Raw genomic sequence first — 57017 nt, forward strand, 5'->3', positions numbered from 1 at the left:
GCCAGACCAAGGAGGTCCTCGGCACCTCGGCGGCCCGGCGCATCGTGAACACCGTGATCGCCAGGGAGCTGAAGGCGTTCCTGACCTCCGCCAAGCGCGATGCCGCAGCTCAGGCGCGGGTCGTCATGGAGAAGGCGGTCGCCGCCGCACGCACGCGTATCGCGGCTCGGCAGCACAAGGACGCGCAGCGCCGCAAGACGGCTCTGGAGTCCTCGTCCCTGCCCGCCAAGCTCGCCGACTGCCGCAGCGACGACGTCGAGCGCAGCGAGCTGTTCATCGTCGAGGGAGACTCCGCGCTGGGTACGGCCAAGCTGGCCCGGAACTCCGAGTTCCAGGCACTGCTGCCGATCCGGGGCAAGATCCTCAACGTCCAGAAGTCGTCCGTCACCGACATGCTCAAGAACGCCGAGTGCGGCGCGATCATCCAGGTCATAGGAGCGGGCTCCGGGCGCACCTTCGACATCGACGCGGCCCGCTACGGCAAGATCATCATGATGACCGACGCCGATGTGGACGGCTCCCACATCCGGACGCTGCTCCTCACGCTGTTCCACCGCTACATGCGGCCCATGGTCGAGGCCGGGCGGGTCTTCGCCGCTGTCCCGCCCCTGCACCGCATCGAGCTCATCCAGCCCAAGAAGGGCCAGGACAAGTACGTGTACACGTACTCGGACCGTGAGCTGCGCGACAAGCTGATGGAGTTCCAGAGCAAGAACGTCCGGTACAAGGACTCCATCCAGCGCTACAAGGGTCTCGGTGAGATGGACGCCGACCAGCTGGCCGAGACGACGATGGACCCGCGCCACCGCACGCTGCGCCGCATCAACCTCTCCGACCTGGAGGCGGCCGAGCAGGTGTTCGATCTGCTCATGGGCAATGACGTGGCACCGCGCAAGGAGTTCATCTCCAGCTCGGCGGCGACGCTGGACCGGTCCCGTATCGACGCGTAACCGCCGCGTTCGGTCCGGCCGGGTCGCAGGTGGATCCCGGCCGGATCGCAGGTGGATCCGGCCGGATCTCGAACAGGTCCGGTCGGATCTTGGGCAGTGCCGGCTTGGTCTTGCGCAGGTCAGGCCGGTTGTCGGGCAGGTCCGGCTGAGGGTTCTCCACCCACGGGTGGAGAACCCGGGCTTCCGGAGATCCACCCATGATCCACCCCCGCTCCGATCTGCGGACCGGCACGTTTCCGTAGCGTCGAAGGCGTCGGCAGCGCTCGCTGTCGGCCTCCCCTTCCCGCTCACGGAGGCTGTGATGTCCGGGCTCGTCAACGCACTGGTGATCGTGGCGGTGGCCGCACTCGTGATCGCGCGGCAGTTCCGTGCAAGCCGCATCGACACGGACCGGCGATGGTGGCTCCTGCCGGGAATCCTGGCCGTCATAGCGCTGCGCGAACCCGATCTGCTCGGCACCCGTCACCACGCCGAATCGGCCCTGGTGCTCGGCGCCGAACTGATCGTCGCCCTGGCCATGGGAGCCGCCTGGGCCTGGACCACCCGCATCTGGGTGGAGCCGGACGGCGCCGTGTGGAGCAAGAGCACCAAGGCGAGCGTGGCCGTGTGGGGAGCCGGCATCGGTCTGAGGCTGGGTCTCTTCGGATTCGGCGCCCTGCTGGGCATCCACCAGGATAGTGCGGCCCTGATGCTGGGACTCGCGGCCACCTTGCTGGTCCGCTCCGGGATGCTGATCTGGCGCGTGCGGTCTCTGGACCAGGCTCCCGCGTACGCCACGGCGTACGGTGACCCCGGGCCCCGGTCCCCGTGGAAGGAGCGCGTGTGACGGAGAACGTCTGGACACGCTGGCCCTCACGGGAGGCGCTCGGCCCCAGAGGGGTATCGCGCCCCAGGAGGCTGCTGGCCTGGGCCGTAAGGCTGCTGGTCGTGGGCGCCCTGGTGTGGAGCGCCCTCCACGACAGCCGCATCCAGGGGTGGGTGGCGGTCGCCGGCGTCGGCGGCGTTCTTGTGGCCGGTGGCCTGGCGTGGGCCTTGTTCCGGACCACGCTCGCGCACCGGCTGTGGCCGTCCTTGGCCCTTCTCCTGCTGCTGCTGGGGCTGGCGGCCGGCGCCGAGGCCGCGGACTTCCGTTCCCCGGCCGCGGTCCTGTGGTGCGGATGCGCCATCGCGGCGCTCGAGCGACTGCCTCTGGGCGCGGCGCTGCCGGCGGCTTCGGTCGGGTTCGCCGCCTTCGCCTTGGTCAACGACGACTCGGGGGTGACCTCGGCCACCGCCGTCGCAGGCATGGCCCTCGCCGGATACGCACTGCGTCTGGACGCCGAAGCCAGAGGCACCACACAACGACTGCTCACCCAGGAGCGGGCCGCGCGCGCGGCGGAGGCCGAGTCGGCCGCACTCGCGGAGCGGGCCCGCATCGCCCGGGAGATCCACGACGTCCTGGCCCACAGTCTCTCGGCACAGCTCGTGCACCTGGAGGCGGCCCGGCTGCTGATCGAGCGGGGTGCGGACCGCGAGCAGATTCTCGATCGCGTGGTGGCGGCACGGGGGATGGCCCGCGACGGGCTCGAGGAGACCAGGCAGTCGCTCTCCGCGTTGCGCGGTGAACTGACGCCGCTGGAGGACTTCCTGACGGATCTCGTCCGCGCGTCCGACGGTGCCGTGGTCACCGTGGGCGGCGAACGCAGACCGATGCCGGTCGAGGCGTCGCAGGCCGTGCGCCGGGTCGCTCAGGAGGCCTTGACGAACGCTCGCAAACACGCGCCGGGCGCCAAGGTCCGTGTCCGGCTGGAGTACGGCCGACATGAAGTGACCCTGGACGTGCGGGACTCGGGTGGGTCGCCGGGCGAACTCGCCGAGGCCGGCGGCGGGTACGGTCTGCTGGGTATGCGGGAGCGCGCCGAACTGCTGGGTGGTTCGCTCGCTGCCGGGCCGGACGAGGAAGGGTTCGTGGTGACGCTGAAGGTGCCGGTATGACGGAGGAGGCGGCGAGGAAGCCCGCCAGGGTGGTGGTCGCGGACGACCAGACGGTCGTCCGGGAAGGCATCGTGATGCTGCTCGGGCTGCTGGCGGGAGTCGAGGTCGTGGGCGCCGCCGGGGACGGGGAAGAGGCCGTGCGGCTCGTCGCCGAACTCGCTCCCGACGTGGTGCTGATGGACCTGCGCATGCCTCGCTGTGACGGAGTGGAGGCGACCCGACGCATCCGGTCCGAGTATCCCGGGACACAGGTCGTGGTCCTCACGACCTACGCGGACGACGAATCCCTCTTCCCGGCGCTGAAGGCCGGCGCACGGGGGTACCTCACCAAGGACGCGGGCGGGGACGAGATCGTGCGGGCCGTGCACAGTGTGCTGTCCGGGGACGCGGGGCTGTCGCCCAGTGTCCAGCGCAGGCTGCTGGAGCGCCTGTCGGCCCCCGAACCGGAGCCGGTTGCGCCCGCTGCCGTCCCCGACGGGCTCACGACACGCGAGGCGGAGGTGCTGGTCCTGATCGCCGAGGGGCTCAGCAACCAGGAGATCGCACGCAGGCTGAGCGTGTCCACCGCGACGGTGAAGACACACATCAACAACATGTTCTCCAAGACGGGACTCAAGGACCGGGCGCAGGCGGTGCGTTACGCGTACGGGAAGGGGCTGGTCCGGCCACCCGCGGGGTGAACGGCGCGTTGGTCACCTGATGGGGTGAAGTGTTCGGGGAACAATAGTCGGGGATCTTCCCGTTCTGTCCATCCTTGGGCATGCAGTCAAGCAACGGTCGTGCCCGCGCCGACGGGGACGGTCCCGACAGCGGTGCCCCCACACCACACGCGCACGAACCTCATCAAGGCCAGGGCCAGGCGTACGCCGAGGTGCCAGGGGATGTGCGCTACGAGGACCCGTGGTACGACGCGCTCGCCTCGGGCTGGGGCGAGTCGGCCATCATGAGCACGCCTGGACCCGAGGTTCCCGCGGCACGTCGGCGGGACACCGGAACCGCGGCGGCGGCTCAGATCTACCTCGAGGTGCAGCACAGCGCGGCCTTCCAGGAGGTGCGCAGCCGGTACCGACGGTTCGTGGTGCCCGCCGCCGCAGGGTTCTTCGTCTGGTACGTGGCGTACGTGGTCACCGCGACGACCGCGCCCGGCTTCATGGCGCGGCCGGTGGCGGGCGCGGTGAACGTGGCGCTGCTCGCCGGGTTGGGGCAGTTCCTCAGCACGTTCCTGCTCACCTGGGCCTACGCCCGGCACGCGCGGCTGCGCCGGGACCGTGCCGCGCTCGAACTGCGCTGGGACACACAGGAGATGACCCGGGGAGCAAAGGGCGGTGCGTCGTGACCGGCAACCATCAGGCGCTGGCGTTGTTGCTGTTCAGCGCCTTCGTCGCGGTCACGTTGGGGATCACGACCTGGGTGAGCCGCAACCGCCATGGTTCGGAGGAGGAGTTCTACGTAGGCGGGCGTCTGTTCTCCCCGATGGAGAATGGTTTTGCCATCGCGGGTGACTACATGTCCGCCGCCTCCTTCCTGGGGGTCACCGGGCTCATCGCGCTGTTCGGGTACGACGGGCTGCTGTATGTGGTCGGATTCCTCGTGGCCTGGCTGGTGGTGTTGTTCCTCGTCGCCGAACTGGTGCGCAACTGCGGGCGGTTCACGCTCTCCGACGTGGTAGCCGCGCGGATGAGCGAGCGGCCGGTGCGGATCGCGGCGGGAACCTCCTCGGTCACCGTGTCCGTCCTCTACCTGGTGGCCCAGATGGTGGGCGCCGGCAGCCTGGTGGCGCTGCTTCTCGGGAACACCGGCGAGGCGGCCCGGTCGTGGGCCGTCATCGGGGTGGGTGCGCTCATGGTGATCTATGTGTCGTTGGGAGGGATGCGGGCGACCACGTGGATCCAGATCGTCAAGGCGGTTCTGCTGCTGGCCGGCACCGTCGCGCTCACCGTGCTCGTCCTGGTGCGCTTCCACGGTGACTTCGACCAGTTGCTGCGCACGGCGGCCGCGCGCAGTGGGCACGGTGACGCGTTCCTGGCACCCGGGCTGAAGTACGGCGGGGACTGGACCGCGCGTTTCGACTTCATGAGCCTGGGGCTCGCGCTGGTGCTGGGCACGGCGGGACTGCCGCACATCCTGTCCCGCTTCTACACCGTGCCGACCGCGCAGGCCGCCCGTCGCTCCGTCGTCTGGGCGATCGGACTGATCGGCGGCTTCTACCTGATGACGATCGTCCTCGGCTTCGGTGCGGCGGCGATCGTCGGCCCGGAGGCGGTGCGCGGCTCGAACGCGTCAGGGAACACGGCGGTTCCGCTTCTGGCACTCGACCTGGGCGGCGGCGCCGACTCCACCGGCGGAGCGGTGCTGTTCGCGGTCGTGGGTGCCATCGCCTTCGCCACGATCCTCGCGGTCGTCGCCGGGATCACGCTGGCCTCCTCGGCGTCGGTGGCGCACGACCTGTACGCCTCCCTGCGCCGCCGGCAGGCCAAACCCCGCAGCGAGGTCGCGGTGGCGCGGGTCGCCGCCGTGGGCGTCGGCGTGGTCGCGATCGCACTCGGCCTGCTGGCCCGCGATCTCAACGTCGCCTTCCTCGTCGGGCTCGCCTTCGCCGTCGCGGCGTCCGCGAATCTGCCGGTCCTCATGTACTCGCTGTTCTGGCGTGGCTTCACCACACGGGGCGCCGTGTGGGCGGTGTACGGCGGACTGGTGCCGGCCCTGGCGCTCGTCGTGCTGTCCCCGGTGGTCTCCGGCAGCCCCGAATCGCTCTTCCCGACCGTGGACTTCCAGTACTTCCCGCTGCAGAACCCCGGCCTGGTCTCGATTCCTCTGGGCTTCCTGGCGGGCTGGCTCGGCACGATCACCTCGGCCGAGGTCGCGGACGACGCCAAGCACGCGGAGACCGAGGTGCGGTCACTGACCGGGGCGGGAGCCGCGTAACGGGCGACGCCTCACCGCCGTACCGCTTCGAGGTCCTGGCGCGCGGTTACGGCGCCACCCAGGCGTACCGGTGTTCCGGGCGGCCCGTGTCGCCGTACTTGAGGGAGAGGTGCAGGCGTCCGGCCTGTTCCAGGTGGCGGAGGTAGCGCTGGGCGGTGGAGCGGCTCAGGCCGGTCTCGGCGGCGACCTCGTGGGCCGACAGAGGGTGGTTCGCGCGGTGCAGAACGTCGCAGATCAGGTCCGTGGTCGGTTCCGAGTGGCCGCTCGGCAGGCCGGGCGAGGACGGCGCCGGTCCGGTGCGCAGGGCGCCGAAGATCCGGTCGACCTGCTCCTGGCCGGCGATGCCGTGCCCGCCGACCCGGTCCACCGTGCGGCGCAGGGCGGCGTACGAGTCGAGGCGGGTGCGCAGGGCGGCGAAGGTGAACGGTTTGACCAGGTAGTGCAGGGCGCCCAGGCGCATCGCGGTCTGGACCGTCGTGACGTCACCGGCCGCCGTGATCATGATGACGTCGGTGCCATGGCCCTGCTCACGCATGCGGTGGATGAGCTGGAGGCCGGTCTGGTCGGGCAGGTAGTGGTCGAGCAGCACCAGGTCGATGGTTCCGCGCTCGATGGTTCCCAGCGCCTGGGCGGCACTGTGCGCGCGGGCGGCCACCCGGAAGCCGGGAACCTTTCCCACGTACTTGGCGTTGATCTCGGCGACACGGAAGTCGTCGTCCACCACCAGGACGTCAATCATCGGGCCTCTCTCCGTCAAGGCCAGGCGGGCGTTTAGCCCGTGTTTCGGCTTCGCTGTTCTAGCGCGAGCAAAACGAGCACAACAGGCTACTGCAAGCAAAAGAAGCGCATGCGCCCAGAAGGCTGATGCCGATTCCCGGGTCGCCTCTACCGTCCCCGGCCATGAGCGCACACACCAGCCCCGCCATCGAGCTGCGGGGCGCGAGCAAGGTCTTCAGGACCCCGTCGGGGGCTCCGCACACCGCCCTGCGGGAACTCGACCTCACGGTCGGGCGTGGCGAGTTCGTGGCCGTCGTGGGCCCGACCGGCTGCGGCAAGTCGACCACGCTGACCCTGGTCAGCGGTCTGGAAGAGCCCACCCAGGGCGAGGTGTTGGTCGCCGGGCGGCCCGTGCGTGGCGTCGGTGACAAGGTCGGCTTCGTCTTCCAGCAGGACGCCACCTTTCCCTGGCGCACGGTCCTGTCCAACGTCATGGCCGGGCCCCGCTTTCGCGGTGTGCCCAAGGCGGAGGCGAAACGGAAAGCGCGCGAGTGGCTGGCCCGGGTCGGGCTCACCGCCTTCGAGGACCGCTACCCGCACCAGCTCTCCGGCGGTCAGCGCAAGCGCGTGGCCCTCGCCGCGACCTTCGTGAACGACCCCGAGATCCTCCTCATGGACGAGCCGTTCTCGGCGCTCGACGTGCAGACCAGGGCACTGATGTCGGACGAGCTCCTCGAGCTGTGGGAGGGCACGGGCGCGTCCGTCGTCTTCGTCACCCACGACCTGGAGGAGTCCATCGCGCTGGCCGACAAGGTCGTCGTGATGACCGCCGGCCCCGCCACCGTGAAGCAGGTCTTCGACATCGACCTGCCGAGGCCGCGCAAGGTCGAATCGGTGCGGCTGGAGCCGCGGTTCATCGAGATCTACCGCGAGATCTGGGAGTCCCTCGGCGAAGAGGTCCGCATCACCCGCGAGAGAGGTGCCGCCCATGTCGCCTGAGGTTCTCAGCACACCGGTCGTCGACACGGCCAAGGTGCCTGACCGGGCCCGCTCACGCGCGCGTGCCGCTCGCAGACGCAAGGCCGTGGTGACGGCGTCGCGTGTCCTGCTCCTGGTGGCCGTACTCGCCCTGTGGGAGGCGTTCTCCCGGGCCAAGGTCATCGATCCCTTCAACTTCTCGATGCCGTCCAAGATCTGGGACCAGATCTGGACCTGGGTGACGCACGGGACCGCGCTCGGTTCTCTGGGCGAGCAGATCTGGTACACGCTCTACGAGGCCCTGCTCGGCTGGGTCATCGGTGTGGTCGCCGGTGTCGTGTGCGGTATCGCACTGGGGCGGATCACCTTCCTCGCCGACATCCTTGGTCCATACATCAAGGTGCTCAACTCCATACCCAGGATCGTGCTGGCCCCGATCTTCGTGATCTGGTTCGGCCTCGGGCCCGCCTCCAAGGTCGCCTCGGCCGTCGTCCTGGTGTTCTTCCCGGTCTTCTTCAACGCCTTCCAGGGCGCCCGCGAGGTGGACCGCAACCTCGTCGCCAACGCGCGCATCCTCGGCGCGAGCGACCGCAGGGTGACGCTCCAGGTGGTCGTGCCGTCCGCCACCTCCTGGATCTTCACCAGCCTGCACGTGAGCTTCGGCTTCGCCCTGATCGGCGCCATCGTCGGTGAGTACATCGGCGCGACCAAGGGGATCGGACTGCTCGTCGCGCAGTCGCAGGGCACGTTCAACGCGGCTGGTGTCTACGCCGCGATGGTCATCCTCGCCGTCGTCGCACTCGTCGCGGAGGGGCTGCTGACCTTCGCCGAGCGCCGCATCTTCCGATGGAAGCCGTCGGGCTCGGACAGCTGACCCTTCGTTCGACGATCCATCGAGGAGCCGTTCCCGAAGGAGTCCTCGGGGCCTTCCTCGGACGGTTCCCCGCCCTCCCCTCACCGCTGCCCCCCCGCATCGCCCTCTCACAAGGACGTGAACCCGCCATGCGCACAACCGCCAGATACACGGCCCTGGCCGCCGCCGGTCTGCTCGCCCTCTCCTCGCTCACCGCCTGCGCCGACGACGCGGCGAGCACCGCGTCCACGGGCTCCGGTGGCAAGGGAGACGGAAAGGGCACCAAGGTCAAGATCATGGTCGGTGGCCTGGACAAGGTCATCTACCTGCCCGCCATGCTCACCCAGCGCCTGGGCTACTTCGACGCCGAGGGACTGGAGGTCGAGATGCTGAGCGAGCCGGCCGGTGTCCAGGCCGAGACGGCGCTCGTCTCCGGCCAGGTGCAGGGAGCCGTCGGCTTCTACGACCACACCCTCGACCTCCAGGTGAAGGGCAAGGAGGTGGAGTCCGTCGTGCAGTTCTCGCACGCGCCCGGTGAGGTGGAGATCGTTTCCACCGAGGCAGAGGGTGACATCACCTCGCCCGAGGACTTCAAGGGCAAGAAACTCGGCGTCACCGGCCTCGGCTCCTCGACCGACTTCCTCACCAAGTACCTCGCGGTCAAGAACGGCGTGAAGGTCAGTGAGTTCACCCCGGTCGCGGTGGGCGCGGGGCCGACCTTCATCGCCGCGCTCCAGCAGGGCGCCATCGACGGCGGTATGACGACCGACCCGACCGTGGCGACCATCCTGGACAAGAAGGCCGGCAAGGTCCTGCTCGACATGCGCACCCCGCAGGGCTCCGAGGACGCGCTCGGCGGACCGTATCCCTCGTCAAGCCTGTACATGCAGACGGACTGGGTCAACAGTCACAAGGACACCGTCCAGAAGTTGGCCAATGCATTCGTCAAGACGCTCAAGTGGATGTCCACCCACAGCGCGGCCGAGATCGCCGAGAAGATGCCGACGGACTACTCCCAGGGGAACAAGCTGCTGTACTCGGTGGCCATCAAGAACACGCTGCCGATGTTCACCAAGGACGGCGTGATGCCCAAGAACGGTCCTGAGACCGTCGAGAAGGTCCTCAAGGCCTTCAACCCCAACATCCAGAACGCCGACGTGGACCTGAGCAAGACCTACACGACCGAGTTCGTCGAGAAGGCGGTGGGCTGACGGTCGAGCAGGCGGCGGGCCGGGATCCGTATCCCAGGAGGGGCACGGTTCCTTCCCCCGCCCCCGAGGACCGTGCCCTTCAGGCGCGGGTCGCCCACACGTAGCGGTGTTCCGGGCGGCCCGCGTCGCCGTACTTCAGGGTCAGCCGGGCCCGCCCCGTGCGCTCCAGGAGCTTCAGGTAGCGCTGGGCGGTCTGGCGGCTCACCCCGGTCCGGTCGGCGATCTCCTGGGCCGACAGGGGCCCTTCGGCGTTCATCAGGGACTGGCGTACGAGTTCGGCGGTGGTGGGGGAGTGGCCCTTGGGCAGACCGGGCTCCGAGGAGGCGGACAGCGCGCCGAAGATGCGGTCGACATCGGCCTGTTCGGCCTCCCCGCCCCCGTCGAGCGTCCGGCGAAGCTCGGCGTACGCCTCCAGCTTGGCGCGCAGACCCGCGAAGGCGAACGGCTTCACCAGGTACTGAAGGGCACCCTGGCGCATCGCCGCCTGCACCGTCGTGACGTCCCGCGCGGCGGTCACCATGATCACGTCGGTCTGGTGGCCGCGCCGACGCATCTCCTGGACGACCTCGAGCCCCGTCTCGTCGGGCAGGTAGTGGTCCAGCAGGACGAGGTCCAGGCGGGGCAGCAGCTCGAGCTGACGCAGCGCGTCGGCCGCGCTGTGGGCCTCACCGGCGACGTGGAAGCCCGGCACCTTCTCGACGTAGGCGGAGTTGACCTGGGCGACCCGGGTGTCGTCGTCCACGACCAGGACCTCGATCATCGCGACTCCTCCTCGACAGTGCTCTTCGCCGGTGCCGCCAGCGCGGGTTCCAGGTCGGGCTCGGTGAGCGCCTCGGGCAGGACGACGGTGAACTCGGCGCCCCCACCGTCCGCCTCGTCCACCGCGGCGTGGCCGCCCTGCCGCTCGGCGAGCCTGCGCACCAGGGAGAGCCCGATCCCACGCTTGCCGTGCGCCGGGGGCTTCTTCGTGGACCAGCCCTCGGTGAAGATCAACTCGCGCTGCTCGGCCGGGATGCCGGGGCCGGTGTCGCGCACCCGCAGGACCGCGGTACGTCCCTCCGCGCGCAGTTCGACCTCCACGCGCGCGTGCGGCTTGCCCGCGACGGCGTCGAGCGCGTTGTCCACGAGGTTGCCCACGACCGTGACCAGCCCGCGCGGGTCGATCAGACGGTCGGGCAGCCGGGTGCGGTCGGAGACCCACAGGGCGACACCTCGCTCGGCCGCGACGGTCGCCTTGCCGACCAGCAGGGCGGCGAGCAACGGGTCCTCGATCTTCTCGGTCACCTGCTCCGCGGTCGCCCGATGGTCGCCGACCACCTCCCCGACGAAGTCCACCGCGTCGTCGTACATCTCCAGTTCGAGCAGCCCCAGCAGCGTGTGCATGCGGTTGGCGTGCTCGTGGTCCTGGGCGCGCAGCGCGTCGATGAGGCCGTGCGTCGAGTCGAGTTCGCGCCCGAGCTGCTCCAGCTCGGTGCGATCGCGCAGGGTGGCCACGGCGCCGCCGTCGTCGGTGGGCATGCGGTTGACGACCAGGACGCGCTGCCCGCGGACGGCGATCAGGTCCGTACCGGTCACCCGGCCCGCCAGGACATCGGCCGTACGTCCGTCGCCGAGCGCCTCGTCGGGCGAAGCGCCCACCACCTCCTCCCCGATGCCGAGGAGGCGCTGGGCCTCGTCGTTGAGCAGCCGGACGCGGCCGGCGCGGTCCAGGGCGACGACACCTTCCCGGATGCCGTGCAGCATCGCCTCACGCTCGGCGAGCAGTGCCGAGATGTCCGAGAAGGCCAGGTCGCGGGTCTGTCGCTGGACCCGCCGGGAGATCAGCCAGGCGGCCAGCGCGCCCACGGCGAGGGCCCCGCCCGCGTAGGCGAACAGCCCGGGGATCGCGTGGATCAGGCGGGCGCGCACGCTGTCGTACTCGATACCGACCGAGACCGCGCCGATGATCCTGTCCTCGCCGTCGCGCAGGGGCACCTTGCCGCGGGCCGAGCGGCCCAGGGTGCCGCTGTCGATCTCCATGACGTCCTTGCCCGCCAGGGCCTGGCTCGGGTCCGTCGACACATGACCACCGACCTGCTCGGGGTCGGCGTGCGACCAGCGGGTGCCGTTCAGGTCCATCACCACGACGTACTCGGCGCCGCTGGCCTTGCGGATCCGCTCGGCCTCACGCTGCACCGGTCCGTCGACCGACGGCCGCGTGCTCCGGAGGTCCTCGGCGATCTGCGGCACAGCCGCGGTGGTCTGCGCGATGGCGAGGGCACGGCGCATCGCCTGGTCGTCCAACTGATCGCTGAGCGGAGCGAGGAACAGCCCGGTCGCGAGCACCACGACTCCCGCGGCGATCGTCAGCTGCATGAGCAGGACCTGCGAGAACATGCGCCGCGGCATTCCGAGGCGCAGGCGGCGGGCGGGGGGAGTGGGGCTCATACCCAAGACGGTACGTGGGTGGACCGGCGCAGCCGTAGGGCTGGGTGGTGTGGATCTCTTGACCGACTCAAGAGGAAACGATTCCTCCGTGCCCGCGCGGGGTGCGGCCACGCGGTGTTCCGGAGGTGTGTCAGCCCACCAGGGCCGTTCCGGCCAGCTCGCGAACCGCCACCACATCCATCCGCGCAGGTGAACCGAGGACCGAGGTGCCGCAGCTCTCCGGCCGGGGCGGCAGTGAAGCGCCCTGGTCGACGACGACCTGCCAGTGGCGTCCGTCCCGGTGCGCGACGGTCACCTCCCAGCGCGGTGCGCCGCCCGTGGTCCGGACGACGCTCAGCGCCTCCGCCGCGTCCTCGCCGGTCGCCGAGCGCACCGCCAGTTCCGCCGCCTGGCCGGGCCGCTCCCAGGCCGAACACCCGCGGCACCCCTCCACGACGATCCGCCCGTCCTGGACGCCGTGCAGGACCTCCTTGACGGCATGGGCCTCGGCGCGGCCGTACGCGTACCCGTACGGCAGGACGAGCAGGGTGGGGGAGAAGCGATGACCCCCCAGATGGGTGACCTCCCAGGCGCCCCGCACCCCCGAGGCGGCGAGTTCGGCGGCCAGCGGACGGCCGAGGAGCGCGCAGCAGCGGTCGCGCTTGCCGTTGGTGCAGACGAGGGCGAGCGGGTCGCCCGTGTGGGGACCGCCCCGCAGCGCGGTGTCGAAGGTGCGGTGGTCGCCCCTGCCGAGCGCGGTGAAGTCGAGGTCCAGCAGCTGCCGGGGGTCGTGGGTGGTGGCGCTGCGCAGCCACACGCTGCCGGGGACGGTGTGGGCTGCGTACACCTGCCGCAGGGGCGGTGCGCCGAAGTCCGCGTGGCGCCCGGGGCGGCGGATGAGCGCGACGCGTACGCCCGTGTCCCGCGCGGCGGCATCCAGAGCGCGGCCCAGGGCCGGGTCCAGGTGGCTCGACACCAGCGCTTCGGCACCCCAGGGGCCGGGCTGTTCCAGGAGGAGCCAGGTCGTTGCCGTGGCCGCGGTTCCGGAAATGGGCTCGTCGAGATCCCGCGAGACGGTCGCGCACGTACTCACAGAGGTGAGCCTAACCTGACTTGCCGGAGTGCGACCTCCGGCCGGGGCATGTGCTCGGCGGTGCGGGTACGCGTGCGCGTGGCGGCGAGGGACGGGGCAGCCGGGCCTGCCCGGGCGTCGTCCCTGGTCGCAGCCGTGCCGGCCGCCCGGTGGCGCCCGGGGTGGGGTGGCGCCCGAGCGGGGGTGGCGTCCCGAACGGTGACGCGGGCCCGCTCGCGACGGCTGCCGCGGTCTGCCTACTTCGGCAGCGGCTGGGGCGGCTTCGGCCCCACGTAGTGCCCGCTCGGGCGCATCCGCAGGGGGCGTTCGCCGTACTCTTCCAGGGCGTGGGCGACCCAGCCCGCCGTCCGGGCGACGGCGAAGATCGTCTCGCTGGCCGAGGACTCCATTCCGCAGGACGCGGTGAGGACGGCGAGCGCCAGGTCCACGTTGGCGTGCAGGGGTGCGTGGCGCGCGGTCGTGGCCACGATGTCCCGGGCCGCGGCCAAGGCCGGTCCGGCGGCGGGAATCTCCTCCAGGAGGGCGAACAGGGCACGCGCGCGTGGGTCCTCGCCGAGGTAGAGCCGGTGGCCGAGACCCGGAATGCGGCGGCCCGCGCGCAGCTCCTCGGCGATCACCGGGGCGGCACTGCCGACGTCGAGCACTTCGAGCAGCATGCGGTGGGCCAGGCCCCCGGCCGCGCCGTGCAGCGGCCCCTCGAGCACTCCGAGCCCGGCGGAGACGGCCGCGTAGGCGTGCGCACGGGCCGAGGCGGCGACGCGCACCGCGAGCGTCGAGGCGGCCAGGTCGTGGTCGACGAGCAGGCCGAGCGCCGTGTCGAGGACGTGCAGCTGCGCCTTCTCGGCGGGCCGTCCGCTGAGTCGGCCCCACAGGCGCAGGGCGAGCGGGCCTTCGTCACGGTGCGTGGGCACCTTCGGGGGCAGGGCGGCGACGAGGGTGGGGATCAGGATGCGGGCGGTGCCGAGCACGGCGTCCTCGGACAGGTCGAACCGCAGCGGGTCCGCGGCCGCGGCGGCGACGGCGGCGACCCGCAACCGGTCGGTGGGCCCGGTGTGTTCGGGCAGCGCCTCGACGACGCGTCGGGCGGCCTCGACGGATGCCACGGGCGCGGTGAAGGTGACGCCGGGCCGCAACCGACCGGTCCACAACCACTCCGCGACCTCTTCGTAGGAGTGCCGGGAGGCCAGTTCGACCGCGTCGACGCCCCGGAAGTAGTAGCGGTCCTGGTCGATGAGGGTGACGCGCGTGCGAACGGACAGTTCCGCCCCGGAGCCCGGACTCCCGCTGCTCTCCCGCTTGTTGCGCCGCGCGAGCGCCTCGACCTCCTTGGCGTCGAAGGTGCTGCCCCGGCCCCCGGGCGTGCGCCGGCTGCTCAGCTGGCCACGACTGACGTACGCGTACACGGTCTCGGGTTTCACGCCGAGCAGCTCTGCGGCCTCCTTGGTGCTCAGCCGTCGTTCGGGGTGGCCGGGTCCGGGTTCGTGATCGCGCATGGGGGTCACCGTATCCACAAGACGTATGCATTGATTCAATCAATATTGACAGAGATCGAGTCAAGCATAGACAGTCGAATCAAGTTCAGGGAGGAAACATGTCCGTCAACCTGTCAGCAGCCTCATCCATGGACGTGCCGCGAGGACTCGCGGGTGTCGTCGTCGCCGACACGGAGGTCGGCGACGTCCGAGGACGTGAGGGCTTCTACCACTACCGCCAGTACTCGGCCGTGGACCTCGCGCGCACCCGCCGCTTCGAGGACGTCTGGCACCTCCTGGTCCACGGCGAACTGCCGGACGGGCGGCGGAGCGCCGCCTTCGCCGCCGAGACCGCGGCACTGCGCGGCCTCCCCGAGGGGGTGGCCGCCGCGTTGCCCGCCCTGGCGGCAGCGGCCGGTGCGGACGCGAATCCGCTGGCCGGGATGCGGACGGCCTTGTCGTTGCTGGGCGCGGCGAAGGGTTTCCGGCCGGTCTACGACGTCGACGCGGTCCGACGCCGGGAGGACACGGTCGTCGCGGCCGCGGCCGTGCCCACGCTGCTCACCGCGCTGTACCGGCTGGGACGCGGCCTCGCCCCCGTCGAGCCGCGCGAGGACCTGCCGTACGCGGCGAACTACCTCTACATGTTGACCGGAGTCGAGCCCGATCCGGAGCGGGCGCGGGCGATCGAGCAATACCTGATCTCCACCATTGATCACGGCTTCAACGCATCAACCTTCACGGCCAGGGTCATCGCCTCGACCGGGGCGGATGTGGCCGCGTGCCTCGTGGGGGCGGTGGGCGCGCTGTCGGGGCCGCTGCACGGCGGCGCGCCCAGCCGGGCCCTGGACACCCTGGACGCGATCGGCTCTCCGGATCGCATCGATCCCTGGATCCGTGAGCGGGTCCTCGCCGGTGAGCGCGTCATGGGCTTCGGCCACGCCGTCTACCGCACGGAGGACCCGCGTTCGCGCATGCTCCGCGAGATCGCCCGGCGATTCGGAGGCCCGCGCGTCGAGTTCGCCGTCGAGGTGGAGCGACACGTCGAGGCGATCCTCGCCGAGCTGAAGCCCGGCCGGGAGCTGCACACGAACGTGGAGTTCTACGCAGGCCTGGTCATGGAGCTCTGCGGACTGCCCCGCGAGATGTTCACCCCGACGTTCGCGGCGGCGCGGGTGGTGGGCTGGAGCGCCAACATCCTGGAGCAGGCGGAGGACTCGAAGATCATCCGTCCGGTCGCGCGGTATGTGGGGCCGGGGGCGCCGGTCGAGGTGCCCGCGGTGCCCTGAACGCGCCCCGACAACACCCGTACGCGAGGAAGGCCCGGCACCGCGGGCGGGTGGGCCGGGCCGTCCTCTCGAAAGAGCCTAAAGGTCCGGAATATCGACCTTCGCGCGAATCAGCGTCTCGCGGGTGATGACGACGATTCTCTCGTGGTCACCGCGTGAGGCATCGGACGGGAGATCCGGGTCCAGTGAATCCGTGGCATCCGTGCCGATAACGGCGAAATTACCATCGGCAAGTTCGAAAATATCGGGGCAATTTGCTCCGCTCACGCTTCCGCGAGCGCGCGGAGATGCACCGATCCGACGGATGATCTGACTCACTGTTGCTTCCTTGGGTCCGTTGGTTTGCGCACGACGACTGCGCGGTGCAAGACGGGCCCTGTGGGGTCGCTCGTCATCCGGCGGCGTAGGCGACGATCTGGTGGGGTCCTCTACGCGATCAAGCGCGAGTCAACTCCCTGACGCCCCACCTAACTCTCGACTTGACCTTTTCGTAATGGGCCGAGGGTGTGATTCCGCAGGAGGGGGTGCGAGCCCCGGAGCGTGAGCCCTCGGCTGCCTGAGTGCGCCGATGACCGGTGGAAGTTCACGGGCTCGGCGGCTCGCCCACCACCCACCATTCGTCGGCGTCCGACTCCTCGAGTTGCGTCAGGAGTTCGTCCACCATACGGCCGAGTTCCGCTTCGTCCGAACCGTCGGCAATGGTCGCCCGCTGGTGTCTTGTCGCGTACCAGTACTCCCGTACCACAGGGTTCTGGAGAATGCCTCGAATGTACCCGAAGAACTCCTCGCGGGAGATGTTGCCTATCCGGTAATAAAACAGCGCGTTCGTGTAGAGAGCGTTGGCGTAGAGGTACTGGCGCCGCTGCTTGGTGGAAACGGGCGCCTCGAAGAGGTCCAGCACTTCCGCCAGTTCGGGGTCGTCTATGGCTTTGCTCAGCAATTCCCAGTGCAGGCGCTGCTGGTTGGCCAGATTGGTGTGCTGCTGGGAGTGGGCGGTCCGTTCCAGGTGTTCCAGCCGTACCCGCAGTGTCTCCAGCGCATGGCGTTGTGCCGCCATGGTGACGAGGGCACCCGCGGCCATGCCGGCCGCCGCCGCGGCGACTGCACCGAGTCCGCGGACCCCAAACCTCTGTGTGGCCATGTCAAAAACCCCCGATCGAGCGGCCGTGCGCCGGTCGTCGGGGTGCGGGTGGACGTGACGGGGACCGGCGAGCGGTGGGCGGCGCTTGCCGTCTCCCAGAGTGCCGAGCGGCTCTGATCGGCGGGGGAGGCGGAGGGGAGGCGCACGGAGGGAAGCGAGGGTCGCACGCCAGGGCGCCTTGCCCAGGGTCTGCCCCGCGGATGCTGCGAACAATCGTTCACTTCGCGGTGATTCCCACGGCTCGTATCCTGGGGCGGCATTCAATCCTCGTACGCGCGCCCGGGCCGCGCGCCGGTGCACGCGTAGGTTTCGGAAAGGTCGCACGTGTCGCAGAGCCGCAGTCCGCAGCAGATCCCGGTCGTCGTACTCGCCGGATTCCTCGGTTCCGGCAAGACGACCCTGCTCAACCATCTCCTGCACCGCAGCGGCGGCAGCCGCATCGGGGCGATCGTGAACGACTTCGGCGCCATCGAGATCGACGCCATGGCCGTGGCCGGTGCGCTCGGCGACTCCACCGTCTCCCTCGGCAACGGCTGTCTGTGCTGCGCCGTCGACGCCAGTGAACTCGACGTGTACCTCGAACGGCTCGCCGGGCCGGCCGCCGGCATCGATGTCATCGTCATCGAGGCCAGCGGTCTCGCCGAGCCTCAGGAACTCGTGCGGATGGTGCTGGCCAGTGAGCATCCCGGCATCGTCTACGGCGGGCTCGTCGAGGTCGTCGACGCCGCCGAGTTCGACGAGACCCGGACGAAGCATCCCGGCATCGACCGGCATCTCGCCCTCGCCGACCTCGTCGTGGTGAACAAACTCGACCGCGCGCCCGACGCCGACCGGGTCCTCGGGCTCGTCCGCTCCCTCGCCGACCGGGCCGCCGTCGTCCCCGCCACCTACGGCCGTGTCGACCCCGAGTTCCTCTTCGACTGCCGGCCCGGCGAGGAGCGTGTCGGGCAGCTCTCCTTCGACGACCTGCACGACCACTCCGGGGACGATCATGCCGACCACCTCCACAGCTCCTACGACAGCCTCTCCTACACCTCCGAAGTACCCCTCGGGCCCCGCCGGTTGATGGAGTTCCTCGACAGCAGGCCCGAGGGGCTGTACCGCATCAAGGGGTATGTCGACTTCGGTCCGCACGACCCGGCCAACCGGTACGCCGTGCACGCCGTCGGGCGCTTCCTCCGCTTCTACCCGGAGCCCTGGCAAGCCGCCGACGCCCGCCTGACCCAGCTCGTCCTCATCGGCTCCGGCATCGACGCCGCCGCCCTCGGCAAAGAGCTCGAGGCCTGCAAGGACGACGCCCCACACGCCGACGAGCACGGCATGTGGGGCGTCCTGCGCTATGTACGGGACCCCGACGACGAGACTTTCCAGGAGGCCGAGGCCGAGGCCTAGGGCGCGTCTGAGCATTCCCGCCGGGCGCGCGACGCCCGGCACGGCACCTCGCCGCGTTGTCGGATCACCCGGGTACATCCGGTACGCGGGCGATCCTCCGCGTTGCGATGCACCGCACCGGACGCCGCGCGCCGATCCGACGCGCATGGTCAGACACGCCCTAGAGCGGCCCGGCCACCACCGAGACCGTCTTCGTCAGCGACACGCCCGAGCCGTCGCGGCGCGGGTCCATCTCCGGCAGCTCGGCCGGCAGGCCGGTCTTCTGCGCCGCCTTGGCGGGGACGGGACCCGCCCAGGCCAGCGACAGGCAGTCCTCGCCCTTCAGGAACCGCTGGCAGCGCACACCGCCCGTGGCACGGCCCTTGCGCGGGTACTGGTCGAACGGGGTGAGCTTGGCGGTCGTCTGGACGGAGTCGTCCAGGGTTCCGCGCGAGCCCGCGATCGTGAAGACCACCGCGTCCACCGCGGGGTCCACGGCCGTGAACGAGATGACCTTCGCGCCCTCGGTGAGCTTGATGCCCGCCATACCGCCCGCCGCACGGCCCTGCGGACGCACCTGCGAGGCCTGGTAGCGCAGCAGCTGGGCGTCGTCGGCGATGAAGACCAGATCCTCCTCGCCGGTGCGCAGTTCGACGGCACCGACGATCCGGTCGCCGTCCCGCAGGGTGATGACCTCCAGCTCGTCCTTGTTGGTCGGGTAGTCGGGCACGACCCGCTTGACGACACCCTGTTCCGTGCCGATGGCCAGGCCCGGGGACGACTCGTCGAGCGTGGTCAGACAGATCAGCGTCTCGTCGCCCTCCAGGGAGACGAACTCCGCCAACGGGGCGCCGCCCGAGAGGTTCGGCGCCGAGGCCGTGTCCGGGAGCTGCGGCAGGTCGACGACGTTGATCCGCAGCAGGCGGCCCGAGGAGGTGACGGCGCCGATCTCCCCGCGCGCGGTGGCCGGCACCGCCGAGATGATCACATCGTGCTTGGTGCGCCTGCCGCCCCCGTCCTCGGCTTCCTCGGCGTTCGCCGTGAAGGGCTCGCCGTTCGCCGTGCGGGCCAGCAGGCCCGTGGAGGACAGCAGGACACGGCACGGGTCGTCCGCGACCTGGAGGGGCACGGCGGTGGCCGTGGTACCCGACGACTCCAGCAGGACCGTACGGCGCTCGGTGCCGAACTTCTTGGCCACCGAGGCCAGTTCGGCCGAGACCAGCTTGCGCAGTTCCGCGTCCGAGTCCAGGATCCGGGTCAGCTCGGCGATCTCCTCGTTGAGCTTCTCCTTCTCCGCCTCCAGCTCGATGCGGTCGTACTTGGTGAGCCGGCGCAGCGGGGTGTCCAGGATGTACTGGGTCTGGATCTCCGACAGCGAGAAGCGCTCCATCAGGCGCAGCTTCGCCTCCGCGCTGTTGTCGCTGGAGCGGATCAGCCGGATGACCTCGTCGATGTCGACGAGCGCTGTCAGCAGGCCCTCCACCAGGTGCAGCCGGTCGCGGCGCTTGCTGCGGCGGAACTCGCTGCGGCGGCGCACCACGGTGAAGCGGTGGTCGAGGTAGACCTCCAGGAGCTCCTTGAGGCCCAGCGTGAGCGGCTGGCCGTCGACCAGCGCCACGTTGTTGATGCCGAAGGACTCCTCCATCGGGGTCAGCTTGTACAGCTGCTCCAGGACGGCCTCCGGCACGAAGCCGTTCTTGATCTCGATGACCAGGCGCAGACCGTGCGCGCGGTCGGTGAGGTCCTTGACGTCGGCGATGCCCTGGATCTTCTTCGAGCCGACCAGGTCCTTGATCTTGGCGATGACCTTCTCGGGCCCGACGGTGAAGGGCAGTTCGGTGATGACCAGGCCCTTGCGGCGGGCCGTGACGGTCTCCACCGACACCGTGGCACGGATCTTGAACGTGCCGCGGCCGTTCTCGTAGGCGTCCCGGATGCCGGAGAGACCGACGATCCGGCCGCCGGTGGGCAGGTCGGGGCCCGGAACGTACTTCATCAGGGCGTCCAGATCCGCGCCGGGATAGCGGATCAGGTGGCGGGCGGCCGCGATGACCTCGCCCAGGTTGTGCGGCGGCATGTTGGTGGCCATGCCGACCGCGATCCCGGACGCGCCGTTGACCAGCAGGTTCGGGAAGGCGGCGGGCAGGGCCACCGGCTCCTGCTCCTGGCCGTCGTAGTTGGGCGAGAAGTCGACCGTGTCCTCGTCGATCGACTCCGTCATCAGGCTCGTCGCCTGGGCCTGTCGGCACTCGGTGTACCGCATGGCGGCCGGCGGGTCGTCGTTGCCCAGCGAGCCGAAGTTGCCGTGGCCGTCGATCAGCGGCACGCGCATGGAGAAGGGCTGCGCCATCCGCACCAGGGCGTCGTAGATCGACGCGTCGCCGTGCGGGTGCAGCTTGCCCATGACCTCGCCGACGACCCGGGCGCACTTCACATAGCCGCGCTCCGGGCGCAGGCCCATCTCGTTCATCTGGTAGACGATGCGGCGGTGCACCGGCTTGAGGCCGTCACGGGCGTCCGGCAGGGCGCGGGAGTAGATGACCGAGTACGCGTACTCGAGGAAGGAGCCCTGCATCTCGTCGACGACGTCGATGTCGAGGATCCGCTCCTCGAACGACTCGTCGGGCGGCGGGGTCTTCGTGCTGCGGCGGGCCATCGCTGCCGGCTCCTTGCTGGGGCGTGATACGGGATCTGACGCGGACCATTGTGGACCGTGGCACTGACAGCGCGGGCGAGGACCCGGCGTCGGCCGTCCGGCCCGAACGCAGAGGCATCTCCTCCACGGCTGCCCGCAGGCTACGCGATCTCGCTCTCGGCGTATGTCGTCCGGGAACTTCGCGGACCGTCCGCACGCTTGCATACAGTGGCAGGACCGGCAGGAAAACCGCGGTTTCGACGACCGCGTCCGCGATCGGAAGGGACGTACATGCCCATGGGTCACACGGCCACAGCCCAGGCAGGCTCCGGGGGCCTGACAGCGACCGAGCACCGTCTGGCCAACGGCCTGCGCGTGGTGCTCTCGGAGGACCACCTGACCCCCGTCGCGGCGGTGTGCCTCTGGTACGACGTCGGTTCACGCCACGAAGTCAAGGGGCGTACGGGTCTTGCTCACCTTTTCGAGCACCTGATGTTCCAAGGTTCCGGCCAGGTCAAGGGCAACGGACACTTCGAGCTGGTCCAGGGGGCCGGCGGCTCGCTCAACGGCACCACCAGTTTCGAGCGCACGAACTACTTCGAGACCATGCCCACCCACCAGCTGGAGCTCGCCCTCTGGCTGGAGGCGGACCGCATGGGCTCGCTGCTCACCGCGCTGGACGACGAGTCGATGGAGAACCAGCGCGACGTCGTCAAGAACGAGCGCCGTCAGCGCTACGACAACGTCCCCTACGGCACGGCCTTCGAGAAGCTGACCGCTCTCGCCTACCCGGACGGCCACCCGTACCACCACACGCCGATCGGCTCGATGGCCGACCTGGACGCGGCGACCCTGGAGGACGCGCGCGCGTTCTTCCGCACGTACTACGCGCCCAACAACGCGGTCCTTTCCGTGGTCGGTGACATCGACCCGGAGCAGACCCTCGCCTGGGTCGAGAAGTACTTCGGCTCCATCCCCGGCCACGACGGCAAGCCCGCGCCCCGTGACGGCGGGCTGCCCGACGTCATCGGCGAGCAGCTGCGCGAGATCGTCGAGGAGGAGGTGCCGGCCCGGGCGCTGATGGCCGCCTACCGGCTGCCCGAGGACGGCACGCGTGCGTGCGACGCCGTCGACCTGGCGCTCACCGTCCTGGGCGGCGGCGAGTCCTCCCGCCTCTACAACCGGCTGGTGCGCCGCGACCGTACGGCCGTCGCGGCCGGTTTCGGCCTGCTGCGGCTCGCCGGAGCGCCCTCCCTGGGCTGGCTGGACGTGAAGACGTCCGGCGACGTCGAGGTGCCCGTCATCGAGGCCGCCATCGACGAGGAGCTCGCCCGGTTCGCCGAGGAGGGCCCCACGGCCGAGGAAATGGAGCGCGCCCAGGCGCAGTTGGAGCGCGAGTGGCTCGACCGGCTCGGCACGGTCGCCGGCCGCGCCGACGAACTGTGCCGGTTCGCCGTCCTGTTCGGCGACCCGCAGCTCGCCCTCAACGCCGTCCAGCGCGTGCTGGAAGTGACGCCCGAGGAGGTGCAGGAGATCGCCAAGGCCCGCCTGCGCCCCGACAACCGCGCGGTGCTCGTCTACGAGCCGACCGCCGCCGAAGCCCCCGCCGACCAGGACGAGAACGAGGAGGCGGCCCGGTGACCGAGCTCGCCACGATGGACTTCCACCCCCAGCCCCGGGCGGGCGAGGCCAAGCCGTGGGCGTTCCCGGCGCCCGAGCGCACCGCGCTGGCCAACGGCCTGACCGTGCTGCACTGCCACCGTCCCGGCCAGCAGGTCGTCGCCGTCGAGATCCTCCTCGACGCGCCCCTGGACGCCGAACCGGCCGGCCTCGACGGCGTCGCCACGATCATGGCGCGGGCCTTCTCCGAGGGCACCGACAAGCACTCCGCCGAGGATTTCGCCGCCGAACTGGAGCGCTGCGGCGCCACCCTGGACGCGCACGCGGATCACCCCGGCGTCCGGCTGAGCCTCGAGGTGCCGGCCTCGCGCCTGTCCAAGGGCCTGGGTCTGCTCGCCGACGCCCTCAGGGCCCCCGCGTTCGCCGACAGCGAGGTCGAGCGCCTCGTCCGCAACCGCCTGGACGAGATCCCGCACGAGCTGGCCAACCCCTCCCGGCGCGCCGCCAAGGAGCTCTCCAAGGAGCTGTTCCCGGCCACCGCGCGGATGTCGCGGCCGCGCCAGGGCACCGCGGAGACGGTCGAGAAGATCGATTCCGCCGCCGTACGCGCCTTCTACGAGAGGCACGTCCGTCCCGCCACGGCCACCGCCGTGGTCGTCGGCGACCTGACCGGTGTCGACCTGGCGGCGCTCCTCGGCGACACCCTGGGCGCCTGGACGGGCTCCTCGGCCCAGCCGCGGCCCGTGCCGCCGGTGACCGCCGACGACGCCGGCCGGGTCGTCATCGTGGACCGTCCGGGCGCCGTCCAGACGCAGTTGCTGATCGGCCGGATCGGCGCCGACCGGCACGACCGCGTGTGGCCCGCGCAGGTGCTCGGCACCTACTGCCTCGGTGGCACCCTCACCTCCCGGCTGGACCGTGTCCTGCGCGAGGAGAAGGGCTACACCTACGGTGTCCGCGCGTTCGGGCAGGTCCTGCGGTCCGCCCCGGACGGCTCGGGCGCCGCGATGCTCGCCATCAGCGGCTCCGTCGACACCCCGAACACCGGCCCCGCTCTGGACGACCTGTGGAAGGTGCTGCGCACCCTCGCCGCCGAGGGGCTGACCGACGCCGAGCGTGACGTCGCCGTGCAGAACCTGGTCGGTGTGGCGCCGCTGAAGTTCGAGACCGCCGCGGCCGTCGCCGGCACGCTGGCGGACCAGGTCGAGCAGCACCTGCCCGACGACTTCCAGGCCACGCTGTACCAGCAGCTCGCCGCGACCGGCACGGTGGAGGCCACCGCGGCGGCCGTGAACGCCTTCCCGGTGGACCGTCTGGTGACCGTCCTCGTCGGTGACGCGGCCCAGATCAAGGAGCCGGTCGAGGCCCTCGGCATCGGCGAGGTGAAGGTCGTGTCCGCGGAGTAGATCCCGGCAACGGCACGCGCGTGTGGGGGCCCTGGTCGACGAAAGCGTCACCAGGGCCTCCGTATGTCCGAATTGATGCGGAGGTTGCCTGTCTGCCCTGTGGGATGCGCTACAAAAACCGGGATCCGTTTGAGGATTGAAACCCGCGCCGCTTAGCGTCATGCGGGCTGTTCGTCAGGCAGTGCGCCGCAGCCGCGGCACCGGACAGTCATCGCCGAGTCCCCGTACGGCGCGAGCCAGGGGAGCCGGGGACCCACCTGTGAAGTCCCTGGGGTGAATCGGACGCCCGCGCGTGAACGCGAGGGGGTCCGTAGGAGACCTTCCTGCTCCGAACCCGTCAGCTAACCCGGTAGGCGAGAGGGAAGGAAAGGACACCCCCAACTTCATGGCGTTCACCTGCGCCACCGGGAAGCACCGTCGGCCCAGCCGGATGCAGCGCAGCAGCGTCCGCGCGGCGGGCATCGCGGCGCTCACCACCACCGGTGTCATGGCCACCGTCGCCTCCACCCCGGCCTTCGCCGCCGAGCCCACCCCCGAGCAGACCGGGCTGATCCCCGTGGTCACCGCCGGCGAGTCCGTCGTCGAGCAGATCGACGACCAGGTCGCCGTGCAGAAGCACGCGGCCTTCGAGGAGGCCGCCCGGCAGGCCGCCGCCAAGAAGGCCGTGGAGGAGCGCGAGGCACGCGTGCGTGCCGCCCGCGAGGCCGAGCGCAAGCGCCTCAACACCTTCGTCTCGCCGATCACCGGCTCCTACGTGTCGACCAGCTACCAGGCCAGCAGCTCCCTGTGGTCCTCCGGCAGCCACACCGGCATCGACTTCCACGCGGCCAGCGGCACCACCGTGCACGCGGTCGGCCTGGGCACCGTCGTCGAGGCCGGCTGGGGCGGGTCGTACGGCAACCAGATCGTCATCAAGATGAACGACGGGACGTACACCCAGTACGGTCACCTGTCCTCCATCGAGGTGTCGGTGGGCCAGCAGGTCACCCCGGGCCAGCGGATCGCCCTGTCCGGTGCCACCGGCAACGTCACCGGTGCGCATCTGCACTTCGAGGCCCGCACCACCGCGGAGTACGGCTCGGACATCGACCCGGTCGCCTACCTCCGCACGCACGGCGTGAACGTCTGACGACCCACGGCGACAGATCGTCTTGCCCCGGCCCTCCCGGCCGGGGCTTTCGCCGTTTTCGAGGCCCTGCTGTCCAAAAAATATCCCTGGATTCCGGCCCGCCATCGGAAATCCCCGCCCATTGCAATAGAGTCACGGAACACACGTCAATCGTCGACGTTTCACGGGGATTAAGGCGGAGGTCCGTCATGCGTATTCCGGCGCACTCGGTGTGCACGGCCATTCGGGACGACATCGTCGCGGGTGTCTACGAGCGCGGCAGCCGCCTCACCGAGGAACTCCTCGCCCGCCGCTACGGCGTTTCCCGCGTTCCCGTCCGAGAGGCGCTGCGCACGCTGGAGGCCGAGGGCTTCGTCGTCACACGGCGGCACGCGGGCGCGTGCGTCGCGGAGCCGACCGAGCAGGAGGCCGCCGACCTGCTGGAGATGCGCATGCTCCTGGAGCCGCTCGGCGCCTCCCGGGCCGCCCAGCGGCGCACCGAGGCCCATCTGAAGGTGCTGCGCGGCCTCGTCCGGCTGGGCCAGGAGCGGGCCAGGCGGGGCAACAGCGAGGATCTGCGCTCGCTGGGGGGCTGGTTCCACGAGACGCTCGCCCAGTCCTCCGGAAGCCACGCCCTGACGTCGATGCTCACCCAGCTGCGCCACAAGATCGCCTGGATGTACGCGGTGGAGGCCCCGGCCAACCCCGTGGAGTCCTGGGCGGAGCACGGCGCGATCGTGGACGCGGTGGCGCGCGGCGACGGCGAGCGCGCGCGGGCGATCACGGCGCTGCACACCGAGCGCGCGACGGCCGCGCACCGGCTGCGCTTTTCCGGCGGACCCGAGCGCGCCGACCGTGTGAGGACTTCGCAACCTCCCGTAAACATGACGGGTCTGCGGCATTAACACGAGGGCCGTATACAAAGAGGGGATAATTCGCGGGGGATTATTTCTGCTGCCCGTAAAGGGAAATACGAAGGGCTCGCCCGATAATTCGGGCGAGCCCTTCGGGGTTGGCGGGTCGACACCTTTGAAGCGACGAACACCGCCACCGTCAATTGAGAGACCCCGACGACGCGCAACCACATCCGCGAGAGCGGCGGCGGCTCAGGCGCAGAGGGGACCGCGCGCTCAGACGGTCTCGGGGAGCTCCTCGAGGCCCTCGGCGACCAGCTTCGCCAGACGGTCGAGGGCGACGTCCGCGCCGTCGGCCTCGGAGGCGAGGACGATCTCCTCGCCGCCCTGGGCGCCCAAGCCGAGAACGGCCAGCATGGAGGCCGCGTTGACGGGGTTGCCGTCGGCCTTGGCGATCGTCACCGGGATACCTGCGGCCGTGGCGGCCCGGACGAAGATGGAAGCGGGGCGGGCGTGAAGGCCCTCGGCCCAGCCGACGTTGACGCGGCGCTCAGCCATGTGATGCTGCCCTTCAGTGTTCAGGTTGTCTAGACCAGTGTTCCACACGTGAAGCGTGTGAGGGGAGGGGTCGTGTGTCCCCTCCCGACATGGTCGTCGGATCGCGGCCTCGATCCGACGAGCGTCCTCCACAGACTGCCTCGCGCCGTTGTCGTACGCGAGCCGTACTCTGGGCCCCATGCAGAGCGCGTCGGACCGGCACGAGTACCCCGCCCACTGGGAGGCCGACGTGGTGCTGCGCGACGGCGGCACCGCGCGCATCCGCCCCATCACCGTCGATGACGCCGAGCGCCTGGTCAGCTTCTACGAGCAGGTTTCGGACGAGTCGAAGTACTACCGCTTCTTCGCGCCCTACCCGCGCCTGTCCGACAAGGACGTCCACCGCTTCACGCACCACGACTTTGTGGACCGGGTGGGACTCGCGGCCACGATCGGCGGCGAGTTCATCGCCACCGTACGCTATGACCGCATTGGTGCCGACGGCATGGCCGCCTCGGCCCCGGCCGACGAGGCCGAGGTCGCGTTCCTCGTCCAGGACGCCCACCAGGGCAGGGGTGTCGCCTCCGCGCTGCTCGAGCACATCGCGGCCGTGGCGCGAGAGCGGGACATCCGCCGCTTCGCGGCCGAGGTGCTTCCCGCCAACAACAAGATGATCAAGGTGTTCACGGACGCCGGCTACACCCAGAAGCGCAGCTTCGAGGACGGCGTCGTACGCCTGGAGTTCGACCTCGAACCCACCGAGCGCTCCGTCGCCGTGCAGCGCGCGCGGGAACAGCGGGCCGAGGCGCACTCCGTGGGGCGGCTGCTGGCGCCCGGTTCCGTGGCCGTCGTCGGCACCGGCCGCAGCCCCGGCGGCGTCGGCCGGAGCGTCCTCGGCAACCTCCGCGAGGCGGGCTTCACCGGGCGGCTGTACGCCGTGAACAAGGCCTTCCCCGAGGACCTGAAGGAACTGGACGGGGTGCCCGCCCACCGCTCGGTGCGCGACATAGCGGCGCCCGTCGACCTCGCGGTCGTCGCCGTCCCGGCGGAGCAGGTCCCCGAGGCCGTCACCGAGTGCGGCGAGCACGGCGTGCAGGGACTCGTGGTCCTCTCCGCCGGCTACGCCGAGAGCGGCCCCGACGGGCGGGAGCGCCAGCGCGAACTCGTCCGGCACGCACGCGCGTACGGCATGCGGATCATCGGCCCCAACGCCTTCGGAGTCATCAACACCTCCCCCCAGGTGCGGCTGAACGCCTCGCTGGCCCCGGAGATGCCGAGACCCGGCCGGATCGGCCTGTTCGCCCAGTCCGGCGCCATCGGCATCGCCCTGCTGTCCCGCCTCCACCGGCGTGGCGGCGGCGTCACCGGCGTCACCGGCGTATCGACCTTCATCTCCTCCGGCAACCGCGCGGACGTCTCGGGCAACGACGTCCTCCAGTACTGGTACGACGACCCCGACACCGACGTCGCCCTCATGTACCTGGAATCCATCGGCAACCCGCGCAAGTTCACCCGCCTCGCGCGGCGCACGGCGGCGGCCAAGCCCCTGGTCGTCGTCCAGGGCGCCGGTTCCGCCCCGCAGGGGCACGCCGTACGGGCGACCCGGCTGCCCCACGCGACGGTGTCGGCGCTGCTGCGGCAGGCCGGCGTGATCCGCGTGGAGACCATCACCGAACTGGTCGACGCGGGCCTGCTGCTCGCCCGCCAGCCGCTGCCGACGGGCCCGCGGGTGGCGATTCTCGGCAACTCCGAGTCCCTGGGCCTGCTGACGTACGACGCCTGTCTCTCGGAAGGGCTGCGTCCGCTGCCGCCGCTGGACCTGACGACCGAGGCGTCGGCCCAGGACTTCCACGCGGCGCTGGCCCGGGCGCTTGCCGACGAGACGTGCGACGCGGTGGTCGTGACGGCGATCCCGGCGATCGGCGAGCGGTCGCCCGGGGACGCGGAACTCGCGGAGGCCCTGCGGTCGGCCGCGGCGTCAGCTCCCGCCAAACCGGTGCTCGTCGTGCACGTGGAACTCGGCGGTCTCGCCATGGCGCTGTCCGCCGCGACGAGCACCGCACCGCGCGCCGAAGCGGCCCCACGCGCGCGTACCGACGTCCCCGACGGCGCGCAGCCGGTGCCCACCGCCGTCGCGGCACCCGAGGGAGCGCACCTCATCCCCGCCTACCCCGCCGCCGAACGCGCGGTCCGCGCGCTCGCGGAGGCCGTGAAGTACGCCCATTGGCGGCGCGAGGCGGCCGACGCCGGCAAGGTGCCCGAGTACGAGGACATCGACGAGAAGGGCGCCGCCGAACTGATCGGCGGGCTCCTCGCGCGCGGGCAGGGCCTGACCCTCGGCACCGACGAGACGTGCGAGCTGCTCGGCCGCTACGGCATCCGCACCCGCCGGGCCATCCCGGCGCCCACCCCGGACGAGGCGGCGCGGGCCGCGGCCGCCCTCGGCTACCCCGTCGCCCTCAAGGCCACCGCCCCGCACCTGCGCCACCGCGCCGACCTGGGCGGCGTACGGCTCGATGTGGCCGACGAGGAGCAACTGCGCCGGTCGTACGCCGAGTTGACCGAGCTCTTCGGCAAGCCGGAGGAGATCCGCCCGGTCGTCCAGGCGATGGCACCGCGCGGGGTCGACACGGTCGTCCGCGCGGTCATCGACCCCGCGGCCGGAGCCGTACTGTCCTTCGGGCTCGCGGGGGCCGCCTCGCAGCTGCTCGGAGACATGGCGCACCGGCTGGTTCCGGTCACCGACCGAGAGGCGACCTCGCTGATCCGGTCCATCCGGACCGCCCCGCTCCTCTTCGGCTGGCGTGGCTCGACGCCCGTCGACACCGCCGCCCTGGAGGAGCTGCTGCTGCGGGTGTCCCGGCTGGTCGACGACCACCCCGAGGTCGTCGCGGTCACCCTGGAGCCGGTCGTCGTCGCCCCGCACGGGCTGAGCGTCCTCGGCGCCTCCGTCCGCCTCGCACCCCCGCCGGCGCGCGACGACCTCGGACCGAGGACGCTGCCGACGTACTGAGCGGACCGCCCGGGATCCCGTCCTCGGGCACGCGCGCGAGGACGCGCCGCCCGGACGGCGGCCCGCCCCGGGGAGGTGCGTCCCGCGGAGCACGGACGGAGCGCGCCCCGGCCGCCGCCGACGTACCGAAGCGGTCCTGAGCGGTGCCTCGCAGTCAGTGGGTCCCCGTAGGATGGAGGGCATGGCCAAGACCAGTACGACGACCCAGGGGCTGCGCGCGGCGATCGAGCGCAGCGGCTACTACCCGGCCCTCGTGGCCGAGGCGGTGGAGGCCGCTGTGGGCGGCGAGCCGATCCGGTCGTACCTGGTCCACCAGGAGACCACGTTCGACCAGAACGAGGTGCGCCGGCATGTGACCGTGCTGGTCCTCACCGGCAACCGCTTCATCGTCAGCCACACCGACGAGCAGGCCGCCGACACCACCTCCCCGACGCCGTACGCCACGACGTCCACGGAGTCCGTGAAGCTCGGCCGGATCTCGTCCGTCGTCCTCAGCAGGGTGGTCGCCAACCCGGAGTCGTACACGCCGGGCACCCTGCCGCGCGAGATCGTGCTGACCATCGGCTGGGGCGCCGTCTCCCGTATCGACCTGGAGCCGGCCGCGTGCGGTGACCCCAACTGCGACGCCGACCACGGCTACACCGGCAGCTCGACGGCGGACGACCTCAGCCTGCGTGTGAGCGAGGCCGGCGACGGCCCGGAGACGGTCCGCCAGGCGCTCGTCTTCGCGCAGTCGCTGTCCGAGGCGACAGCGGACGTAACCCGCTGATGTCGCGCTCCGTGCCCACCCCTTTCGACTCCGCCCCCTGGGACTTCCCCGAACCGCTCGCGGTCGGCTCCGCGCCCGTCCCCGAGTACGGCTCCGGCTCCCTCGCCGACCTGCTGCCCACGCTGGCCGCGGGCATGGGCGTACCCGGCACGACCGCGGCGATCCCGGAGCTGACCCCGGCCGACCGCAACTGCGTCTTCCTGATCGACGGCCTCGGCTGGGAGCAGATCAAGGACCACCGCGACGAGGCGCCCTATCTCCACGCGCTGCTCGGCAGCTCGCGCGGCGGCACCGGACGTCCGCTCACCGCCGGCTACCCGGCGACCACCGCGACCTCCCTCGCCTCCGTCGGCACCGGCCTTCCCCCGGGCGCGCACGGCCTGCCCGGCTACACCGTGCGCAACCCGGCGACCGGCGCCCTGATGAACCAGCTCCGCTGGCAGCCGTGGACGGCCCCGGGCGCCTGGCAGCCGTACCCCACCGTCTTCCAGCTCGCCCACGAGGCGGGTGTGCACGCCGCCCAGGTGTCGTCCCCCACGTTCCAGAACACCCCGCTGACCAAGGTCGCGCTCAGTGGCGGAACGTTTCACGGGCGGCTGACCGGCGAGGAGCGCATGGACTTCGCCGCCGAGCAACTGGCCGCCGGCGACCGCTCCCTCGTCTACACGTACTACGCGGAACTGGACGGTGCCGGGCACCGCTACGGCGTCGCCTCCGACACCTGGCGCGGCCAGCTCATGTACGTCGACCGGCTCGTCCAGCGCCTCGCCGAGCAGCTCCCGCCGCGCAGCGCGCTCTATGTCACCGCCGACCACGGGATGGTCGACGTGCCCTTCGACGAGGAACACCGCATCGACTTCGACGCGGACTGGGAGCTGCGCGCCGGGGTCGCCCTGCTGGGCGGCGAGGGCCGCGCCCGCCATGTCTACGCCGTACCGGGCGCCGAGAACGACGTCCTGACCTGCTGGCGCGAGGTGCTCGGCGAGCAGTTCTGGATCGCCTCGCGCGACGAGGCGATCGCCGCGGGCTGGTTCGGGCCGCAGGTCGACGAGCGGGTGTACGCCCGCCTCGGCGACGTGATCGCGGCCGCCCGGGACGACGTCCTGATCATCGCCTCCGAACGGGAGCCCAAGGAGTCGGCGATGGTCGGCAACCACGGCTCGATGACCCCTGCCGAGCAGCTGGTCCCGCTGCTCGAAGTACGCTCCTGACGCCCAGAACCGTTTCTTCTCCACCTTCACCGAAAGGCGCTCAACTCCCCATGCCCGAGCTGGTTTTCTTCTCCGGAACCATGGACTGCGGGAAGTCGACGCTGGCTCTCCAGATAGAGCACAACCGCTCCTCGCGCGGCCTCCAGGGCATGATCTTCACGCGGGACGACCGCGCGGGTGAGGGCAAGCTGTCCTCCCGCCTGGGCCTGGTCACCGACGCGGTCGAGGTCGAGGACGGTCAGGACCTTTACGCCTCCCTCGTCGACCACCTCTCGCAGGGCGGCCGCGCGGACTACGTGATCGCGGACGAGGCACAGTTCCTGGCCGAGGAGCAGATCGACCAGCTCGCGCGTGTGGTCGACGACCTGGACATCGACGTCTACGCCTTCGGGATCACCACCGACTTCCGCTCCAAGCTGTTCCCCGGCTCCCAGCGGCTGGTCGAACTCGCCGACCGCGTCGAGGTCCTCCAGGTCGAGGCGCTGTGCTGGTGCGGCGCCCGCGCCACGCACAACGCCCGCACGGTGGGCGGGGTCATGGTCGTGGAGGGCGCCCAGGTCGTCGTCGGTGACGTCGACCAGGCGGACACGGTCGGCTACGAGGTCCTGTGCAGGCGCCATCACCGCCGCCGCATGACCTCGGCGTCGGCGCGGGCGGCGGCCCTGTCGCCGGACGTGCTGCCGGTGCAGCCGGTCTAGATGCCGGCGGCTTCGGGGACCGTCCCTCACCGAGGCCCCTGGATCAGGGAGAAGTGGGCCCCCTCGGGGTCGGCCACGCCCGCCACGCGCCCGTGCTCGCTGTCCTGGGCCGGCTCGAGGACCTGCCCGCCGAGATCGACGACGAGGCCGAGCGCCGCGTCCGTGTCGGCCACCTCGAAGTACGTCGTCCAGTGCGGTCCCCGGTCCCGGGGCAGCGCGGCGCCCACCCCGTGGATGCCGGCGACCGGGTGGCCGGCGACGTGCAGGGTCACGTGGTCGAAGTCGGCGGACACCACGGTCTCCTCGTAGCCGAAGACCGTCTCGTAGAACTTGCGGACGCTCGCGGCCTCGTAGGTCGTCAGCTCGTTCCAGGCGGGGGTGCCGGGCACGCCGGTGATGGCGGTGCCGACGTGGCCCGCCGCCTGCCAGACGCCGAAGACGGCGCCGGAGGGGTCGGAGCCGATGGCCAGCCGTCCGGCGTCGGGGGCGTCCAGCGGGCCGACGCCGATCGTGCCGCCGCACAGCCGGACCGTTTCGGCAGTCGTGTCCACGTCGGCCGCGGCGAAATAGGGCGTCCAGGCGACCGGGAGGTGGCGGTCCGGGGGCAGCTGACCGATCCCGGCCACCTCGTGGCCGTCGAGCACCGCCCGCACATAGGGCCCCAACTGCTCCGGGCCGGGCCGGAACTCCCAGCCGAACAGCTCGCCGTAGAACTCCTGCGTCGCGGTCAACCCGTGCGCCATCAGGCTCACCCAGCAGGGTGTACCGGGCGCGTACCGGGCGTGTGCTGCGCCGATCGGGCCGGCCGACCCACCTGCCTCGGTCATCGTCACTCTCTCCTCAGCCCCTTGCGGTGGCCGTGTCGCTTCCGCCCTCGGAGGATGCCTGATAGGGGGTTTCTCTTTGGATTACGTGTGGTTGTCGCCGTATGTCGATCGCCTGTACGGCATGTGCTCGATCCCGCACGCCGCGTGATCGAGCCTGTCCGGCCGAGCAGAGTAGCCGGACATGAGCGATGGGGCCACCCCGTGCGCGAGGATGGTGACCATGAACGCCATCATCACCGCATCGGAACTGGCCGGCGACCTGGCGGGGGAGAACCCGCCCGTCGTCCTCGACGTCCGCTGGCAGCTCAGCGTGGCGAAGGCGGCGGGGGAGCCGCCGTTCGACGGGCGCGCCGCGTACGAGGCCGGGCATGTGCCCGGCGCGGTCTATGTCGACCTGGACCGGGAGCTCGCGGGCGGTCCGGGCGGCCGCGGCCGGCATCCGCTGCCCGACATCGCGCTGTTCGGTTCCGCGATGCGCCGGGCGGGTGTCTCGGCGAGCAGGCCGGTGGTCGTGTACGACGGCGGGCAGGGCTGGGCGGCGGCCCGCGCGTGGTGGCTGCTGCGCTGGACGGGTCACCCGGACGTGCGGGTCCTCGACGGCGGGTTGCCGTCGTGGCAGGGAGACCTCTCGGTCGGCGTCCCCGCGCGCGTGGAGGGCGACTTCGAGCCGGTGCCGGGTGCCACCGGACTCCTCGACGCTGACGGGGCCGCCGCTCTCGCCGGCTCCGGAGTGCTGTTCGACGCCCGCGCGGGGGAGCGGTACCGGGGTGAGGTCGAGCCGATCGACCGGGTCGGCGGGCACATTCCGGGTGCCGTCTCCGCACCCACGAACGACAACGTGGGCCCGGACGGCCGCTTCCTGTCCGCGGCGGACCTGAGGGACCGCTTCAAGGCGCTGGGGGCGTCCGACGGCACCGAGGTCGGCGTGTACTGCGGCTCGGGCGTCTCCGGGGCCCACGAGGTGCTGGCCCTGGCGGTCGCGGGCATTCCGGCGGCCCTGTACGTCGGCTCCTGGTCGGAGTGGTCCTCGGACCCGGCCCGGCCCGTCGCCGTGGGCCCCGACCCCCGGTAGTCCCGCCGCGCGGACACGTGGGGGAGGGCCGCACCGAACAGATGCGGCCCTCCCCCACGTACGTACTGGTGTGCCCACCGGATTCCGTGAACCGGCCGACGCCTCGGGCGAGTTGCCCGAGGGCCGGTTACTCCTGCTTCTTCCGCCGGGTGCCGAACACGATCTCGTCCCAGCTCGGCACCGCGGCCCGGCGGCCCGGACGGACACCGTCCGCCTCGGCCTGACGGTCGGTGGCGCCGACGAGACGGTCGCGGTGGCTGCCGACGGAACGCGGCATGAGGACGTCCGCGTAGGCGGATCCGGCGGAGGCGGCCGGCGCCGGGGGTTCCTCGGCGGCGGGCTCCTGCTCGTCGGGCTCCTCAGGGGCGGGTTCGGCCGGGCGTTCCGGGACGACCATGTCGCCACGGAAGCTCGGCACCGCCTCCAGCAGGCTGGTCAGCGAGTCGCGTTCCCGTTCGCCGGTGCTTTCCTCGGTCGGCTCGGACGGCTGGGCCGGGAGGCCGGGCCGGTCGAGCGCGCGGTCCAGCGGACGGTCGCGCGGCAGCCGTGCGATGCGCGGGACGAACGGAAAACTGGGCTCGGGAGCGGCCAGGTCGTCGGACTCGCCGATCAGCGAACGTGCCTCGTCGTCGACGGCCTGGACGAGCCGCCGGGGCGGGTCGTACGTCCAGCTCGCCGAGTGCGGCTCGCCCGCGACCAGGTAGACCAGGAGGACTTCCCAGGTGCCGTCGTCGCGACGCCACGAGTCCCACTGGACGGTGTCCTTGTCGGCGCCGCGCAGCAGCAGCCGTTCCTGGACGGCCTCGCCGAGTTGGGGTCCGGCGTTCTCGCCGGGCCGACGGACCGGAGTCTTCCGGGCCCGCTCGGCCATGAAGGCACGCTCGGCCAGCACGGGGCCCTCGAAGCGGCGCACACGGTCGACGGGGATGCCGGCCATCTGGGCGACTTCTTCCGCGGTGGCACCGGCACGTATACGCGCCTGGATGTCACGGGGGCGGAGATGGCTCTCCACCTCGATCTCGATCTGGCCGAGGCGGGGACGGTCGCCGCGGACGGCGGCGCGCAGACGCTCATCGATCGGAAGCGTGTACTCCGTGCTGTCCGCAGCCTTCAGCACCAGCCGTGTGCCGTCATTCGAGACGGCCACGACACGCAGTTCGGGCATGGGGACCTCCCGGGTGGTGCCTGCCGACGTCACGTGCGTCGCTGCTTCCGCTAGTCGAGTGTGGCCTGCCCGGGTGCAGCCTGCCACAACCTTGCCGAGTTGCCCGGCGTGTCGGGCACAGGCCCTGCGCCGCCGTTATGGCACGGTTACCTATCCGCCACGCTAAGTGACCAACACCGTCACCCTGTGCAACTAGCCCCCCCTCAAGCGGTCCAGCGAGGCTCCGGACATCCTGGAGGGAGACCGGGCCCAGGGCTCGCAACAGTACTCCATTTGGGCCACGTGCGTGGATTGGCGCGCCATCCAACTTCTGTGGAGAGGTGCGACTTGACCGTCCGTCGCGGGCGTTTACCGATCTTGGGCGTGGCGTAGTTCACGCAATCTCCCGAAAAGGAACTATCGGTTTCGTCCGTACGTCCCCTTCTCGTGCAGTTGATTGATCAAGTGCGGGAAAGGCAGGCAAGCTCCCGGTATGCGTGAAAGGCCCGAAGTCGTTGGTGAGTCGAGCGCCGGGGAGGAGGTGAAACGGAAACGGATCGACCTGAGCGTGCCTCAGGTCGCCGGCAGCGCCGTGGCCGCGGTGGTCGCCGCGAAGCTCGCCTCGTACTTCGGGGTCTACGGCACGATCCTCGGCGCGGGTCTGGTCAGTGTCGTCGCCACCTGTGGCGGATCGCTCTTCCAGCACTTCTTCAGGCGTACCGGCGAGCAGTTCCGCGACACACAGGTTCGCGACGTACAGATCCGTGACGTACAGATGTGCGACGTACGGGTCCGCGACCCGCAGGTGGCGGCGAAGCCGAGGGTGCGCACACCGCACGCGCCGGGTGAGTTCACCGAGGGCACCGTCCACCGCGCCCGGAGCGGACGCCGCAGGCGGCCGGTGGTGGCGGCCGCGCTCGTCTTCGGGGTCGCGATGGCCGGGATCACCACGTACGAGCTGGTGTCGGGCGACAGCTTCAGCGGCGACCAAGGCACGACGGTCGCCGAGGCGGTCTCGGGCAGCGGTTCCTCGTCCGGTACCTCGCCCGGCTCCTCCGACGAGGACCCGGACACCACGCCGTCGCCTTCTTCGCCCTCGCCCTCCTCCCCCTCGACCGGGGAGACGCCGTCCTCGGGCGGGACCTCCTCCCCGGACAGCGACAGCGGGGAGGACGCGGGCGACGACACCGGAGGCGGTACGACGCCCGGTACGGCGCCGACCACCACGGCCCCGGAGGGTGGCACGGGGGCCGACGACTCCGCGACCCCCGCACCCACGGAGTCCGCTACGCCCCCAGAACCCTCCGCAAGTAGTCGTTCTGGAACAGGCGATCAGGATCCAGCCGATCCCGCAGCGCCGTGAACTCGCCGAAGCGCGGATAGGCGCCGGCGAAGTACTCCGCGTCCCGCGTGTGCACCTTGCCCCAGTGCGGCCGGCCCTCGTGGGCGGTGAAGATGCGCTCGGCGGCGGTGAAGTACCCCTGGTAGGGCGTGCCCTTGACCATGTGGACGGCGATGTAGGCGCTGTCGCGGCCGGAGGCGGTGGACAGGGTGATGTCGTCGGCGGGTGCGGTGCGCACCTCGACGGGGAAGCTGACCCGCAGGCCCGAGCGGTCGAGCATCGCCTTCAGCTCGCGCAGCGTCTCGGTCACCGCCTCGCGCGGGACGGCGTACTCCATCTCCATGAAGCGCACCCGGCGCGGAGACGTGAAGACCTTGTAGGGGATGTCCGTGTAGGTGCGCGCGGACAGGGCCTTGCTGGACACCTGCGCGATCGTCGGGATCGTGGCGGGCACCGCTCGGCCCACCCACTGGGCCACCTGGAAGACGCCGTTGGAGAGGAACTCGTCCTCGATCCAGCTCGAGACCTGGCTCACCGGCTTGCGGGGGCCCGCGCTGCGGTTGTTGCGCTTGGTGTTGGTGCTGCCGGTGTGCGGGAACCAGTAGAACTCGAAGTGCTCGTTCTCGGCCCACAGTTCGTCGAAGTCGGCGAGGACCTTGTCGAAGGGCATCGGTTCCTCCCGCGCGGTGAGCAGGAAGATCGGCTCCACGGCGAAGGTGATCGCGGTGACGATGCCGAGAGCGCCCAGGCCGATCCGGGCGGCGGCGAAGAGCGCGCGCTCCTCCTCGGTCCCCTTCTCCGAGCAGGTGAGCACCGAGCCGTCCGCCGTGACGAGCTCGAGGCCCTTGATCTGGGCGGCGATCGAGGCGGACTCGCGGCCGGTGCCGTGTGTGCCGGTGCTGGTGGCCCCGGACACCGTCTGCTCCATGATGTCGCCCATGTTCGTGAGCGACAGGCCCTCGCGCGCGAGCGCCAGGTTGAGTCTCTTGAGCGGGGTGCCGGCCTCGACCGTGACGGTCATGTTGTCGCGATCAATGTTGCGGATGCCGGTCAAGAGTTGAGGTCGGATCAATACACCGTCGGTCGCCGCGATCGACGTGAAGGAGTGGCCGGTGCCGACCGCCTTCACCTTCAGCCCGTCCTCGGCGGCCCGGCGCACGGCCTCGGCCAGTTCGTCGACGGAGGCGGGCGTGACCTCCCGCACGGGGCGTGCGGCGACATTGCCGCCCCAGTTACGCCACGTGCCGTTCTTCCCGCTCGCTGTCCTGCTCAACGGTGCCTCCCCGACCCGGCGCCGGCCTGCTCAGCCGGCGGTACCCCAGGAAACCGACCGCGACCGCGACGGCTCCGGACACCGCCGGAACCCCGTACCCGGCCCGTGCGCCCGCCGCGTCGATGACCCAGCCGGCGATGGAGGAGCCGAGCGCGACGCCGACCGCGAGCCCGGTGCTGATCCAGGTCATGCCCTCGGTCAGTTGTGCGCGTGGTACGTGCTCTTCGATGAGGGACATCGTGGTGATCATCGTGGGAGCGATGGCCAGACCCGCAAAGAACAGCGCCACGGCCAGAAACGGCAAGTTTCCGACCAGTAGGAGGGGGATCATACTCACGCCCATCATGAACACGCCCAGCAGCCAGCGTCGTTCCGGTGCCCCCTTGAGGTGCAACAGGCCGAAGACGAGCCCGGCCACGCAGGAACCGGCCGCGTAGAGCGCCAGGACGACACTGGCGGCGCCCTTGTGGCCCTGCTCGTCGGCGAAGGCGACGGTGACCACGTCGACGGCTCCGAAGATCGTTCCGGTCGCCACGAAGGTGGCCACCAGAACCTGGAGTCCGGGCGAGCGCAGGGCCGAACCGCCGCCGCGCTGCTCGCGCGGATGCGGCGCGGGCTCGGTGGCCCGCTGGGCGGTCAGCCAGAAGACGCCGACGGCGAGGAAGCAGGCCGCCAGCAGGGGTCCCGCCTCCGGGAACCAGGCCGTGGACAGACCGATGGAGATGATCGGCCCGAAGATGAAGCACACCTCGTCCACCACGGACTCGAGGGAGTACGCGGTGTGCAGTTGTGGCGTGCCCCGGTACAGGGCTGCCCAGCGGGCCCGGATCATCGCGCCGAGGCTCGGCACGGAACCGATCCCGGCGGCGCACACGAACAGCACCCAGTCCGGCCACTCGAAGTGTGCGGCCAGCAGCAGCCCGGTCGCGGCGGCGAGCGCGACCAGCGTCGCGGGGCGCAGCACCCGGCGCTGACCGTGCACATCCACCAGTCGCGAGATCTGCGGTCCGAAGGCGGCGGCCGCCAGCGCGATGGTCGCCGACAGCGCGCCCGCCAGCCCGTAGCGCCCCGTGAGCTGGGAGACCATCGTGACCACGCCGATGCCCATCATCGACAGCGGCATCCTGCCGACGAACCCCGCGGCGGAGAAACGCTTGGAGCCGGGGGCGGCGAACAGAGCGCGGTAGGGGCTGGGCACGGGGTCTCCGGTGGGTCCGGGCACGCGCGCGTGACGGCTCGGCGCGGCGTGAGGGAAGGCGGCTCGGCAGGGACTCGGTAAGGCGTGCGGTGAGCCCGGCGGATCCGGTAAGGCGTGAATGCAGCTCATACAGCTTACGTAGTTAGGCAACCCTAACGCATCGGAGTACGAGCGGCGCCCGGCCGGCACCCCGCCGTTTCCCGCCTGTCAGAGGGGGGTGGCAGGATCGAGTCATGCGAGACGCGCTCGATGCCACCCCCTACGACGCCCTGCTCCTGCTCTCCTTCGGCGGCCCGGAAGGCCCGGACGACGTGGTTCCGTTCCTGGAGAACGTGACGCGCGGGCGCGGCATCCCCAAGGAACGCCTCAAGGAAGTGGGCCGGCACTACTTCCTGTTCGGCGGGGTCAGCCCCATCAACGACCAGAACCGCGCCCTGCTGGACGCCCTGCGCAAGGACTTCGCCGACCACGGCCTGGACCTGCCGATCTACTGGGGCAACCGCAACTGGGCCCCGTACCTCACGGACACCCTGCGCGAGATGGTCACCGACGGCCGTCGCCGCATCCTCGTCCTCGCCACCAGCGCCTACGCCTCGTACTCCGGCTGCCGCCAGTACCGCGAGAACCTCGCCGACGCACTGGCCGCGCTGGAGGCCGAGGGGCTCGAGCTGCCGAAGGTCGACAAGCTGCGGCACTACTTCAACCACCCCGGCTTCCTGGAGCCCATGATCGAGGGTGTGCTGCGCTCGCTGGCCGATCTCCCCGAGGACGTCAGGGACGGCGCGCACCTCGCCTTCTCGACCCACTCCATCCCGAACGCCTCCGCGGACACCTCCGGCCCGGTCGAGGACCACGGCGACGGCGGCGCGTACGTGAAGCAGCACCTGGACACCGCGCGGCTCATCGCCGACGCCGTCCGCGAGCGAACCGGCGTGGACCACCCCTGGCAGCTCGTCTACCAGTCCCGCTCCGGCGCCCCGCACATCCCCTGGCTGGAGCCCGACATCTGCGACCACCTGGAGGAGCGGCACGCGGCCGCCGTCCCGGCCGTCGTGATGGCCCCCATCGGCTTCGTCTCCGACCACATGGAGGTCCTCTACGACCTCGACACGGAGGCCAGGGCCAAGGCCGAGGAGCTGGGTCTGCCGGTGCGCCGCTCGGCCACCGTCGGCGCCGACCCGCGCTTCGCCGCCGCGATCCGTGAGCTCGTCCTGGAGCGTGCCGCGGTGGAGAGCGGCCTCGAGGTCACCCCGTGCGCCCTGGGGGCGCTCGGCGCGAGCCACAACCTGTGCCCGGTCGGCTGCTGCCCCGCCCGCGCCCCCAAGCCCGCCGCCGCGGGCGTCGACAGCCCCTACGCGTGAGGAACGGCGTGACCGACCCCCTGCACACCGAACTGCTCGAGCTCGCCAAGGAGGCCGCCCGCAGGGCCGGCGAGCTGCTGCGGGACGGCCGCCCGGCCGACCTCGCGGTCGCCGCCACCAAGTCCAGCCCGATCGACGTGGTCACCGAGATGGACATCGCGGCCGAGAAACTGATCACGGGGCTCATCTCCGAACACCGACCCGACGACGGCTTCCTCGGCGAGGAGGGCGCCTCCAGCGAGGGCAGCAGCGGCATCCGCTGGGTGATCGACCCCCTCGACGGCACGGTCAACTACCTCTACGGACTTCCCACCTGGGCCGTCTCCATCGCCGCCGAGCAGGACGGCGAGACCGTCGTCGGGGTCGTCGAGATCCCTGTGCGCGGTGAGACGTACCACGCGGTGCGCGGCGGCGGGGCGTGGGGGAGCGGCGCCCGCGAGGGCGAGCGCGCCCTGTCCTGCCGGGCCGCGGCGCCCCTCGAGCAGGCACTGGTCTCCACCGGCTTCAACTACGTCACCGAGGTCCGCGCCCACCAGGCCGACGTGGCGCAGCGGCTGATCCCGCTGCTGCGGGACATCCGGCGCAGTGGCTCGGCCGCGGTCGACCTGTGCGACGTGGCCGCAGGCCGCCTCGACGGCTACTACGAACGCGGGCTGCACCCCTGGGACCTCGCCGCGGGTGACCTGATCGCCCGGGAAGCGGGCGCGCTGACCGGTGGACGGCCCGGAGAGCGCCCCGCACGTGACCTGACGGTCGCTGCCACCCCCGGCGTCTTCGAGCCCCTCCAGCGACTCCTGGAGGAGTTCGGCGCCTGGCACGACTGAGCGCTCGCGCGCGCACGCGCGAAGGGGCCCCGGCGCTGGATTCGCCGGGGCCCCTCCGTGTACCTGCGAACTGCTCAGACGCTCGTCGCGCCGACCTCGACACCGTGCTCGGCGGCGAGGCGGCGCAGGTCGTCGAGCTCGGCCTGTTCCACCTCGACGAGGAAGTCGTCGCCCTCGTCGCGAGCCCGCGTCAGGTCGGACTCGGTCGTCCTTATGCGGTGCAGAAGTCCTGCGGTGAATGCGTCCATGCTGCGCCCCCTCGTCCTGGGTCGTGGGTCGGTGGCACGGGGGTGTGCCGGTTGGGAAGGGGCGATCACGTCTGCCATAGGTGCCCAGCGCTGCCCTGCCGGGCGGCGACGGTGCCGGACACCCACGCCCGCTCTGCGGCAAACGGACCGCGGAGTACCGCATGGTGCTGCGGCACATGCAGAGCGTGATCGCGGGGTGTAAAGCCGTCCTCCCCCCGCTCTCTTCCGTGGAAACCTCAACCTCACGAGAAAATCTCGCATTCCCGGGCTTCACACCCGGCCTTCATCTTCCGCGCACCCGCCTTACCGCCGACTTATGGCCGAAAAGGGCAGGATGGAAGCCCACACTCACCAAAACCCCTGCCCGCGTGCGCTCACTGAGCGCTACGCGGGTGGACACAGGAAGGACAAGCGACGTGCGCGTACTCGTCGTCGAGGACGAGCAACTGCTCGCCGATGCGGTGGCCACCGGACTGCGCCGGGAGGCCATGGCCGTCGACGTCGTGTACGACGGTGCGGCCGCCCTGGAGCGCATCGGCGTCAACGACTACGACGTGGTCGTCCTCGACCGGGACCTCCCCCTCGTCCACGGCGACGACGTCTGCCGCAAGATCGTCGAACTCGGCATGCCCACGCGCGTGCTGATGCTCACGGCCTCCGGGGACGTCAGCGACCGCGTCGAGGGTCTGGAGATCGGCGCCGACGACTATCTCCCCAAGCCCTTCGCCTTCAGCGAGCTGATCGCACGCGTGCGTGCCCTCGGCCGGCGCACCAGCCTGCCGTTGCCGCCCGTCCTGGAGCGGGCCGGCATCAAGCTCGACCCCAACCGTCGCGAGGTCTTCCGCGACGGCAAGGAGGTCCAGCTCGCACCCAAGGAGTTCGCCGTCCTGGAGGTGCTGATGCGCAGCGAGGGTGCGGTGGTCTCCGCGGAGCAGCTCCTCGAGAAGGCCTGGGACGAGAACACCGACCCGTTCACCAACGTCGTACGCGTGACCGTCATGACGCTCCGCCGCAAGCTGGGCGAACCTCCGGTGATCGTCACCGTCCCCGGTTCCGGCTACCGGATCTGATCCGCCGTGGCATCGACACCCGCGCCTCCCCAGGCGCCCCCGAAGCCCACCTGGGCCCCCAGGAGTCCGCAGTCCCCCTTCCCGTGGCTGCGCCCGACCATCCGCATACGGCTCACGCTGCTGTACGGCGGCATGTTCCTGATCGCCGGCATCCTGTTGCTGTCGATCATCTATCTGCTGGCCGCGCAGGCCCTGCGCACCGGCAACCAGCCGTTGTTCAAGATCGTCGGCGTCGGGGGTCTCAAGGTCTCCAGCACCGACTGTCCCGGGCTCGCAAGCGGCCAGACGTTGGACGAGTTCAACGACGCGATCAGCCAGTGCATGAACCACCAGCGCCAGGCGGCTCTGGACAACCTCCTCAGCCGGTCCCTGCTGGCCCTCCTGGGCCTCGCGGTGATCGCCTTCGCCTTCGGCTACGCCATGGCCGGCCGGGTGCTGTCCCCGCTCGGCCGGATCACCCGCACCGCTCGCGCGGTGGCGGGCTCGGACCTGTCCCGCCGTATCGAGCTGGACGGGCCGGACGACGAGCTGAAGGAGCTGGCCGACACCTTCGACGACATGCTGGAGCGCCTCCAGCGGGCCTTCACGGCCCAGCAGCGCTTCGTGGGCAATGCCTCGCACGAGCTGAGGACCCCGCTGGCGATCAACCGCACGCTGCTCGAGGTGCACCTGTCCGATCCGGACGCGCCGGTGGAACTGCAACAGCTCGGCAAGACGCTGCTGGCCACCAACGAGCGCAGCGAGCAGCTCGTAGAGGGCCTGCTGCTGCTCGCCCGCAGCGACAACCAGATCGTCGAGCGCAAGCCGGTCGACCTCGCGGAGGTCGCGGAGCAGGCCATCGACCAGGTGCACGGGGAGGCGGCGGCCAAGGGCGTGGTGATCCGCGGGGAGCAGAAACCCGCCGTCGTCCAGGGGAACGGTGTCCTGTTGGAGCGGATCGCGCTGAATCTCGTGCAGAACGCCGTACGGTACAACGTGTCCGAGGGCGGCTGGGTCGAGGTGACCACCGAGGTCCAGCACGGGCAGGCGGTCCTCGTCGTGTCGAACACCGGGCCGGTCGTGCCCGCATACGAGATCGACAATCTGTTCGAGCCCTTCCGTCGCCTGCGTACGGAGCGGACCGGCAGTGACAAGGGGGTCGGGTTGGGCCTGTCCATCGTGCGGTCCGTGGCCCGGGCGCACGGCGGTCATATCGCGGCCCAGCCGCGCGAGGGGGGTGGGCTCGTGATGCGGGTCACCTTCCCCGTCTGAGATCATGTCGCCGACACACGCGGGGATGTTCGCTTTGCGCGGAATTTTCTGGATCCCGACCTGGCTATCCCGTGTGTGATCGATCACAAGGGCGAATTTCTGGCCATCTACTCTCCGTGATCATGAATGCCGTCGTAAAGCCCGGAAAATCCGGGTTTTCAGGGGTCCTGATCACGGGAAGTACACGGTGAGACGCCTTTGAAGTGCGGCATTCGGACCGTGTACGGTCCCGATCGCCATCCAAGCCGATCACTCGTGAGGAGTTCGGTTGGGTGTCGATTGAGTAACAGACCTTGATGTGAGGCAAAATCTCCGCCTCGAGGCGGGCACAAGTCCGGCCTCTCACGCGTTACGTGCGCTGGAGACACCGCAGACACCCAGAGGGGGAGAGGCGAAATGGCTACCGATTACGACACCCCACGCAAGACCGATGACGACGTCGACTCAGACAGTCTCGAAGAGCTGAAGGCCAGGCGGAACGACAAGTCCGCTTCGGCAGTCGACGTCGACGAATTCGAGGCCGCGGAGGGGCTCGAGCTGCCCGGCGCAGACCTCTCGAACGAGGAACTGGCCGTCCGGGTGCTGCCGAAGCAGCAGGACGAGTTCACTTGCATGAGCTGCTTCCTGGTGCACCACCGCAGCCAGCTGGCCCGGGAGAAGAACGGCCAGCCGATCTGCCGCGACTGCGACTGAGGCGGGGTCGGCCGTGACTGGCTCGACCCCACCTCGGAAGCGCCGCTTCCCCCTGCGGGGAACGGACAAGGGGCCTTCCCAAGGCCCTCACGGCGTGCGTGACGACGAGCGAGGCTCATCCGGTACGGGAGCGGTCCCGGCAGGATCGGCCTCGCTCGAACCCGCGGCTGACCGGGCTGACCTCCCGGTGCCGACGCGGAACGCCGCCCCCGTCGCCAAGCGACGGGCGGCGGTCATCCGGGACAAGGCGAAGGACCTGGCCCTGGAAGGCGTCCGCAAGGGCGGGAACCGCGCCAGGGCGGGGCTGGGGCACCTCGCCGACCGGATCATCGACCTTGCCCCACGGGTCCCCGTACGGGACCTCCAGACGCTGCGCAGGCAGTTCCCCGGTCTCGGGCCCGAGCAGCTCGCGGACAAGCTCGTGTCGGGCGCGGCGAACGCCACGTCCACCGTCGGCGCGGGCATCGGGGCGGCGGCGATGCTTCCCGTGCCGCCCGCCATGCCGACCGAACTCGCCGCGGAGATCACCGGGGTCGCGGCCATCGAGCTGAAACTGATCGCCGAACTCCACGAGGTCTACGGAGTGCGGCCGGCGGGCAGTCTCAAGGACCGCAGTACCGCGTATCTGCGCTCGTGGTCGGGCGAACGCGGCGTCGAAGTCATGAAGCCGTCCTCGATCAACTCGGCCCTCGGCGGCCAGATGAAGCGCGAGCTGCGCCAGCAGATCATGAAGCGCATGGTCCGTGACCTGCCGAACCTGATGCCCTTCATGGTGGGCGCCGCCGTCGGTGCGGTCATGAACCGGCGGGACACCAGGAGGGTGGCCGCGAAGGTCCGGGCCGACCTGCGGAAGATGCAGGTGCCGTGGGACGCGCTGCCGGAACTGCCGCCGTTGGAGAGGCCCGCGGATCCCCTGGCCATGGGGGAGATCTCCAAGAACCCCTTGAACCCCTTGGGCCCCGACGACCCCGACGACCCCGAGAACCCCAGAGAGACCGGGCGCTGAGGGCTCGGGTTACGCCGTCGCCTCCCGCGCCGCCTTCAGCGCCTCTGCCAGGCGCTCCGGCTCCCGCGTCGACAGGTACAGGTAGGGCGTCGGGTCGTCCGGGTCGGTGACCTCGACCCGCAGGGCCGTGGGGATGTAGGAGCGCAGCAGCAGGAAGGCCCGGGTGTCGGCCTTGTACGTGCGCCAGGCGCGCGCCCCGTCCGCGTCCAGGATCTCCGCCTCGCCCAGGGCCGCGACCGGGATCTTCGCCTCGCCCGCGATCAGCGAGTCGCCCACGACGCGGATGCGGAGGGAACCGTAGGAGCTGGCCACGACGGCCGCGGCCGCGGTGCCGCCGACCAGACCGCCGAGCAACGGCAGGGTGCCGAAGGGCAGCAGGATCAGGGCCATGGAGACACCCACGAGGAACGAGACGAACCACCACGATCGCGGGGCGGTGAGGCGTTCTTCGTACGGGGTGGTCGAGAGCTGCATGGAGCCAAGCTTGGCACGGTGTCCTGATATGGCGGACGCGCGGGTAAGGTCTGCGGCTGTGAGTGGTACTTCCGCAGCTCTTGAGCCTCCGGCCGATGCCGTGAAACCCGTTCGGCACCCCGACGCTCCCGTGCCCGGTGAGCTTCTCGGTGCCCACTACGAACACTGTTTCGGATGTGGCGGCGAGCAGACGCACGGGCTGCATCTGGAGGCGCGGGCCGGCGAGGGCGTGACCGTCACCGCCGAGTTCACCGTGCAGCCCGCGCACCAGGGTGCGCCCGGCCTCGCGCACGGCGGGATCCTGGCCACCGCCCTCGACGAGACGCTCGGCTCGCTGAACTGGCTGCTGCGGACGATCGCCGTGACCGGACGGCTGGAGACCGACTTCGTGCGCCCCGTGCCCGTCGGCACCACGCTGTACCTGGAGGCCGAGGTGACGGCGGTGGCCCGGCGCAAGATCTACTCGAGCGCCACCGGGCGGATCGGTGGCCCCGACGGGCCGCTCGCCGTCCGTGCCGACGCGCTCTTCGTGGAAGTCGCGGTCGAGCACTTCGTGAGCCACGGCCGTGAGGCGGAGATCCAGGCCGCCATGAGTGACCCGGACCAGATCAGGCGCACCCGCGCCTTCGAGGTGAACCCGTGAGCCGCGCCCCCCTGAACGTCCTGATCCGGCGTGTCGACCCCGACGTACCGCTTCCGGCGTACGAGCACCCGGGTGACGCCGGAGCAGATCTGCGCACCACGCGTGGCCATGAACTCGCGCCGGGGGAGCGGGCCGTGCTGCCCACGGGGGTGTCCATCGCCCTGCCCGAGGGGTACGCGGCCTTCGTGCACCCGCGCTCGGGGCTGGCCGCCCGGTGCGGAGTAGCCCTCGTGAATGCCCCGGGGACGGTTGATGCCGGGTACCGTGGGGAGATCAAGGTGATCGTGGTGAATCTCGACCCGCGCGAGTCCGTGCGGTTCGAGCGCTTCGACCGGATTGCCCAACTGGTCGTCCAGCAGGTCGAGAGGGTCCGCTTCCAGGAGGTGGCGGAGCTTCCCGAATCGGCGCGGGCCGCAGGGGGCTTCGGGTCCACCGGCGGGCATGCCGCCGTGGGCGGTGAAAGCGGTACAAGCGCCTCGGCCGCCGAGGGCGGCGCGACGGGTGGGAATCGATACGCTTCGGTCGTATCCGACCGGGAAGGACAGTGACGTGTTCGGACGTCGCAAGAAGAAGGGTGCCGCCGAGGACGCGGCCGGCGAGGCCGAGCAGGTCGTCGACAATGTCGACGCTGAGGCGGACGACGTAGAGGGCGAGCGCGAGCGGGTGCGGCTCGAGCCCGAGCCGCGGCCCGACGGGCCCTGGGACGACTCGGAGGTGCGCGACCCGGCCGAGGGCCGTGTGGACCTCGGCGGGATCTTCGTGCCCGGGGTCGACGGCATGGAGCTGCGCGTCGAGGTCGCCGGCGACGCGATCGTCGCGGCGACCGTCGTACTGCGCGACAGCGCCATCCAGCTCCAGGCCTTCGCCGCTCCCAAGCGCGAGGGCATCTGGGGCGAGGTGCGCGAGGAGATCGGCTCCGGCATCACTCAGCAGGGTGGCATCGTCGACGAGGTCGAAGGCCCGCTGGGCTGGGAGCTGCGGGCCCAGGTGCCGGTGCAGCTGCCGGACGGCACGGGTGGCTTCCACGTCGTGCGGTTCGTCGGTGTGGACGGTCCCCGCTGGTTCCTGCGCGGGGTGATCTCGGGCCAGGGCGCGGTGCAGCCGCAGGCGGCCGGTCTGCTCGAGCAGATCTTCCGGGACACCGTCGTGGTCCGTGGTGAGGGCCCGATGGCGCCCCGCGACCCGATCGTCCTCAAGCTGCCGAACGACGCGCAGATGGTCCCCGAGGGCGTCCAGCAGCAGGACGAGGGCTCCCGCTTCTCCGGCGGCATGGGCCAGCTCCAGCGTGGACCGGAGATCACCGAGGTCCGCTAGTCCGCGACGCCAGACCGTAACGGCTGAAAGGGCCGCACCCCGCACGGGGTGCGGCCCTTTGCCGTGTTCGCGTCTCGTGTGCGCTTCTCGCGTTCTTCTCGTGTGAACTCTTGACGGTGCATTGGTCTGGACCTACGGTCCCTGCTCAACGCCTGAGTTCATAAGGGCGCTCTGTGTTCACATACACGAACAAGAACGGAGCTGCTGTGCGTCGAACCGCATTCCTTGTGACTGTCACCGCCCTGGTCCTGGGCGCTCTCGCGTCCCCGAACGTCCCCCGGGCTCAAGCCGCCCCCACCACCTTCGCCCACCCCGGGGTCACCGTCTCCCGGGCGCAACTGGACTTCGTCCGGGGCAAGGTCGACTCCGCGGCCCAGCCCTGGAAGGGCGCCTTCGACCAGCTTCTGGCCGGCAAGTACGCCAGTCTGAGCCGCACCCCCAAGCCCCGCGCCGTGGTCGAGTGCGGGTCCTACTCCAACCCCAACTACGGCTGCACGGACGAGCGGGAGGACGCCCTCGCGGCGTACACCGACGCTCTCGCCTGGTACGTCACGCGGGACGAGCGGTACGCGAAGAAGGCCATCGAGCTGATGGACGCCTGGTCGGCCGTCGTCAAGGACCACACGAACAGCAACGCGCCCCTCCAGGCCGGCTGGGCCGGCTCGTCCTGGCCGAGGGCCGCCGAGATCATCAAGTACACGTACACCGGCGGCTGGGCCGGCTCCGGCCGCTTCGCGACCATGCTGCGGGACGTCTACCTGCCGGAAGTCATCAACGGCTCCAACTCCAACGGGAACTGGGAGCTGTCCATGACGGAGGCCGCGATCGGCATCTCCGTCTTCCTCGAGGACAGAACGTCGTACGACAAGGCCATGGCGAAATTCCGCACCCGCACGGCGGCCTACGTCTACCTGGCCTCCGACGGCGAGCTGCCGAAGACCGTGCCGAGCCAGAACCTGGACACCCGGGACAAGGTCGTCGCCTACTGGCAGGGACAGGGCACCTTCGTCACCGGCCTGACCCAGGAGACCTGCCGCGACCTCACCCACACCGGGTACGGCATCTCCGCGATCTCGCACGTCGCCGAGACCAGCCGGATCCAGGGTCAGGACCTGTACGGCACCGACGTCGGCGAGCGGCTGCGGCAGGCCCTCGGCTTCCAGGCCAAGTACGAGCTCGGCGCGGCCGTCCCGAGCTGGCTGTGCGGCGGCTCGCTGAACCAGGCGCTCGGCCCGGTCACCGAGGTCGGTTACAACGCGCTGCACAACCGTCTGGGCATCGCGATGACCAACACCCGGACGCTCACCCTGCAGAACCGCCCGGCAGGCAGCAACAACCTCTTCGTCGCCTGGGAGACGCTCACCCACGGGGACAATCCCGCGTGACCCGGTGTGCGTGAACCGATTCGGGGGGCTCGTCCGATGAAGGGGTGAGGGGCGCCGGTGGTCGTCCCGCCGCGTCAGGGTTGCGTCAAAGGCGTCCCTCACCCTTCAGCCCGTCCCTTATGTCGGAACTGTTGGCCGTAAGGTCGACGCTGCGTACGCAGGAGTCACAGGAAGACAATGAGGCCATGGCACGCGGAAAGCTTCGGATCTACCTCGGTGCGGCACCGGGCGTGGGCAAGACGTACGCGATGCTGTCCGAGGCGCACCGCCGGGTGGAGCGCGGCACGGACTGCGTGGTGGCGTTCGTCGAGCACCACGGGCGCCAGCGCACCGAGGTGATGCTGCACGGTCTCGAGCAGGTCCCGCGCCGGGAACTGGAGTACCGCGGCGGCGTCTTCACCGAGATGGACGTGGACGCGGTGCTCGCCCGCGCCCCGCGGGTCGCCCTGGTGGACGAACTCGCGCACACCAACGTCCCGGGCTCACGCAACGCCAAGCGCTGGCAGGACGTGCAGGAACTGCTCGCCGCTGGCGTCGACGTGGTCTCGACCGTGAACATCCAGCACCTGGAGTCCCTCGGCGACGTCGTGGAGTCGATCACGGGGGTGCGGCAGCAGGAGACGGTGCCCGACGAGTTCGTCCGGCGCGCCGACCAGATCGAGCTGGTGGACATGTCACCGCAGGCGCTGCGGCGGCGGATGGCGCACGGGAACATCTACAAGCCGGACAAGGTCGACGCCGCCCTGTCCAACTACTTCCGGCCCGGAAACCTCACCGCCCTGCGGGAGCTGGCCCTGCTGTGGGTGGCCGACCGGGTCGACGAGTACCTGAAGCAGTACCGCAGTGAGCACCGGGTGTCGGCGATCTGGGGTTCGCGCGAGCGGATCGTGGTCGGGCTGACCGGCGGTCCGGAGGGACGCACCCTGATCCGGCGGGCAGCGCGACTGGCGGAGAAGGGCGCCGGCGGCGAGGTGCTGGCCGTGTACATCGCGCGCAGCGACGGGCTGACCTCCGCCTCACCCAAGGAGCTGGCGGTCCAGCGCACCCTCGTGGAGGACCTGGGCGGCACCTTCCACCACGTGGTCGGCGACGACATCCCGGCCGCGCTGCTCGACTTCGCCCGCGGGGTCAACGCCACGCAGATCGTGCTCGGCTCCTCGCGCCGCAAGGCCTGGCAGTACGTCTTCGGGCCCGGGGTCGGCGCGACGGTCGCCCGGGAGTCGGGGTCCGACCTCGACGTGCACATCGTCACCCACGACGAGGTCGCCAAGGGGCGTGGACTGCCGGTGGCCCGGGGAGCCCGGCTCGGACGGGCCCGGATCATCTGGGGCTGGCTGGTCGGTGTGCTGGGCCCGGCGCTGCTGGCGCTGCTGCTGAACACCGTCCACCTCGGCCTCGCCAACGACATGCTGCTCTTCCTGGCCGTGACGGTGGCGGCGGCGCTGCTCGGCGGGCTGCTGCCGGCGCTGGCCTCGGCGGCGGTGGGCTCGCTGCTGCTGAACTACTTCTACACACCGCCCCTGCACCGATGGACGGTCGCCGACCCGAAGAACATCGTCGCCATCGTGATCTTCGTCGGGGTGGGGGTGTCGGTGGCCTCGGTGGTGGACCTGGCGGCCCGGCGAACGCACCAGGCGGCCCGGCTGCGGGCCGAGTCGGAGATCCTGTCCTACCTGGCGGGCAACGTCCTGCGGGGCGAGACAAGCCTGGAGGCGCTGCTGGAGCGGGTGCGCGAGACCTTCGGGATGGAGTCGGCGGCCCTGCTGGAGCGGGCGGACGACAGGGCGCCGTGGACCCGCGCGGGCCACGTCGGGTTCGGACGACCGGTCGAGCGGCCCGAGGACGCGGACGTGGAGGTGCCGGTCGGCGACCACCTGGCGCTGGCGCTCACCGGGCGGCTGCTGCCCGCGGAGGACCGGCGGGTGCTGGCCGCGTTCGCCGCGCAGGCGGTCGTCGTACTGGACCGGCGGCGCCTCCAGGAGGAGGCCGACCAGGCCCGCGCGCTGGCCGAGGGCAACCGCATCCGCACCGCCCTGCTGGCCGCCGTGAGCCACGACCTGCGGACCCCGCTGGCCGGGATCAAGGCGGCCGTGTCGAGCCTCAGATCCGACGACGTGGCCTGGTCCGAGGAGGATCAGGCGGAGCTGCTGGAGGGGATCGAGGAGGGCGCGGACCGCCTCGACCACCTGGTGGGCAACCTGCTGGACATGTCCCGCCTCCAGACCGGTACGGTCACGCCGATCATCCGGGAGATCGACCTGGACGAGGTGGTGCCGATGGCGCTCGGCGGGGTGCCCGATCCGGCGGCGAGCGTGGAGCTGGACATCCCGGAGTCGCTGCCCATGGTCGCCGTGGACGCCGGGCTGCTGGAGCGGTCGGTCGCCAACCTCGTGGAGAACGCGGTCAAGTACAGTCCGGGCGGCGAGCCCGTGCTGGTCTCGGCGAGCGCGATGTCCGACCGGGTCGAGGTACGGGTCGTGGACCGCGGGCCGGGGGTTCCCGACGAGGCCAAGGAGCGGATATTCGCCCCCTTCCAGCGCTACGGTGACGCTCCGCGCGGGGCCGGGGTGGGGCTGGGGCTCGCGGTCGCGCGTGGCTTCGCGGAGGCCATGGGCGGCACCCTCAACGCCGAGGACACCCCCGGCGGCGGCCTCACCATGGTCCTCACCGTCCGCGCGGCGGGGCCGCGCCTCGAGCCACAAGCCGCGCAACCCGCACAACCCGAAAGGCATGCCTCATGCTGAGCCCGGCCGAGGGGACGCCCCAGGCCCCCACGAGAGTGCTCGTGATCGACGACGAGCCGCAGATCGTCCGCGCCCTCGTGATCAATCTCAAGGCCCGCAGGTACGAGGTCGACGCGGCCCATGACGGCGCCACCGCCCTGCGGCTCGCCGCCGCCCGCCACCCGGACGTGATCGTCCTCGACCTGGGGCTGCCGGACATGGACGGCGTCGAGGTGATCAAGGGACTGCGCGGCTGGACCAGGGTGCCGATCCTGGTGCTGTCCGCCCGGCACTCCTCGGACGAGAAGGTCGAGGCGCTGGACGCGGGAGCCGACGACTACGTCACCAAGCCGTTCGGCATGGACGAGCTGCTGGCCCGGCTGCGAGCCGCGGTCCGCCGGGCGGAACCCGCCGGGGGCGGCGAGGACGAGGTCCTGGTGGAGACCGACGGGTTCACCGTCGACCTGGCCGCGAAGAAGGTCAACCGGGCCGGGAAGGACGTACGGCTGACCCCCACGGAGTGGCATCTGCTGGAGGTGCTGGTGCGCAACACCGGCCGGCTGGTCAGCCAGAAGCAGCTGCTCCAGGAGGTGTGGGGGCCGTCGTACGGAACGGAGACCAACTACCTGCGGGTGTACATGGCGCAGCTGAGACGCAAGCTCGAGGCTGATCCCTCGCATCCCAAGCACTTCGTCACGGAACCCGGGATGGGATACCGGTTCGAGCGCTAGTGCGACGGGTGGGGCGGCGGCTACGGCTCGGTGGGTGTGCCCCGGTACCCTTCAGACATGAGTGCTGTCCCTCGTTCCGAAAAGCCGGTGGGCCGGTTCCGGCGCATGCTCGACCGGCTCTCCTCGTCGCAGGAGGACCTGGAGTCCGAGGAGCTGCGAGAGGACGCCGAGACGGCCGGGTGCACGCGGATCGGAGACTGCCAGGACCGCCAGATCGTCACGGTTACTGGTACCTTGCGCACGGTCACTCTGCGGCCACGCGCCGGAGTCCCGGCCCTGGAGGCCGAGCTGTTCGACGGCACCGCGGCGCTGGACGTGGTGTGGCTGGGCAGGCGCTCCATAGTGGGCATAGAGCCCGGGCGCAGACTCATCGCATCGGGGCGGGTCTCCATGAGCCGGGGCCGCCGGGTGCTGTTCAACCCCAAGTACGAACTGAGACCCCTGGGTAGGGAGTAGCCGGTGACGTCGCTCGACAAGCCGACCGAAGACACGACCGCGGACGACACGACCGCGGCCGACGCCCGGGCGGTGACCGAGGCCGCGCTGTTCGAGGCGTTCGGCGGGGTGCGGGGCATGGTCGAGACGGTGGTGCCCGGCCTGCTCTTCGTCACGATCTTCACGATCAACAAGGATCTGCACATGTCCGCGATCGCCGCGCTCGCGGTGTCGCTGATCCTGGTCGTGGTCCGCCTGGCGATGAAGGACACGGTCAAGCACGCCTTCAGCGGGGTCTTCGGCGTGGCCTTCGGTGTCGTCTTCGCCATGATGACCGGCAACGCCAAGGACTTCTATCTGCCGGGCATGCTCTACACGCTCGGCCTCGCCCTCGCCTACATCATCACGACGCTGTGCGGGGTGCCGCTGATCGGCCTGATCCTGGGGCCGGTCTTCAAGGAGAACCTCTCCTGGCGGACCCGTAACCCGGGCCGCAAGAAGGCGTACGCCAAGGCCAGCTGGGCGTGGGGGCTGATCCTGCTCGCCAAGTGCGCGATCCTGTTCCCGCTGTACTGGTGGGCCAACACCGCGCAGCTGGGCTGGGTGCTCATCGCACTGAAGATCCCGCCGTTCCTGCTCGCCGTCTGGCTGACATGGGTCTTCCTCGCGAAGGCTCCCGCGCCGATCGATGTGTTCGCGGAGATGGAGGCGGAGGAGAAGGCCGCGGCCGCCGCGGAGGCGTCGTCGGAGGCCGGTGGGCGGCACCGTCGGGAGGGGTAGTTCCCGATGTCGCGGTGACCGTCCCTGGGGGCTGCGCCCCCAGACCCCGCTTCGGCCCTGAAGGGGCCCCGTCCTCGAACGCCGGACGGGCTGATAGGGACTCGCAGGGGCCCGTCCTGAAACGCCGGACGGGCTGAAAGACACATGTGAGGGGGCGCCCGGAGATCTCCGGGCGCCCCCTCACATGTGTCTCGGACCGAAGGTCAGCTGCCGGTTTCCTCCTTGCGGACCGACAGGAGGTCCTCCAGCTGTTCCTCCCTCGCCTGAGCGGCCACGAAGAGCAGCTCGTCGCCCGGCTCGAGGGAGTCCTCGCGGGTCGGGGTCAGGACCCGGGTGCCGCGGATGATGGTGACCAGTGAGGTGTCCTCCGGCCACTCCACGTCGCCGACCTGGGTGCCGGCCAGGGCCGACTCCTCGGGGAGGGTCAGTTCGACGAGGTTGGCGTCGCCATGGCTGAAGCGGAGCAGCCGGACCAGGTCGCCGACGCTCACCGCCTCCTCGACCAGGGCGGACATCAGACGCGGGGTGGAGACGGCCACGTCTACGCCCCAGGACTCGTTGAACAGCCACTCGTTCTTCGGGTTGTTCACCCGGGCGACGACGCGCGGGACGCCGTACTCCGTCTTGGCCAGCAACGACACGACCAGGTTGACCTTGTCGTCGCCGGTCGCGGCGATCACGACGTTGCAACGCTGGAGGGCCGCCTCGTCGAGGGAGGTGATCTCGCAGGCGTCGGCCAGCAGCCACTCCGCCTGCGGGACGCGCTCGACCGAGATGGCGGTCGGCGCCTTGTCCACGAGCAGGACCTCGTGGCCGTTCTCCAGCAGCTCGCCCGCGATCGAGCGGCCGACGGCGCCGGCTCCGGCAATGGCGACCCTCATCAGTGACCGTCCTCCTTGGGACCCTCGGCGAACGAGGCCTCGACCTTCTCGACCTCGTCGCTCCGCAGCATCACGTGCACCAGGTCGCCCTCCTGGAGCACCGTCTGGGAGGTGGGCAGGATCGCCTCGCCGAGGCGGGTGAGGAACGCGACGCGGACGCCCGTCTCCTCCTGAAGCTTGCTGATCTTGTGGCCGACCCAGGACGGAGCGGCGTGCACCTCGGCGAGCTCGACGCCCCCCGTGGGGTCGCGCCACAGCGGCTCGGCACCCGAGGGGAGCAGCCGGCGCAGCATCTGGTCGGCCGTCCAGCGGACGGTGGCGACGGTGGGGATGCCGAGGCGCTGGTAGACCTCGGCGCGCCGGGGGTCGTAGATGCGCGCGGCGACGTTCTCGATGCCGAACATCTCACGGGCCACCCGGGCGGCGATGATGTTGGAGTTGTCGCCGCTGGACACGGCCGCGAAGGCGCCGGCCTCCTCGATGCCCGCCTCGCGCAGGGTGTCCTGGTCGAAGCCGACTCCGGTGACCCGCCGGCCACCGAAACCGGAGCCCAGTCGTCGGAAGGCGGTGGGGTCCTGGTCGATCACGGCGACCGTGTGCCCCTGTTGCTCCAGGGTCTGCGCGAGGGCGGAACCCACCCTGCCGCAGCCCATGATGACGATGTGCACGACCGTCCTTCCGAGGTCAAGAAGTCAAGAAGTCAATAAAAATTCTGGCTTGGCTTTGAACAGGGTCTCAGACCGTCGCCCAAGCTACACACGTGCGGTCGGCGCAGGGCACCCCCGTGCACGCTTTACGCGATCAGCGGCGGCTGATGCTCCAGAGACTGAGGAAGGTAAGGATTCCGAGGCCGACGAGGGTGCCGACGGCGCCGATGATCTCCGCGGTCGTGTGCATGGACCCTCCAAGGGGGCGGCAGCGGGCGGGGATTGTCATATAGACATGGGGATCGGTGCGGTCGCGGAATCCGCAGCACGGGCATGGCCGAATTCACCCGGGAGGCAGACGCGGCACGCCGTCACCCGGCTGAGGCCGGGGGAGGGTGGGCGGTCCCCTGTTCGAAGGCCTACGATCCTCTGTTGTGTCCAAACTGACCGACGTGCCCAAACGGATTCTGATCGGGCGCGCACTGCGCAGTGATCGGCTCGGAGAAACGCTCCTGCCGAAGCGCATCGCCCTGCCCGTCTTCGCTTCCGACCCGCTGTCCTCCGTGGCCTACGCGCCCGGGGAGGTGCTGCTGGTCCTGTCCATCGCGGGCGTGTCGGCCTACCACTTCAGCCCCTGGATCGCCCTCGCGGTCGTCGTGCTGATGTTCACGGTGGTCGCCTCCTACCGGCAGAACGTCCACGCCTACCCCAGTGGCGGCGGCGACTACGAGGTGGCCACCACCAACCTCGGCCCCAAGGCCGGCCTGACCGTCGCGAGCGCGCTGCTCGTCGACTACGTCCTGACCGTCGCGGTCTCCATCGCCTCCGGCATCGAGAACCTGGGCTCCGCGATCCCGTTCGTGGTCGAGCACAAGGTGGCCTGCGCGGTCGCCGTGATCGTGCTGCTGACGCTGATGAACCTGCGCGGCGTCAAGGAGTCCGGCAAGCTCTTCGCGATCCCGACCTACGTCTTCGTCGCGGGCGTCTTCATCATGATCGCCTGGGGTGCCTTCCGCGGGCTGGTGCTCGACGACACCATGCGGGCCCCGACGGCCGAGTACACGATCAAGGCCGAGCACCAGGGCCTGGCCGGGTTCGCCCTCGTCTTCCTGCTGCTGCGCGCCTTCTCCTCCGGCTGTGCCGCGCTCACCGGCGTGGAGGCGATCTCCAACGGCGTCCCCGCCTTCCGCAAGCCCAAGTCGAAGAACGCGGCGAGCACGCTCGCGGCGATGGGCCTGCTGGCCGTCACCATGTTCTGCGGCATCATCGTGCTGGCCCTGTTCACCAAGGTCCGGATGGCCGAGAACCCGGCCGTCGACCTGCTGCACGACGGGGTCGCGGTCGGCGCCGACTACGTCCAGAACCCGGTGATCACCCAGGTCGCCGAGGCCGTCTTCGGCAAGGACAGCTTCCTCTTCATCGTCCTCGCCGCGGCCACCGCCCTGGTGCTGTTCCTCGCGGCGA

Annotated in this window: 53 protein-coding genes and 1 riboswitch (2 of these 54 running past the window's edge); of the genes, 36 read left to right on the forward strand and 17 right to left on the reverse strand. The window is 70.7% G+C overall.

Going from position 1 to position 57017, the window contains the following annotated elements:
• The 6 genes from OG736_RS32165 to OG736_RS32190 all read left to right on the forward strand — a co-directional run.
• Nucleotides 1-950: the 3' portion of a DNA gyrase/topoisomerase IV subunit B gene (locus tag OG736_RS32165; RefSeq protein WP_327185469.1), read on the forward strand. 1171 nt of this gene lie to the left of the window's left edge; only the last 950 of its 2121 coding nucleotides appear in the window; its start codon lies beyond the left edge, outside the window; its stop codon occupies nt 948-950.
• A 301-nt stretch (nt 951-1251) separates the two neighbouring features.
• Complete coding sequence (locus OG736_RS32170; RefSeq protein ID WP_327185470.1) at nt 1252-1776, forward strand: DUF1453 domain-containing protein; 525 nt, start codon at nt 1252-1254, stop codon at nt 1774-1776.
• Nucleotides 1773-2924 carry a sensor histidine kinase gene (locus OG736_RS32175; RefSeq protein WP_327185471.1) on the forward strand — a complete coding sequence of 384 codons (1152 nt, stop codon included), beginning with the start codon at nt 1773-1775 and terminating at the stop codon, nt 2922-2924. The genes OG736_RS32170 and OG736_RS32175 overlap by 4 nt, the downstream gene beginning before the upstream one ends.
• A complete protein-coding gene (locus tag OG736_RS32180) occupies nt 2921-3604 on the forward strand; it encodes a response regulator transcription factor (protein ID WP_327185472.1) in 684 nt (227 codons plus the stop codon). The genes OG736_RS32175 and OG736_RS32180 overlap by 4 nt, the downstream gene beginning before the upstream one ends.
• An 80-nt stretch (nt 3605-3684) precedes the next feature.
• Complete coding sequence (locus OG736_RS32185) at nt 3685-4260, forward strand: DUF485 domain-containing protein (protein ID WP_327185473.1); 576 nt, start codon at nt 3685-3687, stop codon at nt 4258-4260.
• Nucleotides 4257-5849 carry a monocarboxylic acid transporter gene (locus OG736_RS32190; protein ID WP_327185474.1) on the forward strand — a complete coding sequence of 531 codons (1593 nt, stop codon included), beginning with the start codon at nt 4257-4259 and terminating at the stop codon, nt 5847-5849. Before OG736_RS32185 ends, OG736_RS32190 begins: the two co-directional genes overlap by 4 nt.
• A 46-nt stretch (nt 5850-5895) precedes the next feature.
• Here OG736_RS32190 and OG736_RS32195 read toward each other — a convergent pair whose 3' ends face one another.
• Entirely contained in the window at nt 5896-6588 is a 693-nt protein-coding gene (locus OG736_RS32195) for a response regulator (RefSeq protein ID WP_020125101.1), read from the reverse strand.
• A 161-nt stretch (nt 6589-6749) separates the two neighbouring features.
• On the opposite strand from OG736_RS32195, the gene OG736_RS32200 reads away from it, so the two are divergent.
• From OG736_RS32200 to OG736_RS32210, 3 genes are all read left to right on the forward strand, one after another.
• Nucleotides 6750-7565 carry an ABC transporter ATP-binding protein gene (locus tag OG736_RS32200; protein WP_327185475.1) on the forward strand — a complete coding sequence of 272 codons (816 nt, stop codon included), beginning with the start codon at nt 6750-6752 and terminating at the stop codon, nt 7563-7565.
• Nucleotides 7555-8418 (forward strand): ABC transporter permease, encoded by an 864-nt coding sequence (locus OG736_RS32205; protein ID WP_327185476.1) that lies wholly within the window; start codon nt 7555-7557, stop codon nt 8416-8418. Before OG736_RS32200 ends, OG736_RS32205 begins: the two co-directional genes overlap by 11 nt.
• A gap of 128 nt (nt 8419-8546) precedes the next feature.
• The gene (locus OG736_RS32210) at nt 8547-9608 is read left to right on the forward strand and encodes an ABC transporter substrate-binding protein (RefSeq protein WP_327185477.1); all 1062 of its coding nucleotides are present in this window, start codon (nt 8547-8549) and stop codon (nt 9606-9608) included.
• A 79-nt stretch (nt 9609-9687) separates the two neighbouring features.
• On the opposite strand, the gene OG736_RS32215 is transcribed toward OG736_RS32210, so the two are convergent.
• The 4 genes from OG736_RS32215 to OG736_RS32230 all read right to left on the reverse strand — a co-directional run bounded on the left by OG736_RS32215 (nt 9688) and on the right by OG736_RS32230 (nt 14600).
• Nucleotides 9688-10368 carry a response regulator gene (locus OG736_RS32215; RefSeq protein ID WP_327185478.1) on the reverse strand — a complete coding sequence of 227 codons (681 nt, stop codon included), beginning with the start codon at nt 10366-10368 and terminating at the stop codon, nt 9688-9690.
• A complete protein-coding gene (locus OG736_RS32220; protein WP_327185479.1) occupies nt 10365-12035 on the reverse strand; it encodes an ATP-binding protein in 1671 nt (556 codons plus the stop codon). The genes OG736_RS32215 and OG736_RS32220 overlap by 4 nt, the downstream gene beginning before the upstream one ends.
• 130 nt (nt 12036-12165) lie before the next feature.
• A complete protein-coding gene (locus OG736_RS32225) occupies nt 12166-13107 on the reverse strand; it encodes a ferredoxin family protein (protein ID WP_327185480.1) in 942 nt (313 codons plus the stop codon).
• Between the two features lie 236 nt (nt 13108-13343).
• A complete protein-coding gene (locus tag OG736_RS32230) occupies nt 13344-14600 on the reverse strand; it encodes a citrate/2-methylcitrate synthase (RefSeq protein WP_327185481.1) in 1257 nt (418 codons plus the stop codon).
• 98 nt (nt 14601-14698) lie between these two features.
• Between OG736_RS32230 and OG736_RS32235 the strand changes: the two genes are divergently transcribed.
• Nucleotides 14699-15868, forward strand: coding sequence for a citrate synthase/methylcitrate synthase (locus OG736_RS32235; protein WP_327185482.1), 1170 nt, complete (start codon nt 14699-14701; stop codon nt 15866-15868).
• Nucleotides 15869-15946: 78 nt separating this feature from the next.
• On the opposite strand, the gene OG736_RS32240 is transcribed toward OG736_RS32235, so the two are convergent.
• The gene (locus tag OG736_RS32240) at nt 15947-16186 is read right to left on the reverse strand and encodes a hypothetical protein (protein ID WP_327185483.1); all 240 of its coding nucleotides are present in this window, start codon (nt 16184-16186) and stop codon (nt 15947-15949) included.
• Nucleotides 16187-16451: 265 nt separating this feature from the next.
• The gene (locus OG736_RS32245; protein WP_057605691.1) at nt 16452-17009 is read right to left on the reverse strand and encodes a DUF6082 family protein; all 558 of its coding nucleotides are present in this window, start codon (nt 17007-17009) and stop codon (nt 16452-16454) included.
• Nucleotides 17010-17333: 324 nt separating this feature from the next.
• On the opposite strand from OG736_RS32245, the gene OG736_RS32250 reads away from it, so the two are divergent.
• Nucleotides 17334-18401, forward strand: coding sequence for a CobW family GTP-binding protein (locus OG736_RS32250; protein WP_327185484.1), 1068 nt, complete (start codon nt 17334-17336; stop codon nt 18399-18401).
• A gap of 160 nt (nt 18402-18561) precedes the next feature.
• Here the strand turns inward: OG736_RS32250 and OG736_RS32255 are convergent, their stop codons facing one another.
• Nucleotides 18562-21036: a DNA gyrase/topoisomerase IV subunit A gene (locus OG736_RS32255; protein ID WP_327185485.1), complete on the reverse strand. Its 2475-nt coding sequence runs from the start codon at nt 21034-21036 to the stop codon at nt 18562-18564.
• Between the two features lie 270 nt (nt 21037-21306).
• On the opposite strand from OG736_RS32255, the gene OG736_RS32260 reads away from it, so the two are divergent.
• The 4 genes from OG736_RS32260 (at nt 21307) to OG736_RS32275 (ending at nt 26054) form a co-directional block, all read left to right on the forward strand.
• Nucleotides 21307-22656 carry a M16 family metallopeptidase gene (locus OG736_RS32260; RefSeq protein WP_327185486.1) on the forward strand — a complete coding sequence of 450 codons (1350 nt, stop codon included), beginning with the start codon at nt 21307-21309 and terminating at the stop codon, nt 22654-22656.
• Nucleotides 22653-24041: a M16 family metallopeptidase gene (locus tag OG736_RS32265; RefSeq protein ID WP_327185487.1), complete on the forward strand. Its 1389-nt coding sequence runs from the start codon at nt 22653-22655 to the stop codon at nt 24039-24041. The genes OG736_RS32260 and OG736_RS32265 overlap by 4 nt, the downstream gene beginning before the upstream one ends.
• A gap of 202 nt (nt 24042-24243) precedes the next feature.
• Nucleotides 24244-24412, forward strand: a riboswitch (cyclic di-AMP (ydaO/yuaA leader).
• Between the two features lie 14 nt (nt 24413-24426).
• On the forward strand, nt 24427-25170 hold the full coding sequence (locus OG736_RS32270; RefSeq protein ID WP_327185488.1) for a M23 family metallopeptidase: 744 nt from the start codon (nt 24427-24429) through the stop codon (nt 25168-25170).
• A gap of 188 nt (nt 25171-25358) precedes the next feature.
• Nucleotides 25359-26054, forward strand: coding sequence for a GntR family transcriptional regulator (locus OG736_RS32275; RefSeq protein WP_327185489.1), 696 nt, complete (start codon nt 25359-25361; stop codon nt 26052-26054).
• Nucleotides 26055-26279: 225 nt separating this feature from the next.
• On the opposite strand, the gene OG736_RS32280 is transcribed toward OG736_RS32275, so the two are convergent.
• Entirely contained in the window at nt 26280-26561 is a 282-nt protein-coding gene (locus OG736_RS32280) for an HPr family phosphocarrier protein (protein WP_054243640.1), read from the reverse strand.
• Between the two features lie 178 nt (nt 26562-26739).
• Here OG736_RS32280 and OG736_RS32285 point away from each other — a divergent pair, with 178 nt between their 5' ends.
• The 4 genes from OG736_RS32285 to OG736_RS32300 all read left to right on the forward strand — a co-directional run bounded on the left by OG736_RS32285 (nt 26740) and on the right by OG736_RS32300 (nt 32231).
• Nucleotides 26740-29553 carry a bifunctional acetate--CoA ligase family protein/GNAT family N-acetyltransferase gene (locus tag OG736_RS32285; protein ID WP_327185490.1) on the forward strand — a complete coding sequence of 938 codons (2814 nt, stop codon included), beginning with the start codon at nt 26740-26742 and terminating at the stop codon, nt 29551-29553.
• A 172-nt stretch (nt 29554-29725) separates the two neighbouring features.
• On the forward strand, nt 29726-30322 hold the full coding sequence (locus tag OG736_RS32290; RefSeq protein WP_054243638.1) for a DUF5998 family protein: 597 nt from the start codon (nt 29726-29728) through the stop codon (nt 30320-30322).
• Nucleotides 30322-31533 carry an alkaline phosphatase family protein gene (locus OG736_RS32295; protein ID WP_327185491.1) on the forward strand — a complete coding sequence of 404 codons (1212 nt, stop codon included), beginning with the start codon at nt 30322-30324 and terminating at the stop codon, nt 31531-31533. The genes OG736_RS32290 and OG736_RS32295 overlap by 1 nt, the downstream gene beginning before the upstream one ends.
• Nucleotides 31534-31583: 50 nt before the next feature.
• Nucleotides 31584-32231, forward strand: a complete 648-nt coding sequence (locus tag OG736_RS32300) for a thymidine kinase (RefSeq protein WP_020125121.1) — start codon at nt 31584-31586, stop codon at nt 32229-32231.
• Nucleotides 32232-32257: 26 nt separating this feature from the next.
• On the opposite strand, the gene OG736_RS32305 is transcribed toward OG736_RS32300, so the two are convergent.
• Nucleotides 32258-33058: a VOC family protein gene (locus OG736_RS32305; RefSeq protein ID WP_327185492.1), complete on the reverse strand. Its 801-nt coding sequence runs from the start codon at nt 33056-33058 to the stop codon at nt 32258-32260.
• Nucleotides 33059-33278: 220 nt separating this feature from the next.
• On the opposite strand from OG736_RS32305, the gene OG736_RS32310 reads away from it, so the two are divergent.
• On the forward strand, nt 33279-34130 hold the full coding sequence (locus OG736_RS32310) for a sulfurtransferase (RefSeq protein ID WP_327185493.1): 852 nt from the start codon (nt 33279-33281) through the stop codon (nt 34128-34130).
• Between the two features lie 127 nt (nt 34131-34257).
• Here the strand turns inward: OG736_RS32310 and sepH are convergent, their stop codons facing one another.
• Nucleotides 34258-35295: a septation protein SepH gene (gene sepH, locus OG736_RS32315; RefSeq protein WP_327185494.1), complete on the reverse strand. Its 1038-nt coding sequence runs from the start codon at nt 35293-35295 to the stop codon at nt 34258-34260.
• A gap of 520 nt (nt 35296-35815) precedes the next feature.
• On the opposite strand from sepH, the gene OG736_RS32320 reads away from it, so the two are divergent.
• Nucleotides 35816-36637, forward strand: coding sequence for a hypothetical protein (locus tag OG736_RS32320; RefSeq protein ID WP_442817100.1), 822 nt, complete (start codon nt 35816-35818; stop codon nt 36635-36637).
• Here OG736_RS32320 and OG736_RS32325 read toward each other — a convergent pair.
• Together OG736_RS32325 and OG736_RS32330 are read right to left on the reverse strand one after the other, a co-directional pair.
• Complete coding sequence (locus tag OG736_RS32325; protein WP_327185496.1) at nt 36561-37889, reverse strand: D-arabinono-1,4-lactone oxidase; 1329 nt, start codon at nt 37887-37889, stop codon at nt 36561-36563. The genes OG736_RS32320 and OG736_RS32325 overlap by 77 nt on opposite strands.
• The gene (locus tag OG736_RS32330) at nt 37849-39087 is read right to left on the reverse strand and encodes an MFS transporter (protein WP_327185497.1); all 1239 of its coding nucleotides are present in this window, start codon (nt 39085-39087) and stop codon (nt 37849-37851) included. Before OG736_RS32330 ends, OG736_RS32325 begins: the two co-directional genes overlap by 41 nt.
• 233 nt (nt 39088-39320) lie before the next feature.
• Here OG736_RS32330 and OG736_RS32335 point away from each other — a divergent pair, with 233 nt between their 5' ends.
• On the forward strand, nt 39321-40448 hold the full coding sequence (locus tag OG736_RS32335) for a ferrochelatase (protein ID WP_327185498.1): 1128 nt from the start codon (nt 39321-39323) through the stop codon (nt 40446-40448).
• A gap of 8 nt (nt 40449-40456) precedes the next feature.
• Complete coding sequence (locus OG736_RS32340; RefSeq protein ID WP_327185499.1) at nt 40457-41272, forward strand: inositol monophosphatase family protein; 816 nt, start codon at nt 40457-40459, stop codon at nt 41270-41272.
• A 74-nt stretch (nt 41273-41346) separates the two neighbouring features.
• Here the strand turns inward: OG736_RS32340 and OG736_RS32345 are convergent, their stop codons facing one another.
• Nucleotides 41347-41520, reverse strand: coding sequence for a hypothetical protein (locus OG736_RS32345; RefSeq protein WP_171399964.1), 174 nt, complete (start codon nt 41518-41520; stop codon nt 41347-41349).
• A 416-nt stretch (nt 41521-41936) separates the two neighbouring features.
• Between OG736_RS32345 and OG736_RS32350 the strand changes: the two genes are divergently transcribed.
• From OG736_RS32350 to OG736_RS32365, 4 genes are all read left to right on the forward strand, one after another.
• Nucleotides 41937-42590, forward strand: coding sequence for a response regulator transcription factor (locus OG736_RS32350; protein ID WP_020125132.1), 654 nt, complete (start codon nt 41937-41939; stop codon nt 42588-42590).
• Between the two features lie 6 nt (nt 42591-42596).
• Nucleotides 42597-43841 (forward strand): sensor histidine kinase, encoded by a 1245-nt coding sequence (locus OG736_RS32355; RefSeq protein ID WP_327185500.1) that lies wholly within the window; start codon nt 42597-42599, stop codon nt 43839-43841.
• A gap of 396 nt (nt 43842-44237) precedes the next feature.
• The gene (locus tag OG736_RS32360; protein ID WP_003993510.1) at nt 44238-44534 is read left to right on the forward strand and encodes a DUF4193 domain-containing protein; all 297 of its coding nucleotides are present in this window, start codon (nt 44238-44240) and stop codon (nt 44532-44534) included.
• Between the two features lie 13 nt (nt 44535-44547).
• Nucleotides 44548-45540: a hypothetical protein gene (locus OG736_RS32365; protein WP_327185501.1), complete on the forward strand. Its 993-nt coding sequence runs from the start codon at nt 44548-44550 to the stop codon at nt 45538-45540.
• A gap of 9 nt (nt 45541-45549) precedes the next feature.
• Here the strand turns inward: OG736_RS32365 and OG736_RS32370 are convergent, their stop codons facing one another.
• A complete protein-coding gene (locus OG736_RS32370) occupies nt 45550-46014 on the reverse strand; it encodes a DUF3093 domain-containing protein (protein ID WP_142266559.1) in 465 nt (154 codons plus the stop codon).
• Nucleotides 46015-46072: 58 nt separating this feature from the next.
• Between OG736_RS32370 and OG736_RS32375 the strand changes: the two genes are divergently transcribed.
• From OG736_RS32375 to OG736_RS32410, 8 genes are all read left to right on the forward strand, one after another.
• On the forward strand, nt 46073-46657 hold the full coding sequence (locus OG736_RS32375; protein ID WP_057605711.1) for a PaaI family thioesterase: 585 nt from the start codon (nt 46073-46075) through the stop codon (nt 46655-46657).
• Nucleotides 46654-47205, forward strand: coding sequence for a dUTP diphosphatase (gene dut, locus OG736_RS32380; RefSeq protein WP_327185502.1), 552 nt, complete (start codon nt 46654-46656; stop codon nt 47203-47205). Before OG736_RS32375 ends, dut begins: the two co-directional genes overlap by 4 nt.
• A 1-nt stretch (nt 47206) precedes the next feature.
• Nucleotides 47207-47971 carry a DUF3710 domain-containing protein gene (locus OG736_RS32385; RefSeq protein WP_054243625.1) on the forward strand — a complete coding sequence of 255 codons (765 nt, stop codon included), beginning with the start codon at nt 47207-47209 and terminating at the stop codon, nt 47969-47971.
• A 227-nt stretch (nt 47972-48198) separates the two neighbouring features.
• Nucleotides 48199-49356, forward strand: coding sequence for an alginate lyase family protein (locus OG736_RS32390; RefSeq protein ID WP_327185503.1), 1158 nt, complete (start codon nt 48199-48201; stop codon nt 49354-49356).
• Between the two features lie 185 nt (nt 49357-49541).
• Nucleotides 49542-52100: a sensor histidine kinase gene (locus OG736_RS32395; protein ID WP_327185504.1), complete on the forward strand. Its 2559-nt coding sequence runs from the start codon at nt 49542-49544 to the stop codon at nt 52098-52100.
• Complete coding sequence (locus OG736_RS32400) at nt 52094-52810, forward strand: response regulator (RefSeq protein ID WP_020125142.1); 717 nt, start codon at nt 52094-52096, stop codon at nt 52808-52810. Before OG736_RS32395 ends, OG736_RS32400 begins: the two co-directional genes overlap by 7 nt.
• Before the next feature lie 57 nt (nt 52811-52867).
• Nucleotides 52868-53266 (forward strand): OB-fold nucleic acid binding domain-containing protein, encoded by a 399-nt coding sequence (locus OG736_RS32405; RefSeq protein ID WP_078615454.1) that lies wholly within the window; start codon nt 52868-52870, stop codon nt 53264-53266.
• Between the two features lie 3 nt (nt 53267-53269).
• Entirely contained in the window at nt 53270-54025 is a 756-nt protein-coding gene (locus OG736_RS32410; protein WP_327185505.1) for a DUF3159 domain-containing protein, read from the forward strand.
• A 203-nt stretch (nt 54026-54228) separates the two neighbouring features.
• Here OG736_RS32410 and OG736_RS32415 read toward each other — a convergent pair whose 3' ends face one another.
• Both OG736_RS32415 and OG736_RS32420 read right to left on the reverse strand, forming a co-directional pair.
• Complete coding sequence (locus OG736_RS32415; protein WP_327185506.1) at nt 54229-54906, reverse strand: potassium channel family protein; 678 nt, start codon at nt 54904-54906, stop codon at nt 54229-54231.
• On the reverse strand, nt 54906-55574 hold the full coding sequence (locus tag OG736_RS32420) for a potassium channel family protein (protein ID WP_020125146.1): 669 nt from the start codon (nt 55572-55574) through the stop codon (nt 54906-54908). The genes OG736_RS32415 and OG736_RS32420 overlap by 1 nt, the downstream gene beginning before the upstream one ends.
• Nucleotides 55575-55987: 413 nt before the next feature.
• Here OG736_RS32420 and OG736_RS32425 point away from each other — a divergent pair, with 413 nt between their 5' ends.
• A protein-coding gene (locus OG736_RS32425; RefSeq protein ID WP_327185507.1) for an APC family permease crosses the window boundary here: on the forward strand, nt 55988-57017 show its beginning. 1088 nt of this gene lie beyond the right edge of the window; 1030 of the gene's 2118 nt are visible here — the first part of the coding sequence; it begins with the start codon at nt 55988-55990; the stop codon falls past the right edge of the window.

It is taken from the genome of Streptomyces sp. NBC_01334, assembly GCF_035983595.1.
GTDB classification, from domain to species: domain Bacteria; phylum Actinomycetota; class Actinomycetes; order Streptomycetales; family Streptomycetaceae; genus Streptomyces; species Streptomyces coriariae.

Excerpts from the sequence above, each read along its gene's own strand:
- OG736_RS32170 (WP_327185470.1), top strand. The coding sequence starts at position 1,252 with ATGTCCGGGCTCGTCAACGCACTGGTGATCGTGGCGGTGGCCGCACTC.
- OG736_RS32180 (WP_327185472.1), top strand. The coding sequence starts at position 2,921 with ATGACGGAGGAGGCGGCGAGGAAGCCCGCCAGGGTGGTGGTCGCGGAC.
- OG736_RS32185 (WP_327185473.1), top strand. The coding sequence starts at position 3,685 with ATGCAGTCAAGCAACGGTCGTGCCCGCGCCGACGGGGACGGTCCCGAC.
- OG736_RS32195 (WP_020125101.1), bottom strand. The coding sequence starts at position 6,588 with ATGATTGACGTCCTGGTGGTGGACGACGACTTCCGTGTCGCCGAGATC.
- OG736_RS32200 (WP_327185475.1), top strand. The coding sequence starts at position 6,750 with ATGAGCGCACACACCAGCCCCGCCATCGAGCTGCGGGGCGCGAGCAAG.
- OG736_RS32205 (WP_327185476.1), top strand. The coding sequence starts at position 7,555 with ATGTCGCCTGAGGTTCTCAGCACACCGGTCGTCGACACGGCCAAGGTG.
- OG736_RS32210 (WP_327185477.1), top strand. The coding sequence starts at position 8,547 with ATGCGCACAACCGCCAGATACACGGCCCTGGCCGCCGCCGGTCTGCTC.
- OG736_RS32215 (WP_327185478.1), bottom strand. The coding sequence starts at position 10,368 with ATGATCGAGGTCCTGGTCGTGGACGACGACACCCGGGTCGCCCAGGTC.
- OG736_RS32220 (WP_327185479.1), bottom strand. The coding sequence starts at position 12,035 with ATGAGCCCCACTCCCCCCGCCCGCCGCCTGCGCCTCGGAATGCCGCGG.
- OG736_RS32230 (WP_327185481.1), bottom strand. The coding sequence starts at position 14,600 with ATGCGCGATCACGAACCCGGACCCGGCCACCCCGAACGACGGCTGAGC.
- OG736_RS32235 (WP_327185482.1), top strand. The coding sequence starts at position 14,699 with ATGTCCGTCAACCTGTCAGCAGCCTCATCCATGGACGTGCCGCGAGGA.
- OG736_RS32245 (WP_057605691.1), bottom strand. The coding sequence starts at position 17,009 with ATGGCCACACAGAGGTTTGGGGTCCGCGGACTCGGTGCAGTCGCCGCG.
- OG736_RS32255 (WP_327185485.1), bottom strand. The coding sequence starts at position 21,036 with ATGGCCCGCCGCAGCACGAAGACCCCGCCGCCCGACGAGTCGTTCGAG.
- OG736_RS32260 (WP_327185486.1), top strand. The coding sequence starts at position 21,307 with ATGCCCATGGGTCACACGGCCACAGCCCAGGCAGGCTCCGGGGGCCTG.
- OG736_RS32270 (WP_327185488.1), top strand. The coding sequence starts at position 24,427 with ATGGCGTTCACCTGCGCCACCGGGAAGCACCGTCGGCCCAGCCGGATG.
- OG736_RS32275 (WP_327185489.1), top strand. The coding sequence starts at position 25,359 with ATGCGTATTCCGGCGCACTCGGTGTGCACGGCCATTCGGGACGACATC.
- OG736_RS32280 (WP_054243640.1), bottom strand. The coding sequence starts at position 26,561 with ATGGCTGAGCGCCGCGTCAACGTCGGCTGGGCCGAGGGCCTTCACGCC.
- OG736_RS32285 (WP_327185490.1), top strand. The coding sequence starts at position 26,740 with ATGCAGAGCGCGTCGGACCGGCACGAGTACCCCGCCCACTGGGAGGCC.
- OG736_RS32290 (WP_054243638.1), top strand. The coding sequence starts at position 29,726 with ATGGAGGGCATGGCCAAGACCAGTACGACGACCCAGGGGCTGCGCGCG.
- OG736_RS32295 (WP_327185491.1), top strand. The coding sequence starts at position 30,322 with ATGTCGCGCTCCGTGCCCACCCCTTTCGACTCCGCCCCCTGGGACTTC.
- OG736_RS32300 (WP_020125121.1), top strand. The coding sequence starts at position 31,584 with ATGCCCGAGCTGGTTTTCTTCTCCGGAACCATGGACTGCGGGAAGTCG.
- OG736_RS32305 (WP_327185492.1), bottom strand. The coding sequence starts at position 33,058 with ATGACCGAGGCAGGTGGGTCGGCCGGCCCGATCGGCGCAGCACACGCC.
- OG736_RS32310 (WP_327185493.1), top strand. The coding sequence starts at position 33,279 with ATGAACGCCATCATCACCGCATCGGAACTGGCCGGCGACCTGGCGGGG.
- sepH (WP_327185494.1), bottom strand. The coding sequence starts at position 35,295 with ATGCCCGAACTGCGTGTCGTGGCCGTCTCGAATGACGGCACACGGCTG.
- OG736_RS32335 (WP_327185498.1), top strand. The coding sequence starts at position 39,321 with ATGCGAGACGCGCTCGATGCCACCCCCTACGACGCCCTGCTCCTGCTC.
- OG736_RS32345 (WP_171399964.1), bottom strand. The coding sequence starts at position 41,520 with ATGGACGCATTCACCGCAGGACTTCTGCACCGCATAAGGACGACCGAG.
- OG736_RS32360 (WP_003993510.1), top strand. The coding sequence starts at position 44,238 with ATGGCTACCGATTACGACACCCCACGCAAGACCGATGACGACGTCGAC.
- OG736_RS32370 (WP_142266559.1), bottom strand. The coding sequence starts at position 46,014 with ATGCAGCTCTCGACCACCCCGTACGAAGAACGCCTCACCGCCCCGCGA.
- OG736_RS32395 (WP_327185504.1), top strand. The coding sequence starts at position 49,542 with ATGGCACGCGGAAAGCTTCGGATCTACCTCGGTGCGGCACCGGGCGTG.
- OG736_RS32400 (WP_020125142.1), top strand. The coding sequence starts at position 52,094 with ATGCTGAGCCCGGCCGAGGGGACGCCCCAGGCCCCCACGAGAGTGCTC.
- OG736_RS32405 (WP_078615454.1), top strand. The coding sequence starts at position 52,868 with ATGAGTGCTGTCCCTCGTTCCGAAAAGCCGGTGGGCCGGTTCCGGCGC.
- OG736_RS32415 (WP_327185506.1), bottom strand. The coding sequence starts at position 54,906 with ATGAGGGTCGCCATTGCCGGAGCCGGCGCCGTCGGCCGCTCGATCGCG.